We start from the raw sequence: 56239 nt of genomic DNA, 5'->3' as shown, positions 1-56239 counted from the left end.
TGGCGCCCTCGATCAGCTTGGAGTCGCGGGCGGCGTCGCCCACACCCATGTTGACCACGATCTTGACGAGGCCCGGGGTCTGCATGACGTTCTCGTAGGAGAACTCTTCCTGCAGCTTGCCCGCGATCTCCTCGCGGTACTTCGTCTTGAGACGCGGAGTCGTGGTGGTAGCCATCAGATGTCCTCACCCGTCCGCTTGGCAACGCGGATCTTGTTGCCCTCGTCGTCGAAGCGGTAACCGACACGCGTGACGACCTTGTTGCCGTCCTTCTCAACGACCAGCTGGACGTTGGAGACGTGGACAGGCGCCTCGGTCGTGACGATGCCACCGGCCTGCGAACCCTTGGCGGTCGGGCCGGCCTTGGTGTGCTTCTTGACCCGGTTGACACCCTCGACCAGGACGCGGTCCTCACGGGGGAAGGCCGCGATGACCTTGCCCTGCTTGCCCTTGTCCTTACCGGTGATGACCTGAACCAGGTCGCCCTTCTTGATCTTCATGCTTACAGCACCTCCGGCGCGAGCGAGATGATCTTCATGAACTTCTTCTCGCGCAGCTCCCGGCCGACCGGGCCGAAGATACGGGTGCCACGAGGGTCGCCGTCGTTCTTCAGAATGACAGCGGCGTTCTCGTCGAAGCGGATGTACGAGCCGTCCGGACGACGGCGCTCCTTGACGGTGCGAACGATGACCGCCTTGATGACGTCACCCTTCTTCACGTTGCCGCCGGGGATCGCGTCCTTGACGGTGGCGACGATGACGTCACCGATGCCCGCGTAGCGGCGACCGGAGCCACCGAGCACACGGATGCAAAGGATTTCCTTCGCACCAGTGTTGTCGGCGACACGCAGTCGCGACTCCTGCTGGATCACGTCTATCTCCTGTTTGTCTGCCGGTTCCCGGCAGGGGCCTCAGTGACGAGGACCCCTGCCGAGCCTGGCGGAACTGTCCTGCGGGGATGCCCGCAGGAATTACTTGGCCTTCTCGAGGATCTCGACGACGCGCCAGTGCTTCGTCGCGGACAGCGGCCGGGTCTCCATGAGGAGGACACGGTCGCCGGTGCCGGCGGCGTTCTGCTCGTCGTGCGCCTTGAGCTTGCTCGTGCTGCGGATGACCTTGCCGTACAGGGCGTGCTTCTTGCGGTCCTCGACAGCGACGACGACGGTCTTGTCCATCTTGTCGCTGACGACGATGCCCTCACGGGTCTTGCGGAAGCCGCGCGCCTCAGTGTTGGTCTCAGTCACGTTGTTCTCACTCATCAGGCGCTCTCCACCGTCTCGATGCCCAGCTCGCGCTCACGCATCAGGGTGTAGATCCGCGCGATGTCCTTACGGACGGCCTTGAGCCGACCGTGGTTCTCGAGCTGACCCGTCGCCGCCTGGAAGCGGAGGTTGAACAGCTCTTCCTTGGCTTCGCGGAGCTTCGCCAGAAGCTCCTCGTCACCCAGTTCGCGCAGCTCGGACGCCTTGGTACCGGCCGACATCACGCTTCACCTGCCTCGCGCTTGACGATCCGGCACTTCATCGGCAGCTTGTGAGCGGCGCGAGTCAGGGCCTCACGGGCGATCTTCTCGTTGGGGTAGGACAGCTCGAACATGACCCGGCCCGGGTGCACGTTCGCGATCCACCACTCCGGCGAACCCTTACCGGAACCCATGCGGGTCTCGGCAGGCTTCTTCGTGAGCGGGCGGTCCGGGTAGATGTTGATCCAGACCTTGCCGCCACGCTTGATGTGGCGGGTCATGGCGATACGGGCCGCCTCGATCTGGCGGTTGGTCACGTACGCCGGCGTGAGGGCCTGAATGCCGTACTCGCCGAACGCGACCGTCGTACCACCCTTGGCCTGACCGCGGCGCTTGGGGTGGTGCTGCTTGCGGTGCTTGACCCGTCGGGGGATCAGCATTTCGGTCAGGCCTCCGTTCCGGTGCTCTCAGCCGGAGCGGCAGCCGCCGGAGCCTCGGCCTTGGGGGCCTCGGCGGCGGGAGCCTGCTGCGGCTTGCGACCGCGACCGCCGCGCTCGCCACCACGGCCACCACGGGCCGGGCGGTCGGCGCCACCGCCACCACCACGGGCCGGGCGGTTGCCGGCGCGGGCAGCGGCGTTCTCGGCGCGGACCTCGGCGATGTTCTTGACGTCGCCCTTGTAGATCCAGACCTTCACACCGATGCGGCCGAAGGTCGTCTTGGCCTCGAAGAAGCCGTAGTCCACGTTCGCGCGGAGCGTGTGCAGGGGCACGCGGCCCTCGCGGTAGAACTCCGAGCGGGACATCTCGGCGCCGCCGAGGCGGCCACCGCACTGGATCTTGATGCCCTTGGCGCCGGCCTTCATCGTGCCCTGCATGCTCTTACGCATGGCGCGACGGAAGGAGACGCGGGAGGAGAGCTGCTCGGCAACGGCCTGAGCAACCAGCTGAGCGTCCGTCTCGGGGCTCTTGACCTCGAGGATGTTCAGCTGGACCTGCTTGCCCGTGAGCTTCTCGAGGTCACCGCGGATGCGGTCGGCCTCGGCGCCACGGCGGCCGATGACGATGCCCGGACGAGCGGTGTGGATGTCCACCCGCACGCGGTCACGGGTGCGCTCGATCTCAACCTTCGAGATGCCGGCGCGCTCCATGCCGGACGTCATCATCCGACGGATGGCGACGTCTTCCTTGACGTAGTCCTTGTACAGCTTGTCGGCGTACCACCGGGACTTGAAGTCCGTGGTGATGCCGAGCCGGAACCCATGCGGGTTAACCTTCTGGCCCATTACCGGGTTCCTTCCTTGCTGCTGACGACCACGGTGATGTGGCTGGTCCGCTTGCGGATCCGGTAGGCACGGCCCTGGGCGCGCGGACGGAACCGCTTCAGGGTCGGGCCCTCGTCGACGTACGCCTCGCTGATGACCAGCGAAGAGGCGTCGGTGTGCTCGTAGTTGTGCGCGGCATTGGCGATGGCGCTGTCAAGCACCTTGCCAACCGGCACGCTCGCGGCCTGCGGGGCGAAACGCAGGACGGCCTGAGCCTCCGTGGCGTCCATGCCACGGATGAGGTCCACCACGCGGCGGGCCTTCATGGGCGTGACGCGGATGTACCGCGCCTGGGCCCTGGCTTCCATGGTTGTCCTTCCAGTGTCTGTCATGGTCATTCCACCCCGCGTTAGCGGCGCTTCGACTTCCGGTCGTCCTTGACGTGACCCCGGAAGGTGCGCGTCGGCGAGAACTCGCCGAGCTTGTGGCCGACCATCGACTCGGTGACAAACACCGGGATGTGGATCTTGCCGTTGTGCACCGCGATCGTGTGACCGAGCATGGCCGGGATGATCATCGAGCGACGGGACCAGGTCTTGATGACGTTCTTGGTACCGGCTTCGTTCTGTACGTCCACCTTCTTGATGAGGTGTCCGTCGACGAAGGGCCCCTTCTTGAGACTGCGCGGCATCTAAACCCGCTCCTAGCGCTTCTTGTTCGTCTTGCGGCGGCGGACGATGTACTTGTTCGAAGCCTTCTTCGGCGAACGAGTACGACCCTCCTTCTGACCCCAGGGGCTGACCGGGTGGCGACCACCGGAGGTCTTGCCCTCACCACCACCGTGGGGGTGGTCAACCGGGTTCATCGCCACACCGCGGACGGTCGGGCGGACGCCCAGCCAGCGCTTACGGCCGGCCTTGCCCCAGTTGATGTTGCTCTGCTCGGCGTTGCCGACCTCGCCGACGGTGGCGCGGCAGCGCACGTCGACCAGGCGGATCTCACCGGACGGCATGCGGAGGTGGGCCATCGAGCCCTCCTTCGCGAGCAGCTGCACGGAGGCACCGGCGGAGCGGGCGAACTTGGCACCGCCACCGGGACGGAGCTCGATCGCGTGGATCGTGGTACCGACCGGGATGTTGCGGAGGGCCAGGTTGTTGCCCGGCTTGATGTCGGCCCCGGGACCGTTCTCGACGCGGTCACCCTGCTGCAGGTTGCGCGGGGCGAGGATGTAGCGCTTCTCGCCGTCGGCGTAGTGCAGCAGCGCGATGCGCGCGGTGCGGTTGGGGTCGTACTCGATGTGCGCGACCTTCGCCGGCACGCCGTCCTTGTCGTGACGACGGAAGTCGATCACGCGGTAGGCGCGCTTGTGGCCACCACCCTGGTGACGGACGGTCACACGACCGGAATTGTTACGGCCGCCCTTGCTGTGCAGGGGGCGAACCAGCGACTTCTCCGGCGTGGACCGCGTGATCTCGACGAAGTCGGCGACGCTGGAACCACGACGGCCCGGCGTAGTCGGCTTGTACTTGCGGATTCCCATTTCTCAGTCCTCGTCCGATATCGGACGATCCGACCCGCTTACGCGGTCGGACCGCCGAAGATGTCGATACGGTCGCCTTCGGCAAGGGTCACGATCGCGCGCTTGCTGTCGGCACGCTTACCGAAGCCCGTCTTCGTCCGCTTGCGCTTGCCCTGGCGGTTGATCGTGTTGACCCCGGTGACCTTGACCGAGAAGACCGCCTGGACGGCCTGCTTGATCTGGGTCTTGTTGGAGCCCGGCGCGACGATGAAGGTGTACTTGCCCTCGTCGAGCAGCGCGTAGCTCTTCTCCGACACGACCGGCTTCAGCAGGACGTCACGGTGGTCCGTGAACGACTTGCTGGGCGCGGTGACGACGGTGTTCTTGCCCTCGGTGGCGTGGCGCTTCGCCTTGGCGACGCGCGCGGCCTTGGCGGCCTTGGCCGCCTTGGAGGCGATGCTCGGGTGACGCGTAGCCATCAGGCCTCGCTCCCTTCGGTGTCGGTGGCCGTGTTCGGGCCGGACACGAAGGACTCAAGGGCGGCCTGGGTGAAGACCACATCGTCCGAGACGATCACGTCGTACGTGTTCAGCTGGCCCGGCTCCAGGATGTGGACCTGGGGCAGGTTGCGGGCGGAGAGCCACGCGGCCTCGTCGGCGCGGTCGACGACCAGGAGCAGGTTCTTGCGCTCCGAGATCTTGCCGAACAGCGACTTGGCGGCCTTGGTGGACGGGGTCTCGCCCTCGATCACGCCGGTGACGACGTGGATGCGGTTGTGGCGGGCCCGGTCGGTGAGGGCGTGGCGCAGGGCCGCGGCCTTCATCTTCTTCGGGGTCCGCTGCGAGTAGTCACGCGGCTGCGGGCCGTGGACGACGCCACCGCCGGCGAACTGCGGCGCACGGGTCGAGCCCTGGCGGGCGCGGCCGGTGCCCTTCTGGCGGTACGGCTTCCTGCCGCCACCACGGACTTCACCGCGGCGCTTGGTCTTGTGCGTGCCCTGACGGGCAGCCGCGTTCTGCGCGACGACGACCTGGTGGATCAGCGGGATGCTGATCTTCTCCACGCCGAAGATCTCCGCGGGGAGTTCGACGCTTCCGGTCTTCTCGCCGGCAGGCGAAAGGATGTCAACAGTGCTCATCGGTACCTCAGGCCCCCTTGGCCGCGGTGCGGACCAGGACGAGGCCGCCGTTCGGACCGGGAACCGCGCCCTTGATGAGCAGCAGACCCTTCTCCGCGTCAACGGCGTGGACGGTCAGGTTCTGGGTGGTGACCCGCTCGTTGCCCATGCGACCCGCCATGCGGAGGCCCTTGAACACACGGCCCGGGGTGGCGCAGCCACCGATGGAACCGGGGGAGCGGTGCTTGCGCTGGGTGCCGTGACCGGCGCCGAGGCCCTTGAAGTTGTGACGCTTCATGACACCGGCGAAGCCCTTGCCCTTGCTCTTGCCGGTCACGTCCACCTTGACGCCGGCCTCGAAGACCTCGGCGGAGATCTCCTGACCCAGCGTGTACTCGGAGGCGTCCGCGGTGCGGATCTCGACGAGGTGGCGGCGGGGAGTGACGTCGGCCTTGGCGAAGTGACCCTTGAGGGGCTTGTTCACCTTGCGAGGGTCGATCTCGCCAAAGGCGATCTGGACCGCCTCGTAGCCGTCGGCGTCGTTCGTACGGACCTGGGTGACGACGTTCGGGCTGGCCTTGACGACGGTGACCGGAACAACACGGTTGTTCTCGTCCCACACCTGCGTCATGCCGAGCTTCTCGCCCAGGATGCCCTTGATCTGCTTAGCCATTCTCAGATCACCGGCCTTCAGAGCTTGATCTCGATGTCGACACCGGCCGGGAGGTCGAGTCGCATCAGAGAGTCAACGGTCTTGGGCGTCGGGTCGAGGATGTCGATCAGGCGCTTGTGCGTGCGCATCTCGAAGTGCTCGCGCGAGTCCTTGTACTTGTGCGGCGACTTGATGACGCAGTACACGTTCTTCTCAGTGGGCAGCGGCACCGGGCCCGCGACCGACGCACCAGTGCGCGTCACCGTCTCGACGATCTTCTTCGCCGAGGAATCGATGACCTCGTGGTCGTAGGCCTTGAGCCGGATGCGGATCTTCTGTCCCGCCATGGCTACTCAGTAGTCCTTTGTCTGGTTTAACGCTCTGGAACCCGGTGTTCCCTGACCCGCTCCTCCGACCCACGCGGTCGGGTGTGTCGCGCCCCCGCCGACATAGATGCCCCTTGTTCGAGCATCCCCAGTCCGGGAAACGCGGCCCTTCCGGAACCGCAGGCCGGGGGCGGAAGCCCACCGGGTGCCTGGCCGGCGCCGCACTGACACTTCCCGAAAGATTCCCGTACGTCCGCCCCAGCGCTGCCGTGAGGCAGTTAGGGCGACGAGTACCGTGGGACTCGCTTCCGGTCCTCCCGGCGGGAGGCGCGCAGCATCAACACTCGACCGAGCAACCCCGCTAGTCTGCCATACGGGGCAGCGGCTCCGCCAATCGAGCCGGAGAGATTACCCCGAGAGTGACGCAGGTCAAACCCGGAGGGCTTCCCACAGGCAGCTGGGCCGACGCGTGGAGCGTCCGGGGAGGTTTCGTACCCACCTGCGCCGGCAGGCAGAGTCGCCGTACTGCGCCGGAATGTGTCGTATGAAGATCGTCAGCCGACGAAATTCTTCGGGGGAGCACGACAGGCATGACCGGCTACTCAAGGTCGGGTTCGAGGCACTGGCCCGGCTCGTCGTCGACCTGGCCGACTGCGCGGACGGCATGCGATCCGCGAACGATCCGGCTGTCGACCGCGCGCGGCCCGGCAGCCGCCCCGCCGGCCCGGGTCTTCGCACCACGGTCCGGGCGACCGGGGGTTCGCGAGGCACTCTCATCCTTCCGAATCCATGACGGATCGAGTGGCAGCCCATGGTGCTCCATCAACCGGGCTGTTCCGGAGGCCGACGACATGTACGACGTCTACGCGGCCAATGGCACGCTCCTGGCCCGGATCACCCGCCGTGCCGGGCGGCTCCTGGACCCCGTGTCGCCTATGCCCCGGCGGTCCTCCAGCATGGGGAGGCCAAGAGTTGAGGGACCTCCTCTGGTGGCCCACATGGCAGGGGGCGGTTCGGCGGGTGGTCTTGAGGCGTGCTGCCGGCGGTGGCCTTCTTGCCCTTCGTGACCAGATCCGGCGCGGCTTGACCGTGGCCTTCGCCGCGCGCTTGACCTGGACGGTTTGCGGCCGCGTCCAGTACTCCTCGGCCTCGGGGCCGCCGCCGGCCTTCCACGGACGCGTCTTGACGTCCCAGTGGCACCGCCTCAGTGAGCGGCGCGACCACGAACCAGCGGCGGCCGTGGCGATCCGGCCGGACTGAGCCGCACGTAATCCGTTGGCCCGCCCTCACCCCCGCTCCTACGCTGATCAGGCACATCGGCTGGCACGGGGGAACGTTCATCATGCGTACGCACTATCCGCGGACCAGGCATCTGCCCTGGTCCCCCGGCGCGACCGCCGATGATGTCCGGGTCACCGATCTGGCCGGGATGCGCGGCCGCGAGGTCGTGGTGACGGAGAAGCTCGACGGGGAGAACACGACGCTGTACGCCGACGGCCTGCACGCGCGGTCGCTCGACTCGGCCCATCATCCGTCCCGGACGTGGGTCAAGGCGCTCCAGGCTCGGATCGGGTACGGCATACCCGAGGGCTGGCGGGTGTGTGGGGAGAACGTGTTCGCGCGGCACTCGATCGCGTATGACGACCTGGAGAGCTGGTTCTACGGGTTCTCGGTGTGGGACGGGGACGGGCGCTGTCTGGAGTGGGACCGGACGGTGGACTTTCTGCGGGGGCTCGGGGTGCCTGTGCCGCGGGTCCTGTGGCGGGGTGTGTTCGACGAGCGGGTGCTGCGCGCGCTGCGGCTGGATCTCGGGCGGCAGGAGGGGTATGTCGTCCGGGTCGTGGAGGGGTTCGGCGCGGAGGAGTTCGGGGCGCGGGTGGCCAAGTGGGTGCGGGCCGGGCATGTGCGGACGGATAAGCACTGGATGCACGCGGCTGTCGTGGAGAACGGGCTGGGGGCTGAGTCAGCGCTGTGGGCGCTGCGCTCGGGCGCGACCGTGGACGCCACGGCGCTGGCGGAGGCCGTCGGGCTGTCCGGCGAGGGCGACCCGGAGGCCGTCGCCCGGTTCGACGCGGCGGGGCGGACCGGGGACGACCGGCTCGTCGGCGTACTGGCCGCGCTGTTGCACGACGGAGCCGGAGGCCGGCGGGCGCGGGTCGCGGCACGGCTCGCCGGGGTGCTCGGCATGCCGCTCGCGCGTCGGGTCGCCGACCTCGTGGGGCTGCATCCGGCGCTGCACCGGCCGTATCCGGACGAGGATCGCCGTAGCGGTCTGGCGCGGCTGTCCCTCGCCGCCGATCTCGGTCTGCTGCACGCGGTCGCCCGGGCCACGGCGGGGACGGTGGAGGCGCGTGAGCAGGTGGAGTGGTCGGCGTTGTATGCCGAGGAGGTGGGCGGCCTGGACGAGGGTGCCCTGCGGGAGGCGTTCGCCGGGCTGCCGGCCGACGCGGCCGTCCGGTGCCGGGCCGAGGCGCGGGAGGCGTATGCGCGGGGGCGGATCGGGGGTGCGGACGAGGCCGTCGCCGCGACCTGGCGCTGGCGGTCGGGTGCCTTCCCGAAGTTGATCCTTTCGGCCGGTCCGGCGGGGAGTGGCAAGAGCACGTTCGGGCGGGGGCTCACGAGCGTTGACGCGTACGTGTCATTGGACGAGCTGCGCGAGGCGCATGGCGCGCGTGCCGATCAGCGGGCCAACACGGACGTCCTGCGTGCGGGGCTCGACCGGCTGGACGGGGCGCTGGCCGCCGGGGGGACGGTGGTGTGGGACGCCACCTCGCTCAGCCACCGGCAGCGCTCGCTGGTCCACACGGTCGCCCAGCGCCGTAACGCCCTGATCACCCACGCCGTGATCCTGGTCGACGAGGACGAGTTGATACGACGCAACGCCCGCCGCGAGCACCCGGTACCGCCCGAGGTACTCACCGCCCAGCTGCGCCGCTTCGCCCCGCCGTATCCGGGCGACGCGCATCGCACCTGGTACATCGGGGCGAGCGGGACCATAGAGGAAGAGGTCTGAGGAGCCGTGCGGACGAGCGAGGAGATCTACCACCGGGTGCGCTGGGACGCGCGCTTCGACCCGGCCCGCTTCGTGCTCGGCGTCCTCCAGCGAGGCGCCGCGCCCAAGCGGGTCCCGCTGCCCGCGTTCGTGCCCGGCGGCGAGATCCCGTGGCACCGGGTGCTGTTCTTCGAGGCGGACGGCGAGGTGGTGTGGGACCGGGCCACGGGGGTGGACCGGATCGACGCGACGCGGGCGGGGCGGGTGCGGGAGGCCCGGCTGATCCGGGCGCCGTTCTTCACGGCCCGTACGCCGTACGCGTGGGACGGGGAGGAGTGGGTGCCCGCGGCTCGTTCATCGCGCGGGGACGCGACCGGGACCGGGGCCGGCTCCGGCGGAGTGCGGGTGCTGACCTGGAACACCCTCTGGGACCGGTACGACGCCGACCGCGTCGACAGTGCCCGGCGCCGGCCGCTGCTGCTGCGGGCCCTGCGCGACGCCGAGGTGGACGTGATCGCGTTGCAGGAGGTCGAGGCGGAGCTGGTGACCATGCTCCTGCGCGAACCCTGGGTGCGGTCAGAGGGCTGGACTCTGGGGACGGACCCCCGGGGGCGGGACGTGGACGCGTACGGTCTGCTGCTCCTGAGCCGGCTGCCGGTCCGTGAGGCGGCGTTGCACGCGCTGGGGCCGCACAAGGCGGTGACGGCGTTGGTCGTGGAGGCGCAGGGGGCCGGTGTGGGGCGGCCTCTCGTGGTCGCGGCGACGCATCTGAGCAGCGACCACTCCGAGAACGGGGCCGGTCGCCGCGCCGCCGAACTGGCCCGTGTCGCCGAGGGGTTGGCGGGCCTGGACGCCGATCTGCTCCTGCTGGGCGACTTCAACGACGGCGGCGACACACCACAACTGACGCTCGGCATGCGGGACGCGTGGAGCGAGACGTACGGCCCTGACGACGCGACCCCGACCTTCGATCCGGGCGTCAACCCGCTGGCCGCGATCTCGTCCCTGACGGGCCGGGTGTCGCGGCTGGACCGGGTGCTGTTGCGCGGGGAGGGCCTGCGGGTACGGCGGGCCGAGCTGTACGGGGACACGCCCACGGCGGAGGGACTGTACATCTCGGACCACTACGGGGTGCGGGTGGAGGTGGTACCGGGGGCGGCGGACGGGCAGGACGATTCCGTACTCGACCGTCTCGACGCCCGCCCGACACCCCGTACGGCACTCGCGTGGCTGCCTCCCGAGGAGCTCTGGGCGCCGTTGCAGGACATCCGCCGGGAGCACGACCCGCAGATCCACCGCTGGCCTCCCCATGTGAACCTGCTCTTCGGCTTCGTACCGGAACACGTTTTCGAGCAGGCGGCGTCGGTGCTGGCTGCGACCACCGCGACGGCTCCGTTCGACGCCCGGCTGGAAGGCGTGCACTGGTTCGGGCACCGGGACGACGCCACGGTGTGGCTGGACCCGGCGGCGGGCGGCGAGAGGCCATGGGCCGAGCTGCATCGCACACTCGTACGCCACTTCCCGCACTGCCGTGGCCGCCACGCGGGCTTCACCCCGCACCTCAGCCTGGGCCGCACCACCGACCCGAACGCCCTGGCCGCCGCCTGCGCGGCCCGGCTCGCCCCCATCCCGGCCAGGGTCGGCGAGCTGGCGCTGCTGTCGCGGCGCGGGGACGAGCCGATGCGGGTGCGGGCGACGGTGAGCCTGGGGACGGGAGAGGTGCGCTGGAGGGAGGAGACGGCCCCGCCCGAACGCAAGTCCGAACGCAAGTCCGACAAGGAGGTCGTCGGTGTGGCCGTCGGTGTGGCCGACCGGATCACCCGCCGTATCGCGGACGCGTTGCCCGACGGCGTCGTACACGTCGTCGGCTCCCGGCGCATGGGGTGTGCGCTGCCCGGTGCGGACCTGGATCTGGTGGCAGTGCTGCCCGGCACGGTCGAACTGGCCGCAGTTCAGGCGCAGTTGAGTACGGCCCTCCCCGAGGCGACGGACGTACGCGAGGTGGTCGGGGCACGTGTGCCGGGCCTGCGGCTGCGGCTCGGCGGGCCGGATGTGGTGGGCCCGGAGATGGGCTCAGAGACGGGCTTGGCGATGGGCTTGGATGTGGACCTGGTCGTCGTGGCCACCGGTTCGATGGCTCCGGACGAGGCGGTGGACCGGCGGGCCGAGCTGGGGGAGGCGGCGGCGATCGCGCTGAGCGCGGTGAGCGACGCGGACGCGGTGGTCGCGTCGGCGGGTGCCCACGGGCCGGCCTTCACCCGGCTGGCCAGGCAGGTCAAGGCGTGGGCGAGGGCCCGGGGTCTGGACTCGGCACCGTTCGGCGGCCTGCCGGGCCTGGCCTGGTCCGTCCTGGCGGCCCGCACCGCGAGCGAGGCGGGCGACCTGCCGCCGGACGAGCTGCTGCGGCACTTCTTCGCGACGTGGGCGGCGTGGGACTGGCACGAGCCGGTGGGCGCGCCCGGCCTGTCGCCCCTCCCCCTCACCATCACGACGCCCTCGGCTCCGGTGCGCCCCTGCACGGACCAGGTCACGGAGGGCATGCGCGACCTCATCACCCAAGAGCTGTTCCACGCTTGGGAGTTGACGGAGGCGAGCACGCTTCCGCTTCCGCTCCCGCTCCCGTGGGCCGAACTCCTCGCCCCTCCTCCACTCCACCGCCGCCACGCCGCCTGGGCGATCGTGACGGCGGGCGAGGGATCGGATGAGGGGCGGGTACGAGGCCGGATGCGGGCTCTGGTGACCGACCTCGCGGAGGCGGCCCCCGAGTGCCACGCCTGGCCCCGCCCCTTCACCACGGCCCCCACCACCCGCTATGCCATCGGGCTGGGCCAGACCCCACCGACCGCCGACGTCGTGAAGGGCGTAGCGGAACGACGGCTGCGCGGTCTGGCGGAGGTCACGCTGACATGGGTGGAGGGGGGCGAGGTCCCGACCCTGTACTGAGCGCCGCTCGGTCTACCGGCGGTCAGCGCACGTCGACGTAGTCCGCCGCGCCGGTCGCGGTGCCGGTCGTCGTGTTGCCGTAGTACACCCAGCGCCAGGAACCGTCGGTGGCGGCGGTGACCGTGGTCTTGAGGACACCCGTGCTACTCGTGGTGGCCTTCTTGACCGCCTTGAAGGTGTCGGTGCCCTTCGCCTTGAACTGGAGGGTCACCGTGCGGCCGCTGTAGGCGCCGTACTTCTTGGTGCTCCAGTTCGCCCGGGTCAGCTTGCCCGTGACGGTGATCTTCTGGCCCTTGGTGACGGGCTCCGGCGAGGCGTTGGCGGTGGCCTTGGCCGCGCGCTTGAGCTGGACGGTCCTGGACCGGGTTTCGAGTTCCTCGGTCTTGAGGCCGCCGTCGGCCTTCCACAGGCGCAGCGAGACGCCGACCTTCCAGGTGGTGGCGTCGCTGTTGGAGTCGACGTGCTCCTGGCTCGGGTGCGGGTCGATGTAGAGGTTGCCCTCGCAGCGGGCGTGCTTGGAGTCGATCTCGTAGCAGGTGTAGCTGCCCGGCTGGATGAAGTTCTCTCCGGTGTCGGCCGCCGTCTCGATGCTGCCTCGGTAGAGGAACGGCGACGCGTCGTAGCGGGACGGGTTCGCGGTGCTGTACCCGGACGGCAGAGCGATGTTGAAGCTGAGGGGCGGCTCCACCTCCTTCGACGTGCCGACCACGATCGGCTTGCCGTTGTTGATGACGATGTCCGACACGGTGATACCGGTGTCAGCCGCCTGTGCCGCCGGGGCGCCGAGCACCGAGAGAGCCAGCGCTCCCACGATCGTGGCCACCGCGGCGGTACGTCTGCCTGCGTTCATTCACACCTCTCCGGAGGGTGCGGGATATGGAGGCGGCAGACTACCAATGACGTGATCATGCCTCCCGAGCGCGGAGGACATCCTGCGGATCCTGGACCGCCGCGGCCTCGACGTCTCGGACGCCGACCGCGAGCGCATCACGTCCTGCGACGACCTGGACGTGCTGGGCCGCTGGTTCGACCAGGCCATCACGGCCGCGTCGACAGCGGAACTCTTCACCGAGGGCTGAGCCCCCACCCGGGCGAGGGGCAGCCGCAACGGCCGCCCCTCGCCCGGCCCCCGGCTCAACCCCACCTCACCGCCCCGCCGCCAACCCCTCCCCCAACGCCCCGTACGCCGGCTTCCGCCCGTACCCCTCGTCCATCGGTGTAGCCGCGCCCTGGCCCCCGAAGACGCCCGGCACCCAGGAGTACCGGTCCGTGTAGCCCCACACCGTGAAGGACTTGCAGCTCCGGGCGCCGAGGCACGCGTCCAGCAGCCGCCGGAAGTAGGACGCCTGGGTCGCGAGCTTCGCCTCGTCCACCGGCAGGATCATCCGTACGTCGACCTCCGTGAACGCCGTCTGCATGCCCAGCGCCTCGAAGCGGGCCAGGTTCGCGGAGACGTCACCCGGGAAGCCGTACTGGATGGCGAGGTGGGCCTGGGCGCCGAAGCCCTGTACCGGGACGCCCTCCGCGCGCAATCGCTTCGCCAGTTCGTAGTACGCCGTGGACTTCGGGTTGACGCCCTCGACGTTGTAGTCGTTGAGGAAGAGCTTGGCCCGGGGGTCGGCGGCGTGGGCCCAGCGGAAGGCGTCGGCTATGTAGGAGGGGCCGAGCTGCTGCAGCCAGATGGAGTTCCGCAGGCTGCCGTCCTCCTCGAAGACCTCGTTCACCACGTCCCACTGCTGGATCCGGCCCTTGTACCGCTTCACCTCGGTGGTGATGTGCTTCCGAAGGATCACGCGCAGCTCCGCCGCGCCGATCGAACCGTCCGCCACCCCGGCCGTCAGCCAGCCCGGCAGCTGGCTGTGCCAGACCAGGGTGTGCCCACGGACCACCTGGCCGTGGGCACGGGCGTAGCGGACCAGGTCGTCCGCCGGCTTCCAGTCGTAGACCCCACGCTGCGGCTCGACCGACTCCCACTTCATGACGTTCTCGGCGGTCACGGAATCAAACTCGCGTGCCGTCGTACTGCGGTACGTCCGGTCGTCCGCCAGGGCCGCCATGTCGACGGCCGTGCCGATGCGTACGTCGGCCCGGTGCGCCAGCGTCCTCAAGGGCGGGCCGCCGTGCGCCGAGGCCGGCTGCGCTGCCACCCCCGTGGCCAGCAGCGCCCCGGCGGCCAGCGCGAGCACGGGCATGCGGAAGCGGTTCGTGTGGCTCATCTGTCGTCCCCTCTCAGATCCGGCGGCTCTCCAGCGGCCCCAGATACGTCGGCGTCAGCCCACCCGTGTCGATCACCAGGCGCTGAAGGATCACCGTCGGATCGACCATCCAGAACTTCAGCCGGTGCACACCGGCCGTCCCCAGCGCGTGCCGCGTCGCCGTCACGTTCACGTTGTCCGACGTGTTGCGCGCCCACTGCTTGTTCATGAGCCCGTCGTCGGCCCCGGTGACGGCGTTGATGTCGACGACCTGCGGCTCACCGTCGTCGAACGACACCCCGTACCGCAGACCGCCCGTCGCGAGCGTCGGATTCCGTGGCGAGACATACGCCCGGACCGTCACCTCACCCGGCGCCGACAACAGGCTGACCTCGTACTCCAGGCGCGGCCCGGCCCCGCCCGGTGTCTGCCGAGCGGCGGTCACCGGCCACGGCGTCACCCCGGCCCCCGTACGGCCGATCCGCTCGATCCGCCGCCACCCGATCCCCTTGGCACCCACCGCCCACACATGGTGCTCCGCGTCGATCGCGACGTACCCGCCCGCCTCGACGAAGCCCCGCAGCCCTCGTGCCACCTTCCCCGACGGCTTCTGCGCGACGGCCTTCACGGTCACCGAGGCCCCCGCCCCGCTCACCGTCAGCACACCCTCGGCCCCGCCGCCCGGCACCCGCCCCCACTCGACCCGCACCCCCACCCGTACCTGCTCCTCGACCCGCCCCCCCACCCGTACCTGCTCCTCGACCCGCCCCTTCGACCGCTCCACCACCAGCCACGGCACCGACGACTCGATCCGGTACTCGAAGGGCGTACGCCCCCGGTTGAACACCTCGACGTACTGCTGGGGCCGCGTCTGATACGGGCTGAACACCGGAAGCACCGCCTCGGCGGTGGACCGGGGCCACCACTGCCCCGAGTCGTCCGCCCCGTCCACCGCCACCCCCAACTCGGCGGCCTCCGGCACCTCGATCCGCCGCACCTTGGGGAAGATCTCGTCCGGCAGCGCCACGTTGTTCTTCTCGGGCTGCTGCCATCCGGCGTTGGGGCCGTAGCGCTCCACGTCCCCGTACCCGATGTGCGGCTGGGTCTGGAAGCCTCGCCACTTGCCGCCCGCGACCTCGGTGTTGAAGCGGTCGGCCAGCGCGAAGTCCCGCTCCAGTCCTGCCTCCGCCGCCGCGGCCAAGGCATTCGTCGCCGCCCTCCCCTGCCCCGCGTACAGCAGGTTCTTGAACTCCGCCTCCCGCAACCCGTACAGATTCGCCGTGGCCAGCACCGCGTACCCGACCAGCTCGAACCACGTGTCCCTTCACGCCCGCCGGAAGCCTCCGCCCCACCCGCTCGGCCCGCTTCGCCAGCGCCCGCCACTCCGCGGTGACCCGCTCCAGCTCCCGATGGCCGAAGTAGAAGGGCGTCTCCTGGTCGTCGTAGACGATCGCGCGCTCGTCCTTCGTCGGGTCCTTCGACGCGTCGAGCGTGATCCGCCGGTTCAGCAGCTCGGGCTTCCGGCGCGCCTGGAGCTGCCCGTACTCGCTCAGCACCTCGGCGATCTCCTCCGATACCGAGGCCGACGCCGATGCCGAAAGCCCGGACTCGCCCCCGAAATTCTGCCGAGCGAACCTCCGCTCCCACTCCTCCAGGTTCTCCGGGCCACCCGTCCCCCGACGCCCGGGATTCCAGGCGTAGTCGAGGAAGAACTCGGTCGGCAGCTCGTTCCCCTTCAGGTCCCCGACATTCACCACCCACAGCCCGTGATTGCCGTACGCGTCCGCCTCGTGCAGCTGCTCCCACAGGTTCGCGAGGTTCGCCGTGTCGACCCACTTGTAGTTGCGGCCGACGCCCACGTAATCGAAGTGGTAGTACAGCCCGTAGCCGCCGGCCCGAGGCTCGGCGGGGTCCGGATGCTTGCGGATGTTCCCCCAGTTGTCGTCCGTCAGGACCACCGTGACGCCGTCCGGCGCCCGCAAGCCCCGGTCCCAGTACCGCTGGACCTCCTTGTAGAGGGTCCAGACCTGCGGGGTCTCGTCGACCGGCTTCCCGGTCACCTCGGCGATGATCCCGCGCTGGGTCTCGATGATCTCCGTCATCAGTTCGATGCCGTCGCCGTCCGGCAGGCTCGTGTCGCCGTTCCCCCGCATCCCCAGCGTGACGACGCCCTCGAAGTCCTCCTCGACCATCCGCTTGATGCCGTCCCGCCAGTACGCCCGGATGGCCTCGGCGTTCCGTCGGTACGACCACTCGCCGGTGCCGCCGTACGGGTCGTGCCCCGGGGTCACGATCGCGCCGGAGGAGTCCCGCACCGCCGGCACCGCATGCCGGTTCCACTCCTCGATACCCCGCATCATGGGCGCCTCATGAGACGTGCCCATGACAATCCCATACCGCTTCGCGCGGGTATGGTTCTCCGGGTCGTCCTCGGCGAAGGCCCTCCCCCACACCGCCGGCCAGACGTAGTTCCCCTTCAGCCGCAGCAGCGCCTCGAAGACCTTCGCCCAGAAGTCCGCGTTGAAGCCACCGGGATGCCCGGGCGCCTTCCCGGGCCCGAAGTACGCCGGCGCCCACGTCCCGAGCGCCGGGTTCTCGTCGTTGATGAAGATCCCCCGGTACTTCACGGCCGGCGTCCCCTGACCGAAGCGCCCCGGCCGTACGTACACCGCGTCCCGGCGCACCGGCGGCACGTCGTCCCACCAGTACCAGGGCGAGACCCCGAGGCCGTACGAGACGTCGTACGCCCCGAAGATCGTCCCGCGCGGATCGCTGCCCGCGACCACGAAGGCCCTCTCCACCCCCGGCATCGGCCGCTCGACGACCGTCTGCAGCGAGGTCTCCCACTTGCCGCGTACCCCCGGTGACGTCCAGTTTCCCGGCGGCGATCAGCCCGTCGATCAGCGGGCTGCGACCGATCGTCCCCACCAGCACGACCTCGGGCCCGGCCGAGTCCCCCGGCCGAACACCCGTCACCCGCTCGATGTCGTCACGCAGATCCCCTGCGACCCGTACGACTCCGGGGTGATCCTCGGGGCTGACGACGACCGGAGCGCCGACGAGCGGGAACCCGCCGGGCACGGGCGAGAAGGAGAGGTACGCCCCCGGGTCCACCACCCGCGGAGCCCCGCCCTCGGCACCGGCCCCACCCTCAGCGCCGGCCCCGCCTTCGACACCGGTCCCGTCCTCGGCACCGGCCCCACCTTCCGCACCGGCTCCGTCCTCCGCGCGGGCGACCCCCGACAGCACCGGCACCGCGGCGGCGCCAACGCCGACACCGGCCCCCAGAACGACCCTGCGGCTGACGTACCCAGACATGCCACACCCCTCCACCCGGTATTTGCTCAGCGGCATGACAAATAGTGAGGGGAGTGCAGCGTGGGAACAACAGGTCGAACCCGTCGAATGGTTTCGTAACAGCCCGGCGGAACTCGACGGATGCCGAGGCGTCAGCCGGCGAAATCCTCCCGGCGCTCCTCCAGCAGCGGGGACTCAGGAGCCTCCGCCCACTGGGCGAACTCGTCCCACCACATCACCACGGGCGCGTCGGCGCCGGGCTCGTCGGCTGGGCCGATCACCTGCATGTTGTAGCCGAGGAGGTAGACGAGCGTGGCCAGCAGGACGACACGGAAGGGCAGGCCCGCGCACTTGGCGAGGCCCCGGCCGCCTTGCCGGTGTCCGTCAGCCAGTCGGTGAGGTTCTCCACCCAGTGGCCGTACACCCGTAGCACCACCGGCTGGGCCTTGCCCGCGTCGAGAAGCGCGCGTGTGATCGCGTACTCGGGAGTGAAGAGGCAGGTCCCGAGCAGCCAGGAGAACCGGCGGGCCAGCCACTCGGGGAGGGGCTTCGGCGCGGGGAGCGCATGGCGCGCCACGGCGTAGGACACCGCGACGGACGCGGCCACCTGCACCGGGACGCGGACGGGGTAGACCAGCCAGGAGACGCTGTCCAGTTCGAACTCCAGGGTCGTCGCGCGCCTGCGCGTGTCGACGATCCAGTACTCCTCCTTGGGCCGCTTGAAGAAGTTCATGCCGGACGTCGGCCGCTGCCCCTTCGGCAGGGGCGTCAGCCCCGTGGCCAGGTTCACCACGGCCACCTCACCGGCACCCGGCACGGCCTCCGGCGCGATGTCACGGGGCCTCGTGACCGGATACGGCCCGCGCACCGGGCTGTCCGCGTTCATCCCCAACGTGCACTCCTCAGATGACATCAGATGACATACAGCACTCTGCTCAACGCCAGGTCGGCGGTGTGCGAGGGGCGTTCGCGGTCGTCCGCCAGGAGTTCCAGGTGGTACCCGAGGCGCCGCACGGCCGTCTCGCCCTCGGCCAGGAAGTCGATGAGATCCAGCAGGGACTCGCGGAACTCACCCCGGTCGTCCGCCCACCGGACCCAGCTCTTCAGCACCCGCAGAGCCTCCTTCCGCGTACCGCCCGAGTCGAGCGCGGCCCGCCACAGGTCCACGACATCGACGTACGAGCGGGGAGCCCTCGCCCCGGCCGTAACTGAGGCGGCGGCAGCGGAGGAGGTGCCGCCCGGGACGGGCAGGGACCGGTCGAACAGCCACAGGACGGAGGGCCAGGCATCGGCGTCCGGCCGTTCCTCGATGCCCCGCAGCCCGCACAGCCGGAGGAAGACACCGAGCAGGTTGCTCCGCTCCGCGCCCTTCGCCTCCGGGAACCAGGCCCCCAGCGCGTCCAGCACCATGGAACGCAGCCCACCCGCGAACGCCATCAGCAGGGCGACCTCCGTGGTCGTCCGTACACCCGTGTCCTCCGTCCGCAGCAGCCTCCGCAGTCCGCGCAGCCCGACCACGGGATAGAGCGGGATCACGCCTACGCCCCAGGCCAGCCCGGCGGTCATCCTGCGGTACCGGTCGCCGGTGGCCGCCCAGGACCGCACCAGCCCCATCGCGTGCGGTGCCACCACCGGGTCACGGACCGCCACGGACAACGCCAGGGAGGCGGCCCAGCGGTCGCGGGAGTCGGCCGAGCGGGCCGAGACCGAGCACGGTGGGGTACGGGAGCCCCCCGAAGAAGGCGATGGCGATGGCCAGTTCACGCGGTACGCCGTCCGTGCCGAGCAGGGTGCGGGCCTCCTCCAGGGCCCGCACCCCCACCTGGTCCAGGCTCTCCCGCACGGGCCTGCCGCGCGCCAGCCCCTGCGCCAGACAGCGGGCGGCGTGCGCGACCTCCGCGGGGGACGGTCCGGTCGCCAGCCAGTCGGTCGCCTCCGGAAGCCCGGCCAGGGCCGCGGCACGGGACGCCTCCCCCGACCGCGCCCGGAACCGCAGATGGCCCAGCAGCGTCTCGCGCCGGTCCGCCGGCTCCCGCTGCTCCACCACCCACTCGTCCAGTTCCCGGGTCACGCGCAGCGAGCTGTCCACGACCACGACGAGACGGGCGTTCCGCTCGACGAGGGTCCGGGTGAGCCGGGACAGGTGGAACGCCGAGGGGGTGTACGCGGCGCCCGCCCCGAGGACGTAGACGCAGTCACGGGCGATGTCGTCGGCGCGGAGCGTGTGCGGGTCCGTGCCGGGCGCCAGGAGCCGGCACTCCCCCGCCGCCGGGACGACGGACGCGGCGAGCGCCCTGGCGTGGAAGTCCTTGCCCGTGCCGATGGGACCGTGGAGCACGAGCAGCCGGCGCTCGCGCAGGACCTTGCCCGCCTGTTCGCTCCCCGGTGGCGGCACCAGCAGCGCGTCGAGCTCGACGACCTCCTTCTCGGAGAGCCGGTGCCAGGTCGGCCGGGTCTCCGCCGAGCCGTCCAGGTGTACGACGAACTGGTCGCGGCCCACCAGCGTCTCGGCCCGCACCCGCTCCTCGAAGGTGACGGACTCCCCCGGCCCGGTGAACCTGCGCAGGTCCTCCCGCAGCACCGACCTCAGCCGCTGGAAGTCGTCCGCTCCGAAGCCGGTGTCCTCGTGGTCCACTCCGTCCTCGGCGGACCCGGCCGACGAGGAGCGCCGTAACTCCTCCTCGGGCTCCCGGCCGCTCCGGTCGAAGCGGCCACCCGAGCCACCCGAGCCCCTCGTGCCACCCGCACTACCCGCGCCACCCATGTCCGACGGGTCCTCGCCGGTCGCCCGGTTCATCCGACGCGCCATTCGTCGCGGCCCACGATGTTCCGCGCGCGTACGTCACCGTTGAAGACGACCGAGTCACGCGTGACCTGGCCGTCGTCGTCTCCCGAACCCCGCGCCGCCGGCGGAGCGGCGAAGCCCTGGGCGCCCTGTCCTGGTTCCGGCAATCCGGCGGCCTGGTCCGGTGCCGCGGGTGTCACCCAGACGGGGCACTCCCCGTTCCGGTGCGTGAGGGTGAGCGGCGTGAAGCTCTCCGCGTCGACCTGGCCGTGCCCGTGCTGGGCCGCCCCGCGCCAGATCGGCTCCGAGACCGCGAGCACCCAAGGGGCGGCACTCCGGGCGAGCGCGGCTTTCAGGTCGTCGGAGTCCAGCATGCGGTGCAGCAGGTTCACCTCGCCGCCGTCCGCGTCGCCGCCGTCCGCGGTCGGCATCATGTAGCCCCCGTGCACCACGAGCCGCAGCTCCAGCCGCAGGGCGTGCGCCACCCGCTTGTTGTACGCGCGCAGCTTCGGCGGCAGGTGCGTGCTGACGGCTTCGATCACGGGGACCGGCGACACACCCGCGACGAAGTCGTAGCGGTCTCCGTCACCACGGTTGCGCAGGTCGAAGCCGGCCGACGTGATGCCGTACGCCGCCAGGGCCCCGCCGATCAGCCCGAGGCGGGCGGCACGAAGCTCGGGCAGCAGGCTGTCGCACCGCTCGCGCGCGCTGGAGTCACGGATGTCGGTGCCCAGCATCACGCGGTACACCGGGTACTGCTCGTTCATGCGGCGAATCTAGCCAGGCTCACCCGACTTTTCCTAATAGATCATCAGTTCATCTCCAAGCGATCACAATCAGCAAGAAACCGGTCCCACCGCAACAACAAAGGGGCCCGTACGACCGAAGTCGTACGGGCCCCTTCAGGAGCTCAGCGATGCTGGAGCTACCAGGTCACATCAAAGTCACTTCGTGATCTTGATGACCTGGCCGGCGCCCACGGTCCGGCCACCCTCACGGATGGCGAACTTCAGGCCCTCTTCCATGGCGATGGGCTGAATGAGCTCAACCTTCATCTCCGTGTTGTCGCCAGGCATGACCATCTCCGTGCCCTCGGGGAGGGTCACAACACCGGTCACGTCAGTCGTACGGAAGTAGAACTGAGGACGGTAGTTGTTGAAGAACGGCGTGTGGCGGCCACCCTCGTCCTTGGACAGGATGTAGGCCTGGGCCTCGAACTCGGTGTGCGGCGTGACCGAACCGGGCTTGATGATGACCTGGCCGCGCTCGACGTCCTCGCGCTTGATGCCACGGAGGAGCAGACCGACGTTCTCACCGGCCTGGCCCTCGTCGAGCAGCTTGCGGAACATCTCGATGCCGGTGACCGTGGTGGTGGTCTTGTCCTGCTTGATGCCCACGATGTCGACGGTCTCGTTGACCTTGAGGACACCACGCTCGATACGACCGGTGACGACGGTGCCACGACCGGTGATCGTGAAGACGTCCTCGATCGGCATCAGGAACGGCTTGTCGACGTCACGCTCGGGCTGCGGGATGCTCTCGTCGACGGCCTTCATCAGGTCGAGGACGGACTGGCCCCACTCCTTGTCGCCCTCAAGGGCCTTGAGCGCCGAGACCTTGACGACCGGCAGGTCGTCGCCCGGGAACTCGTACTCGGAGAGCAGCTCACGAACCTCGAGCTCGACGAGCTCCAGGATCTCCTCGTCGTCCACCATGTCGGCCTTGTTCAGGGCGACGACGATGTACGGAACGCCGACCTGGCGGGCCAGGAGCACGTGCTCCTTGGTCTGCGGCATCGGGCCGTCCGTGGCGGCGACAACGAGGATGGCGCCGTCCATCTGCGCCGCACCCGTGATCATGTTCTTGATGTAGTCCGCGTGACCGGGGCAGTCGACGTGGGCGTAGTGACGGGTCTCCGTCTGGTACTCGACATGCGCGATCGAGATGGTGATACCGCGCTGGCGCTCTTCGGGAGCCTTGTCGATCTGGTCGAACGCCGAGGCCTCGTTCAGGTCCGGGAACGCGTCGTGCAGCACCTTGGTAATGGCGGCCGTGAGGGTCGTCTTACCGTGGTCGATGTGACCGATGGTGCCGATGTTGACGTGCGGCTTAGTCCGCTCGAACTTCGCCTTCGCCACTGGGGTCCTCCTGTGGAGTGGTTCTGGAACGCCTTGCTTCATCGGCGCCAGGTGATCTTTGCTGGAAAGCCCGGGCCCTGAGACAAACACCCTTGCTTGCGGGTGTTTGCCCTCGGAGGCTCCGGAGTCAAGCCTAAAGCGTGCAAGCGGAGTGCGTTACTCGCCCTTGGCCTTCGCGATGATCTCCTCGGCGACGTTCCGCGGAACCTCGGCGTAGGAGTCGAACTGCATCGAGTAGCTTGCGCGACCCGACGTCTTGCTGCGGAGATCTCCGACGTAGCCGAACATCTCCGAGAGGGGCACGAGGCCCTTCACGACACGGGCACCGGCCCGCTCGTCCATGGCCTGGATCTGACCACGGCGGGAGTTGATGTCGCCGATGACGTCACCCATGTAGTCCTCGGGCGTGGTGACCTCGACGGCCATCATCGGCTCAAGGAGCACGGGGGACGCCTTGCGCGCGGCCTCCTTGAACGCCTGCGAACCGGCGATCTTGAACGCCAGCTCGGAGGAGTCGACCTCGTGGTAGGCACCGTCGAGAAGCGTGATGCGGACGCCCGTCATCTCGTACCCGGCGAGGATGCCGAACTGCATGGCCTCCTGCGCACCGGCGTCGACCGAAGGGATGTACTCCTTCGGGATACGACCACCGGTCACCTTGTTCACGAACTCGTACGACGCGTCGCCGCCCTCGATGGGCTCGATCGCGATCTGCACCTTCGCGAACTGACCGGTACCACCGGTCTGCTTCTTGTGGGTGTAGTCCACGCGCTCGACGGCCTTGCGGATCGTCTCACGGTACGCGACCTGCGGCTTACCGACGTTGGCCTCGACCTTGAACTCACGGCGCATACGGTCGACCAGCACCTCGAGGTGCAGCTCGCCCATACCACCGATGATGGTCTGGCCCGTCTCCTCGTCCGAGTGAACCTGGAAGGAGGGGTCCTCCTCCGCGAGACGCTGGATGGCGACACCCAGCTTCTCCTGGTCACCCTTGGACTTGGGCTCGATGGCGACCTGGATGACCGGCGCCGGGAAGTCCATGGACTCCAGGATCACCGGCTGCTTGTCGTCGCACAGCGTCTCACCGGTGGTGGTCTGCTTCAGGCCCATCACGGCGACGATGTCGCCGGCGCCCACCGACTCGATCTCCTCACGCTTGTTCGCGTGCATGCGGTAGATCTTGCCGATGCGCTCCTTCTTGCCCTTGACGGAGTTCAGCACGGCGGTGCCGGACTCCAGGCGACCGGAGTAGATCCGGACGAACGTGAGCTTGCCGAGGTGCGGGTCGCTCATGATCTTGAAGGCGAGCGCGGACAGCGGTTCCTCGTCCGACGGCTTGCGCTTGACGACGACCTCGGGGTCCTTGACGTCGTGGCCCTCGATGGCCTCGACGTCCAGGGGGGTCGGCAGGTAGCGCACGACCGCGTCGAGCAGGGGCTGAACGCCCTTGTTCTTGAACGCGGTGCCACAGAACACCGGGGTGACGGTGATTCCGTCGGACTTGCCGGACGCGATGGTGATGCGACGGATCGCGGCGTACAGCTGCTCCTCGGTGGGCTCCTGGCCCTCCAGGAACAGCTCCATGATCTCGTCGTCGTTCTCGGCGACGGTCTCGACCAGCCTGCCGCGGTACTCCTCGGCAGCCTCGGCGTGCGTGGCGGGGATGTCGACGACGTCGTACATCTCGCCCTTCGCCGCCTCGGCGGACCACACGAGCGCCTTCATGCGGACCAGGTCCACAACGCCCTTGAAGTCCATCTCGGCACCGATCGGCAGCTGCATGATGATCGGAACGGCGCCGAGCCGGTCCTTGATCATGTCGACGCAGCGGTGGAACTCCGCGCCGGTCCGGTCGAGCTTGTTCACGAAGCAGATGCGCGGCACGCCGTAACGGTCGGCCTGACGCCACACCGTCTCGGACTGCGGCTCGACACCGGCCACACCGTCGAACACGGTGACGGCACCGTCGAGGACGCGGAGCGAACGCTCCACCTCGACCGTGAAGTCCACGTGGCCCGGGGTGTCGATGATGTTGATCGTGTAGTCGTCGTCCTCGAGCGGCCAGTGACAGGTGGTGGCAGCAGAGGTGATCGTGATGCCACGCTCCTGCTCCTGCTCCATCCAGTCCATGGTGGCAGCGCCGTCGTGGACCTCACCGATCTTGTAGCTGACGCCGGTGTAGAAGAGGATCCGCTCGGTGGTGGTCGTCTTGCCCGCGTCGATGTGGGCCATGATCCCGATGTTGCGGACCTTGGCCAGGTCAAGTGAAGTGGTAGCCATAAGGCTTCGGTCTTCTCTCGGTCTCGATGGGGTCTGCGACTACCAGCGGTAGTGCGCGAAGGCCTTGTTGGACTCGGCCATCTTGTGGGTGTCCTCGCGCTTCTTCACAGCGGCACCGAGGCCGTTGGAGGCGTCGAGAAGCTCGTTGAGCAGACGCTCGGTCATGGTCTTCTCGCGACGGGCGCGGGAGTAACCGACCAGCCAGCGCAGCGCGAGCGTGTTGGCGCGACCGGGCTTGACCTCGATCGGAACCTGGTACGTCGCACCACCGACACGGCGGGACTTGACCTCGAGGGTCGGCTTGATGTTCTCCAGCGCGCGCTTCAGCGTGATGACCGGGTCATTGCTGGTCTTCTCGCGCAGGCCCTCCATGGCGCCGTACACGATGCGCTCGGCGGTGGAGCGCTTGCCGTTCAGCAGCACCTTGTTGATGAGCGACGTGACAAGAGGAGAACCGTAGACCGGGTCGATGATGACCGGGCGCTTCGGGGCGGGGCCCTTACGAGGCATTCTTACTTCTCCTTCTTGGCGCCGTAGCGGCTGCGGGCCTGCTTGCGGTTCTTGACACCCTGGGTGTCAAGCGAACCGCGGATGATCTTGTAGCGAACACCGGGCAGGTCCTTCACACGGCCGCCGCGCACGAGCACGATGGAGTGCTCCTGCAGGTTGTGTCCCTCACCCGGAATGTAGGCAGTGACCTCGATCCCGCTGGTCAGACGCACACGCGCGACCTTACGCAGGGCCGAGTTCGGCTTCTTCGGGGTGGTCGTGAACACACGCGTGCAGACGCCGCGACGCTGGGGCGAACCCTCGAGTGCGGGCGTCTTGTTCTTCTCGACCTTGTCCTGCCGGCCCTTCCGGACCAGCTGCTGGATCGTAGGCACTACTTCTCCGGTTTCTGTGTGCCGAATGGTGAAGCTAACCTGAAACATCTCCGACCCACGCGGTCGGGTGTGTCGAATGCTGCGGACTTCCGCCGCCAGACGGAAAGGACACAGATCACGGTGGCCGCTGCGGCTTCCCCTGTGCGGTTGAAGGCACGCACGGAAGCCAGGGCACACCCCAGGCACAAGGTCTGAGCGTACCTACCTCATTGGCTATGGTCAAAACAAATGGGCGTGCGGGGGTTTGAGGCCCGGCATTGTACGCCAGCCGCACGCCCCCGGCGTACGGCTAACTGCCCGACGCGACGCTCGCGATCATGATGATGGCGAGGAAGAAGGCCCACCCGGCCACGGAGAGCCATCCGAGGATGATCCCGGCCAGCGCGAATCCCTCACCGCCCTCACCGGTGCGGCGCATCTCGGCTTTGGCGGTGTGCCCCAAAATAACGGCGGGAATGCCCGTGAGCCCCATCGTCATGGTCGTGAGCACGCCACACACCATGGCCCCCACAGCCTTGCCGTTGGTGGCCGGAGGCAGCGGCGGAGCGGGCATGAAGGTCCGCGGCACCGCGGCGCCCATCGCCGGCTGCATCCCTGAGGGCCCCTGTGGCAGGTCGGCGACCAACACGGCCAGCTCCCCCACCGTGCGCGCCGTGAAGGCCCTCTCGACGCGCTTCTCGTACTCGTCCTGCTGGAGGCGGCCCTCACTGAAGCCGGCCCGCAGAACATCCACGGCACGCTCACGATCGGCATGGGCGGCGAGCAGCGAAGGACTATTGCCCTGCGCCTGCCACGGCACCGGCTGCCACGACGGGTTCGACACGAGAACACTCCCCCGGACTGGTTGTGCCTCCATGATGCTGCAACGCACGGCCCACGGCATCGGTTCCCGGGGGTGCTTGTGTCCCGGTTCTGCCACCGGGCCGATGGCCGAGGCCGGCCGTCGGCCGGAGGCCGATAAGCGACCGTCCCTGCATGGCCACCTCAAGTACCTTGACTGATTGCGGAGTCGGCGGCATCCGCACAGGTGAACAGGGGGGCGGCGGATGGCTGAGGGACGCACACGTGCGTGGGACGACGACGGTTTCGACGACCGCGTGCCCTTCCTCGCCCGCCTGGAGAAGGAGGACCGGGTGGCTCTGCTGGCGACCGGTCGCCCCATGAGCTACCGGGCACGCACCGTGATCATGCATCAGGACGAGCCGTCCACCCATGTCCTCCTACTCCTGCACGGCTGGACCAAGGTCACGGCGATCGCGGCCAACGGCTACGAGGCGCTACTCGCCCTGCGCGGCCCCGGCGACATCATCGGAGAGGGTGCCGCCCTGAGCGGGCGCCACCGCTCGGCCACGGTGACGGCCCTGGACCCGGTCGAGGCGGTCGTCATCGCCCAGGCCCGTTTCACCACGTTCCTCGCGGGCAGCCCCGCGACGTCGCTGCAGCTGCTCGGCCTGGCGACCGACCGCCAGCGCTCGACGGACCGCCGGCGGCTGGAGTGGGCCGCCCTCACCGTGCGTGAACGGCTCGCCGTCCTGCTGCTCGAACTCGTCCGTACCCACGGAAGCCGTACCGACGAGGGCATCGAACTCACGATCGGGCTCAGCCAGCAGGAGTTCGCGGGCTCCGTCGGTTCCTCCCGCGAGGCGGTCGCCCGCCTCCTCAAGGAACTGCGCGCCCGGCAGGTCGTCGCCACCAGACGCCGACGCATCGTGGTCCTCCGCCCCGACGTCCTGCGCCGCATCATCGGCGAGGGTTCTTCCTGACCCGGGTCGGATCCGCTCGGCCGTGGTTCTGTGCACACGGTCACAGTTCGTCCATGTCATCCGTCCTCCGCTTCGCGCCGTCCGCCCGCCATCGTGCTTCGTGCCAGCCACGCACCGACTCGCGAGAGGCAGACAGGGACAGACATGGCCGACCCCGTATACCGCACGCTCCTGCTCTTCGACATCGAGCAGTTCGGCACCCGTGACGACGTGGAACAGGCGTATCTGCGCCGGGTCCTGTACGACGTCGTCGACGCCACGCTCGAAGCCGCCGGCGTCGACGAGACCGCCAGCCTGCGCGCCGACCGCGGTGACTCCGTCATGGGGCTCATCGACACCCAGATCTCCGTACCGGCGCTGGTGAAGACCCTGCTGACCGACACCCCCGCCGTCCTCCACAACAAGAACCGCCTGCTCGCGAGCAGTGCGCGGATGCGGCTGCGCATCGTCCTTTCCTCCGGCTACGTCGCCGTCGACGAGCTCGACGGCTGGGTCGGCTCGGACCTCAACCACGCCGTACGCCTCCTGAACGCCGACCCCCTGCGCGACGCCCTCAAACAGCGCGACTCCGACAGCGTCCTGTGCGTCTCCGACGACATCTACCGGGGAGTCGTGCGCCACGGCCCGCTGGGCGTGCGCCCGGACGACTTCCACCGCGTCACCGTGCACACGAAGGAGGGGCCCACCGTGGCCTGGCTGCACGGCGAGCCGGGCACGGAGACGGCCACCCCCCGGCCCGCCGAGGACACGCCGACGGCCACGGACCCCGCCGACGGCACGGCCCCGGCCCACCACACCCACATCGGCGGCGACCAGTACGGCGTCACCGGCGGCACCGTCCACGGGGGGCTCCACTTCGGGGCGCCCGACCGGGGAGAGCGGCGATGAGCGAGGACGCCGCAGGCGCGCCGAAGGCCGGCGAGGCGCCGAAGGACGAGGAGAAGAATCAGGAGGACCAGGCTCCGGAGCAACGGCAGAAGGCGTGGCAGGCCCGGCAGGACCTGGTCAAGCACACGGCCCGCGCGCTCGCGTCCACGCTGATCGACGGCGACCAGTTCGGCCAGACCGGTGGCACCCACTACGGCGACACGATCTTCCACTTCGGGGGCCGCGCCGAGCCCCTCCGCCGGGCTTCCGGTCCGATCCCGCGGCCGGACGTCGTGGCGTTGAAGGCCGTGTTCCGGGAGGGCCCCCGCTTCGGCGAGGCGCTCGCCCGGCTGCGCGACGAGCGGATCGTGATCCTGACCGGTGGGCACGCCACCGGCCGCCGCTCGGCCGCGCTGATGCTGCTGTCCGAGCTCGGCGTCGATCAGCTGCGCGACCTCGACTCGCACACCACGCCCACCGCCCTGCGCGACGAGTTGGACCACCCCGACGGCTACGTCCTCTGCGACTGGGACACCGGTCGCCACCGTCCGCTGCGGGCACCGTTCCTGTCGGGCCTGCGCGAGCAGCTGGAGCGGGTACGCGGCCGTCTCGTCATCACGGTCGAGTCGTCGGCGGTACCGGCCGACGTCCCCTCCGTGCGGTGGGAGGCCCCGTCGACCGAGGACATGCTGGCCTCCCACGTCGTCCGGGCCCTGGACGAGGAGACCTGGACGAAGCTGAGCGGACTGCCGTACGTCACGGAGTTCCTCGTACGGCAGCAGCCTCCGGAGGAAACGAAGAAAACTGGTGCACCGGCGACCACCACAGCCGCCGGTGGACCGCCATCCGCGCCTACGGCCTCCTGGGCACCGCCCACCACGAGATCACCCTGCGCGCCCTGCTCGACGCCATCCGCAGGCCCGTCGAGGACGAACACGCGAACGAGGAGAAGCGGGAGAAGGACCGGAAGGAGGAGGACAAGCAGCTTGCGGATGCCCTGGAACTGCTCCTCCTCACGGCGAAGAGCCCGGTCCTCCGCGCCCTGGCCGAGCGCCTCGAACCCGGAGGTCCGGCCCACGACCGGGCGGTACGCACCCACGCCCTGCGCGCGTTCGTCCAGGCGTGCGACCAGTACGAGGAGGACGGCGACCGCCCGATCGTCCTCGACTGGTACGCCGGCGCCGTGGCGGTCGACGAGGTCGAGGACGTCCGGTGCCTGACCGCCTTCTGGAACGCGGCACTCAACGACCACGAACTCACCTTCCAGGCCCTGCGGGTCCTGCGCGGCTGGGTGCTCAACGTCGCCCGCGCCCCGGACTCCGAGGCCGCCCTCGCCACCCTGCTCCCCACGCTGGCGGCCGCACCGGCCAACCACCAGCGCATCACCCACCTCCTGCGCACCGTCCGCGACTACGACGAGAGCGTCCCGGCGGCGGCCGTACGGCTGCGCGCGACCGTCCACCCCGCCTGACGATCACCTGGAGCAGTCCATGGAAACCGACGACCCACGCCTCCAGCCCGACGAACCCGACCGGCCCGATCGGTCGGAGGAGGAAATACCACTCCCTCCGCAGCCCGCCCCGTTCCGCGACCCCGTCGTCAGGGTGTGGCAGCTGCCGCGGCTCCGCCTGGGCGGCCGCCGGTTCCTCGGACGGATCGACCACGCCCTGGTCTTCGTGACCCGCAAGGGCGTGTACGAGACCTTCCCACCGCCGACCCGGCCCACCGGTGTCCGCCGCTACGTCGCCCTGTACGAGGTCAGGACCGACCCGCACGCCTTCCAGCTGCGGGAACACCTGCCCAGCCGGATCGACACCATCGAGTTCGAGGTCGCCGCCGACATCGGCTGGCGGGTCACGGACCCGGCCAGGTTCGTCAGCAGTCAGGAGCGGGACGTGCCCGGTCTCCTCGCGCAGGAAATCGTCCCGCTGATGCGCGCCGTCGGCCGCGACCACACCATCGCCGAGCCCTCCCGGGCCGAAAAGGCCGTCCAGCGCGCGCTGGACGAGGCCGCACCGATCGGCGCCGACCACGGTCTACGGGCCACCGTCACCGTCCGCCTGCGCGGCGACGCCGTGGAACGCACCCACCGGGAGCGACTGCGGATCGCCCGCTACGAGGCGGAGGCGTCCGCCCCCGAGCACGCCGTCTCGATCCAGCGGCAGCAGCACGAGGCCCGCATCCGGGCGGAGAGGATCAAGTTCTACGAGGACTGCCTGGCCAGGGACGACACCACCGCGCTGGCGCTGCATCTGGCGGAACACCCCGAGGACACCCGGCTCGTCCTCCAGCATCTGGGCGAGGCCCGCAAGCACCTCCTCGACACGCAGCGCCATCTGATCGACCGCGTGCTCGACAAGGAAGGACTGGAGAACTACCAGCTGGACGAGCCGCGCAAGCTCACCGCGGAGTGGATGACGAACGTCCTGAAGTCCGGCACCCCGCCCGAGGACGAGCCCCCGCAGGGGTCCGCATGAGCGCCGTACCCGCACCGGCGCTCACCCCGGAGATGCAGGCGGGCCTCCAGCTGCTCGGCGACCTCCGCGCCGAGATCGCCCGCGCCGACACCAAGGCCTCCGTCCTGGTCGGGGCTCTCGGCATCACGACGGGCCTGCTCGGCGGGCTCCGCTGGAGGCCCACCGCGCTCTCTCACACCGCCACGCTCCTGTGGTGGGTCGGCGCCGCGTCCCTGGTCACAGCGGTGTTCGCCCTGCTGCTGGCCGTGCTGCCCCGCTACCGCCGAAGCAGCTGGGAGCCCGGTCGGCCCCTCACCTACTTCGGTGATGTACGACGCGCCGTCCGGGCCGACCAGCTCGCCGCAGCCGTGGCGGAGACCGGGCGCGACCCGGCTCTCGGTCTCGTTCCGGCGCTGGCCGAGACCAGCCGCATCGTGGCCCGCAAACACTTCTGGATCCGCACCGGCCTGGCCGCCTTCGGCTGCGCCACGCTCCTGCTGCCCGGATCCCTGCTCATGACCTGAACACCCTCACCTACCTCCGCACCCGCCTCCTCGCCCGTGCCCTCACCTGCGACAAGGAGCCGCCATGTCCATCCCGTACGAATCCGAGAACCACCACGAGCCACCCGATCTCTCGCCCCGCGGGGGCCGCGTCCACATATCGGCACGCCATCGCGGCGCGGACGCCACCACGCTCGGGAGCCTGGCACTCCAACTGCCGCACGTGCTGATGAGCCTGGCCGTCGTCTTCCTGGTGGTGTACGCCGTCGACGCCCTGTTCGGTCCGCCTTGGTGGATCCCGCTCGGCGGCTGGGCCGTGAGCGGTGCGCTCGTCTTCAACCACCGCTGCGAATGCCTGCTCGCCCGTTGGCTGTTCGGGCTGCGATACCCGACCCCGGAAGAGGGCCGCAAGCTGAAGACGGTCTGGCGCGAGGTGACCGTCCGGGCCGGTGTGGACGGTGACAGCTATCAGCTGTGGGTCGAGGACAGCGCCGGCATCAACGCCATGGCGGCCGCGGGCCACATCGTCGGCGTCACCAGCCACTCGCTCAGGACTCTGACACCCGCGCGACTCGCCGGCGTCCTCGCGCACGAGCTGGGCCACCACGCGGGAGGGCATGCCTGGGCCTCACTGCTCACGCTCTGGTACTCGCTGCCGGGACGGATCGCCTGGCAGCTCCTGCGGTGGCTGGCCGCACGCGTCGACCGGCTCTCGGTGGGCGCCGCCGCCCTGCTGATCGGTGTCCTGGGCGCCGCCGTGTTCGCCCTGGCGACGGCCACGTACGGTCTGATCTTCCTGCCACTGGCCACGCCCTATCTCCTGGCCGCCCTATCCCGCCGCTCCGAGCTCCGCGCCGACGAACACGCGGCGGGCCTCGGCTTCGCCGAGCAGCTGAGCACCGTACTGCGCGACGATCTCGACCGTACGGAGCCCGTACGCACCGGCGTCGCCGCCAAGGGTGGCCGTGTCCGCTTCACGAAGGAAGGAGTGATCGCACGCCTCCTCGCCTCGCACCCCGATGTCCACACCCGGCTCCACCACCTCCAGGCCCATCTGGAGGAACCCCGCTGAGCACGCCGAAGGGCGGTCACCCCGTACGAAACGGAGTGACCGCCCTTCGGTTCAACTCGGTTCAAGTCGGTTCAACTCAACCGACTCGACCGACTCGCCTACTGGTTGTAAGGCCCGTAGTCGTAGTCCTCCAGCGGGACGGCCTGGCCGGAGCCCGTGCCGAACGGGGAGTAGTCGATGTCGTCGTAGCCGACGGCCGAGTACATCGCGGCCTTGGCTTCCTCGGTGGGCTCGACCCGGATGTTGCGGTAGCGGGACAGGCCCGTACCGGCCGGGATGAGCTTACCGATGATGACGTTCTCCTTGAGGCCGATCAGGGAGTCGGACTTGGCGTTGATCGCCGCGTCCGTCAGAACCCTGGTCGTCTCCTGGAAGGACGCCGCCGACAGCCAGGACTCCGTGGCCAGCGAGGCCTTGGTGATACCCATGAGCTGCGGACGACCGGAGGCCGGGTGACCGCCCTCCTGGACCACACGACGGTTCTCGGTCTCGAACTTCGAGCGCTCGACCAGCTCACCGGGCAGCAGCTCGGCGTCGCCGGACTCGATGATCGTCACACGGCGGAGCATCTGCCGGATGATGATCTCGATGTGCTTGTCGTGGATCGACACACCCTGCGAGTTGTAGACCCTCTGGACCTCGCCGACCAGGTGGACCTGGACGGCACGCTGACCCAGGATGCGCAGCACGTCGTGCGGGTTGGTGGCACCCACGGTGAGCTTCTGGCCCACCTCGACGTGCTCGCCCTCGCTGACCAGGAGTCGGGCGCGCTTCGAGATCGGGAACGCCGTCTCGTCGCTGCCGTCGTCCGGCGTGATGACGAGCTTCTTGGTCTTCTCGGTCTCCTCGATGCGGACGCGACCGGCCGCCTCGGAGATCGGGGCGACACCCTTCGGCGTACGGGCCTCGAAGAGCTCGACGACACGCGGCAGACCCTGGGTGATGTCGTCACCGGCCACACCACCGGTGTGGAAGGTACGCATCGTCAGCTGGGTACCGGGCTCACCGATGGACTGGGCGGCGATGATGCCGACCGCCTCACCGATGTCGACCAGCTTGCCGGTGGCCAGGGAACGGCCGTAGCACATGGCGCACGTGCCGACCTTGGACTCACAGGTCAGGATCGAGCGGGTCTTGACCTCCTCGACACCGTGACGCAGGAGCTGGTCGATGAGCACATCGCCCAGGTCCACGTTGGCCGGCGCGATCACCTTGCCGTCGATGACGACGTCCTCGGCGAGCATACGGGCGTAGACGCTGGTCTCGACGTCCTCGGCCTTGCGCAGGACACCGGTCTCGTCCTTCGCGGCGATCCGCAGCTTCAGACCGCGCTCGGTGCCGCAGTCCTCCTCGCGGATGATGACGTCCTGCGAGACGTCCACCAGACGACGGGTGAGGTAACCCGAGTCGGCGGTACGCAGGGCGGTGTCCGCCAGACCCTTACGTGCACCGTGGGTGGAGATGAAGTACTCGAGGACGGACAGGCCCTCACGGAACGAGGCCTTGATCGGACGCGGGATGGTCTCGTTCTTCGCGTTCGACACCAGACCACGCATACCGGCGATCTGCCTCATCTGCATCATGTTTCCTCGGGCACCCGAGTCAACCATCATGAAGATGGGGTTCGTCTTGGGGAAGTTCGCGTTCATCGCCTCGGCGACCTCGTTGGTCGCCTTGGTCCAGATCGCGATGAGCTCCTGCGTGCGCTCTTCCTTGGTGATCAGACCGCGCTCGTACTGCTTCTGGACCTTCTCGTCCTGCGCCTCGTAGCCCGCGACGATGGCCTTCTTCGCCTCGGGGACGACGACGTCGGAGATGGCCACGGTGACACCGGAACGCGTGCCCCAGTAGAAGCCGGCCGCCTTCAGGTTGTCGAGCGTCGCCGCCACGATGACCTTGGGGTAGCGCTCCGCGAGGTCGTTGACGATCTCGCCGAGCTGCTTCTTGCCCACCGAGTAGTCGACGAACGGGTAGTCCTCGGGCAGCAGCTCGTTGAAGAGCGCGCGGCCCAGGGTCGTCCGCAGACGGAAGGTGTCACCCTGCTGCCACTCCGGCTCGCCCTCTTCGCGAGCCGGCGGGGTCCAGCCGCGCGGCGGGATGGTGCCCACCGGGAAGCGGATGTCGATCGCCGACTGGAGCGCGAGCTCGCCGCCGTCGAACGCCATGATCGCCTCGGCCGTGGAGGCGAAGGAACGCCCCTCGCCCTTGGTGTCACGCAGCTCGCCGTCGGTGGTGAGGAAGAACAGACCGAGGACCATGTCCTGGGTCGGCATCGTCACCGGACGGCCGTCGGCGGGCTTGAGGATGTTGTTCGAGGACAGCATGAGGATGCGGGCCTCGGCCTGCGCCTCCGCGGAGAGCGGCAGGTGCACGGCCATCTGGTCACCGTCGAAGTCCGCGTTGAACGCGGTGCAGACGAGCGGGTGGATCTGGATGGCCTTGCCCTCGACCAGCTGCGGCTCGAAGGCCTGGATGCCGAGGCGGTGCAGGGTGGGCGCACGGTTCAGCAGCACCGGGTGCTCGGCGATGACCTCTTCGAGGACGTCGTACACGACCGTGCGGCCGCGCTCCACCATGCGCTTGGCGCTCTTGATGTTCTGTGCGTGGTTCAGGTCCACCAGGCGCTTCATCACGAACGGCTTGAAGAGCTCCAGCGCCATCGCCTTCGGCAGACCGCACTGGTGCAGCTTCAGCTGCGGACCGACGACGATCACGGAACGCGCGGAGTAGTCCACACGCTTGCCGAGCAGGTTCTGACGGAAACGGCCCTGCTTGCCCTTCAGCATGTCGCTGAGGGACTTCAGCGGGCGGTTACCGGGACCGGTGACCGGACGGCCACGACGACCGTTGTCGAACAGCGCGTCGACGGCCTCCTGGAGCATGCGCTTCTCGTTGTTCACGATGATCTCGGGCGCGCCGAGGTCGAGAAGCCGCTTCAGACGGTTGTTCCGGTTGATCACACGGCGGTACAGGTCGTTCAGGTCGGAGGTCGCGAAGCGGCCACCGTCCAGCTGCACCATCGGGCGGAGGTCCGGCGGGATGACCGGGACGCAGTCGAGGACCATGCCCTTGGGACTGTTGGAGGTCTGCAGGAAGGCAGACACGACCTTCAGCCGCTTCAGCGCACGGGTCTTCTTCTGGCCCTTGCCGGTACGGATGATCTCGCGGAGGCGCTCGGCCTCCTCGTCCAGGTCGAAGGACTCCAGGCGCTTCTGCAGCGCCGCGGCACCCATCGAACCGTCGAAGTACGTGCCGAAGCGGTCACGCAGCTCGCGGTAGAGGAGCTCGTCGCCCTCCAGGTCCTGGACCTTGAGGTTCTTGAACCGGGTCCACACCTCGTCGAGACGGTCGATCTCACGCTGCGAACGGTCCCGCAGCTGCTTCATCTCACGCTCGGCGCCCTCGCGCACCTTGCGGCGCACATCGGCCTTGGCACCCTCGGCCTCGAGCTCGGCCAGGTCGGTCTCGAGCTTCTTGGCGCGGGCCTCCAGGTCGGCGTCCCGGCGGTTCTCGACCTGCTGGCGCTCCACGGAGACATGCGCCTCCAGGGAGGGCAGGTCACGCGTGCGGCGCTCCTCGTCGACGTACGTGATCATGTACGCCGCGAAGTAGATGACCTTCTCCAGGTCCTTCGGGGCGAGGTCGAGCAGGTAGCCCAGCCGCGACGGAACGCCCTTGAAGTACCAGATGTGGGTGACGGGCGCGGCAAGCTCGATGTGGCCCATCCGCTCACGGCGCACCTTGGCGCGCGTGACCTCGACGCCACAGCGCTCACAGATGATGCCCTTGAAGCGGACACGCTTGTACTTGCCGCAATAGCACTCCCAGTCCCGGGTCGGACCGAAGATCTTCTCGCAGAAGAGTCCGTCCTTCTCGGGCTTGAGCGTGCGGTAGTTGATCGTCTCGGGCTTCTTGACCTCGCCGTGGCTCCACTGACGGATGTCGTCAGCGGTGGCCAGACCGATCCGGAGCTCGTCGAAGAAGTTGACGTCGAGCACTATGCGTCAATCCCTCTCAGGGTTGTAAGTCATGGGGTCTGATACGGGGGTCCTGGGGCCGGCGGGCCTTGATCGCTCAAGGCCCGCCGAACTCCCGTCAGACCTCTTCGACGCTGCTCGGCTCACGCCGGGACAGGTCGATGCCGAGCTCCTCCGCCGCGCGGAAGACGTCCTCGTCGGTGTCACGCATTTCGATGGACATACCGTCACTGGACAGCACCTCCACGTTGAGGCAGAGAGACTGCATCTCCTTGATGAGCACCTTGAAGGACTCGGGGATGCCGGGCTCGGGGATGTTCTCGCCCTTGACGATGGCCTCGTAGACCTTCACGCGGCCGGTGACGTCGTCGGACTTGATGGTCAGCAGCTCCTGGAGGGCGTACGCGGCGCCGTATGCCTCCAGCGCCCACACCTCCATCTCGCCGAATCGCTGGCCACCGAACTGGGCCTTACCACCCAGCGGCTGCTGGGTGATCATCGAGTACGGACCGGTCGAACGGGCGTGGAGCTTGTCGTCGACCAGGTGGTGGAGCTTGAGGATGTACATGTAGCCGACGGAGACGGGCTCCGGGAACGGCTCGCCGGAGCGGCCGTCGAACAGCGGCGCCTTACCGGTCGGGAGCACCATGCGCGAACCGTCGCGGTTCGGGATCGTGTGGTTCAGCAGACCCGCCAGCTCGTCCTCACGCGCACCGTCGAAGACGGGGGTGGCGACGTTGGTGCCGGGCTCGACCTTGTCGGCCTCGATGGCCTGGAGGCGCTGCGCCCAGTCGTCCGCGAGGCCGGAGACGTCCCAGCCGCGGCTGGCGAGCCAGCCGAGGTGGATCTCCAGGACCTGTCCCGGGTTCATTCGGGACGGGACACCCAGCGGGTTGAGGATGATGTCGACCGGGGTGCCGTCCTCCAGGAACGGCATGTCCTCGATCGGCAGGATCTTCGAGATGACGCCCTTGTTGCCGTGCCGGCCGGCGAGCTTGTCACCGTCGGTGATCTTCCGCTTCTGCGCCACGTACACGCGCACCAGCTGGTTGACACCGGGGGGAAGCTCGTCGCCCTCCTCACGGTCGAAGACGCGGACGCCGATGACCTTGCCGATCTCGCCGTGCGGCACCTTCAGCGAGGTGTCACGGACCTCGCGCGCCTTCTCACCGAAGATCGCGCGGAGCAGGCGCTCCTCCGGCGTCAGCTCGGTCTCACCCTTGGGCGTGACCTTGCCGACGAGGATGTCACCGGCGACGACCTCGGCACCGATACGGATGATGCCGCGCTCGTCGAGGTCGGCGAGGACCTCCTCGGAGACGTTCGGGATGTCCCGGGTGATCTCCTCGGGGCCGAGCTTGGTGTCACGGGCGTCGACCTCGTGCTCCTCGATGTGGATCGAGGAGAGGACGTCGTCCTGCACGAGGCGCTGCGACAGGATGATCGCGTCCTCGTAGTTGTGACCCTCCCACGGCATGAACGCGACCAGCAGGTTCTTGCCGAGCGCCATCTCGCCGTTCTGCGTGGCCGGACCGTCGGCGAGCACCTGGCCCGTGATGATGCGGTCGCCCTCGTTGACGATGACCTTCTGGTTGACCGAGGTGCCCTGGTTGGAGCGGGCGAACTTGGCCAGGCGGTACGTGATGTACGTGCCGTCGTCGTTGGCGGTGGTGATGTAGTCCGCGGAGACCTCCTGGACCACACCGTCCTTCTCGGCCTTGACCACGTCGCCGGCGTCGACGGCGGAGCGGTACTCCATGCCGGTGCCGACGAGCGGGGACTCGGACTTGATGAGCGGCACGGCCTGGCGCATCATGTTCGCGCCCATGAGGGCACGGTTGGCGTCGTCGTGCTCCAGGAACGGGATCATGGCGGTCGCGACCGACACCATCTGGCGCGGCGAGACGTCCATGTAGTCGACGTCGTCACCGGGGACGTAGTCGACCTCACCGCCACGGCGGCGGACCAGTACGCGGTTCTCGGTGAAGCGCATGTCGTCGTTGAGCGTGGCGTTGGCCTGCGCGATGACGAAGCGGTCCTCTTCGTCGGCCGTCAGGTAGTCGACCTCGTCGGTGACGACACCGTCGGTGACCCGGCGGTACGGCGTCTCCACGAAACCGAACGCGTTGACGCGGCCGTAGGAGGCGAGCGAGCCGATCAGACCGATGTTCGGGCCTTCAGGGGTCTCGATCGGGCACATGCGGCCGTAGTGCGAGGGGTGCACGTCACGGACCTCGAAGCCGGCCCGCTCACGGGAGAGACCACCCGGGCCGAGCGCCGACAGACGGCGCTTGTGGGTGAGACCCGACAGCGGGTTGTTCTGGTCCATGAACTGCGACAGCTGGCTGGTGCCGAAGAACTCCTTGATGGAGGCGACGACCGGCCTGATGTTGATCAGGGTCTGCGGCGTGATCGCCTCGACGTCCTGAGTCGTCATGCGCTCGCGGACGACTCGCTCCATACGCGCCAGACCCGTACGGACCTGGTTCTGGATGAGCTCGCCGACGCTGCGCAGACGACGGTTGCCGAAGTGGTCGATGTCGTCGGTCTCGACGACGATCGTCGTGCCGTTGTCAGCGGCCGTCTCGGTCTCGCCGGCGTGCAGCTTCACCAGGTACTTGATCGTCGAGATGACGTCCTCGACGGTCAGGACGCCCGCGTTGAGCGGCGCTTCCCCGCCCAGCTTCTTGTTGACCTTGTAGCGGCCGACCTTCGCGAGGTCGTAACGCTTGGGGTTGAAGTACAGGTTCTCAAGAAGCGTCTGCGCGGCCTCACGCGTGGGGGGCTCGCCCGGACGCAGCTTGCGGTAGATGTCGAGCAGCGCGTCGTCCTGGCCCTGGGTGTGGTCCTTCTCCAGGGTGGCGCGCATGGACTCGTACTCGCCGAACTCCTCCAGGATCTGCTCGGTGGTCCACCCGAGAGCCTTGAGCAGGACGGTCACGGACTGCTTGCGCTTGCGGTCGATACGGACACCGACCATGTCGCGCTTGTCGATCTCCATCTCCAGCCAGGCACCCCGGGACGGGATGATCTTGGCGGAGAAGATGTCCTTGTCGGACGTCTTGTCGATCGAGGAGTCGAAGTAGACGCCCGGCGAACGGACCAGCTGCGACACGACGACACGCTCGGTGCCGTTGATGACGAAGGTGCCCTTGCCCGTCATGAGCGGGAAATCGCCCATGAAGACGGTCTGGGACTTGATCTCACCGGTCTCGTTGTTGGTGAACTCGGCCGTCACGAAGAGCGGGGCCGCGTACGTGAAGTCGCGGTCCTTGCACTCGTCGATGCTGTTCTTCGGCGGCTCGAAGCGGTGGTCGCGGAAGGTCAGCGACATCGACCCGGAGAAGTCCTCGATCGGGGAGATCTCCTCGAAGATCTCTTCCAGACCGGACTTGGTGGGGACATCCTGTCCGCTCTCAAGAGCTTCCTCGACCCGACTCTGCCAGGCGGTGTTGCCGAGCAGCCAGTCAAAGCTCTCGGTCTGCAGAGCAAGCAGGTTCGGAACCTCGAGGGGCTCCTTGATCTTTGCAAAGGAGATGCGCAGCGGGGCGGTGCTGGCGGCGTTGTTCGTATTCGCGGTCGAGGCGTTGCGCGAGGCGGCCAAGAGGGGGTCCTTCCGAGGGCTCGGACTCACTACGCGCGTACCGGCCCCTCTCTTGCGCAAAGAGAGCAGGTTGTTCCTAATTTGGCGATATGGCCAAGTCAGGAATGGTCTGATCGTCGATGCTCAAGTGAGGGCATGCCCCTGGTGACGGGCAGGGGACAGCTAACAGGCAGCGCAAAGGGTCAGTGTAGCCACTTGGCACACTGATGTCCAGTGCGGGTTTCTTGAGACCCTCGTTGTTCTCGACACCTACGCAAGCCCACGCCCTCAATGCACGTTGATACTGCCCTCTTCGCCGTCGATCCATGCCTCGGAGTTCGGATCGGTGTGACGACGCGTCCTGAGAATTGCGCGCTGCGTGCAGTTCGTCAAGGCCCCTCATACCCGATCCGGATGCCGCGATCGTCACTCGCGGCCCGCCACCCGAGGTCTCCGGAGGCACGACGAAGATCACCATACTCGCCACCACCGGCAGTACAAGGCAGCCGTCACCCGACGTCCCGGAACGCCGAAGGGCGACCACCCAGTTGGGTGATCGCCCTTCGGTACGTTCGCGTTACAGCTTCGAACGAGTTTTTGATTCTCGTCTCAGAAGCGTCCCGCACGGATCCTCGCGGACCCAGGAGAGCTGGCGGACCAGCGAGGCCTTACTTGACCTCGACGGAGGCGCCGGCGCCCTTGAGGGACTCGGCAGCCTTCTCGGCGGCCTCCTTGGCGACCTTCTCGAGAACGGGCTTCGGGGCGCCGTCCACGAGGTCCTTGGCCTCCTTGAGGCCCAGGGAGGTGAGCTCGCGCACGACCTTGATGACCTGGATCTTCTTCTCGCCGGCGCCGGTGAGGATGACGTCGAACTCGTCCTGCTCCTCGGCAACCTCGGCGGCGGCGGTCGGGCCGACCGGGGCGGCGGCGACGGCCGCGGCGGCGGTGACGTCGAACTTCTCCTCGAACGCCTTCACGAACTCGGAGAGCTCGATGAGGGTGAGCTCCTCGAACTGGGCGAGCAGGTCTTCCTGGCTGAGCTTCGCCATGATGGGCGATCCTTCCACTAATTCGGCTGGTGCCGGGTGTACATGTCTGGCGGGCGTACGTTCGGGCCCGCTACGACCGTTGCTGTAGGCGTGCGCCTCAGGCAGCGGTCATTTCGGGAGCCGAATTACTCGGCACCGCCCTGCTCGGCCTGCTTGGCGCGAAGAGCGTCCACGGTGCGGACGAGCTTCGAGGGAAGCGCCTGGAAGAGCTGAGCAGCCTGAGTCTGCTTACCCTTGAAGGCACCCGCCAGCTTGCTGAGCAGAACCTCGCGGGACTCGAGGTCCGCGAGCTTCTTGATCTCGTCGGCGGACAGCGCCTTGCCGTCAAGGACACCGCCCTTGATGACGAGGTTGGGGTTGTCCTTGGCGAAGTCACGAAGACCCTTCGCCGACTCCACCGGGTCACCGGTGACGAAGGCGACCGCCGTCGGACCGTTGAACAGGTCGTCGAGCGTAGAGATCCCGGCCTCGTTGGCCGCAATCTTGGTCAGCGTGTTCTTCACCACGGCGTACTGGGCGTTCTCACCGAGCGAACGACGCAGCGTCTTGAGCTGCGCCACGGTGAGACCCCGGTACTCGGTCAGCACAGCGGCGTTCGAGCTGCGGAACTGCTCCGCGAGCTCGGCCACCGCGGCAGCCTTGTCGGGCCTTGCCATAGAGCGTCGGCCTCCTTCCGGGTGATGAGGACCGCTCAGAAGGGGCTGGGACAAACGAAACGCCCCGGCGCAGGCGCTCGGGGCGTGGCTCGACCGGACGAATTCCGTACGACGACGGAACCGGACCGGGAGCGACTTCCACAGACACCTACGCGGGTCGTCCGCAGTTCAGCGGATCCTTCGGCCACCGCGTCCTCGTACGAGCACACGGCAACGACCAGCGGTCTTTGGCTTCTTCGGAAGAGTACGGGACCGAATCGCCGTCAAGCAAATCAGCTCCCGCGGGCCGCCACTCAGCTCACCCCGGCCTCGTCCGCCAGCGCGCCGGCGTCCACGGTGTCGTCGGCCGCCGGGGGCTCGACGGTCACCGACGGGTCGACGTCCAGGAAGGTGACGGTCATGTCGAGCGGACCGGTGTCGACCGTACGCCCCTTGCCGTTCAGCGAGCTGGTCTTCCCCCGCATCCGGAACTGCTTGGCCCGGTCGTCCCCGTCGACCCACAGGTCCATGGTGAGCGCGCTGCCGAAGCGCAGGCCGAGGCCCAGAAGCTGGTCGAGGCCGGTGGTCAGGCGTTCCCGGGTCTCCTTGTCCTTGGCGGCGCCCTGTGCGGTCCGCAGTTCCTTCGTCGTGACCGTGCCCCGGTAGTGGGTGGTCCCAGTGCCGTCGACGGTCTCGGTGCCGGTCTTCTTCACGTCGTCGGCGCCGGACAGGATCATGGACTGCAGGAGCGGGCTGCCCTGCATCTGGCGGGGCACGACGCCGTAGGACTGGTTGTCCGCGGTGCCGCTGCCCCACACGGCCGGCCCGGCCTCGATCCAGCGCTTCCCGTCCGTGTCACCGAGGACCGACGTGTCCCCCTGCACGTACATGGCCCCGCCGACGAACCGGATCTCCACGGGCCGGTCCTCGGTGTCGCCGAGCCCGGTCAACTCCATGCTCATGACCGACGGCCGCACGCCCATGGAGGCCTCGGCCCGCACCTTCCCGTGCTCCGGCAGCGTCCCGGTCACCCGGTAGCGCAGCGAGGTGACGTCCGCGGCCTTCTCGGTGGCCCGGGCCACCGCCTCGCCGGGCGTCAAGTTCTCCTCGGCCCCGCAGCCGGTGACGCCGCCGCCGAGCATCGCGGCCGCGACGGCGATGCCGACGGCTCTGTGTCGACGTGGCGAGCCGTGCGTGGCAAACCTCATGTGTCCCCCTGGAAACTCAGGCCCCACCCGTGTGGGCCGGAAGGGACACTAGCGCCGCCGGGTCCGGGCTGTCCTGCGGTTTCAGGGGGCCGGCAGGGAGCTCAGCAGGTCCTTGTAGTCAACGGTCTGGCTCGCCGGCGGCTCCTCGGTGGTGACGTCTGTCCCGTAGTCGCTGTAGTAGACCGTGGAGTTCACCTCACCGTTCGCGGTGTCCCCCTTCTCGACCTTCTTGACCAGCAGGTTCTCGTCGTTGATCCAGACGTCGATGTCCGCGGTGGTGATGCCGGACGCCTTCAGCTGTTCCTCCAGCTCGGCCCGCATGTCCTCGCCGAGGTTCGCGTTCTGCTCCTGCACGTCGGCGACCTTCACAGTGCCCACGTAGTGCGTGGCCCGCTCACCGCGCACGTCCTCCTCGCCGACCTTCTCGACATCGCCGGAGGCCAGCAGGAGCCGTACGGACTGGTTCGGCGTGACGCTCTGGAGGTGTTCCTTCACATACGTGCCGGAGGCCCCGCCGATCATGTCCTCCATGTCCTCGTACGCGTACCTGATCCACCGCTTGCCGCCGTACTGCTCGGCGAACAGGTCGCCCATGTCCGCATAGTAGGCGTCGGGCAGATAGCGGGCCTCCGTCGCGGTGATGCCCAGCTCGCCCATCTGTTCGGCCGCCTGGCCGCCGGTGTAGGTGATGGTCATGGTGCCCTTGAGGCCGTCGGCCCAGTCGACCTCGCCGTCCGCCTCGATGGACATCAGGTCGCCCATGTCCCCGGTGGACTCGATCTTCGAGGAGTCGGCGTCGCCGGTGGACCTGTCCGCTAGCCGAAGCGCCGCGAACGGATCGCCACCGCCGCCCTCGCCCGAGTCGCCGGAACCGCAGGCCGCCACTCCGGTCAGCGCGGCCACCGCCGTCAACGACAGGACCGTACGGCGACACCTGGTCGTGCTGGTCATCCGTCCCCACCCCCAGGGAGAGTTACCGTGCTCCGCACACCAGGGCAGCACACTTGTGCGCGTATGCCCACCCGTATACCAAAAGGGACGAGCCCCGCACCTCGAAAGGTTGCGGGGCTCGTCCTCGGGCTACGCGTGCGCGACGCGGCTGCCGGTGAGCGTCAGACTCAGACGGCGGCCGGGTCCTCCTCGACGAGGAGGTTGCGGGTGCGGTTGGAGTCCAGCGGGATGCCGGGGCCGATCGTGGTGCTGAGGGCGGCCTTCTTGATGTAGCGGCCCTTCGCGGCGGACGGCTTCAGACGGAGGATCTCCTCCAGCGCCGCCGCGTAGTTCTCCACCAGCTGGGTGTCGTCGAACGACGTCTTGCCAATGATGAAGTGCAGGTTCGAGTGCTTGTCGACGCGGAACTCGATCTTGCCGCCCTTGATCTCGGTGACGGCCTTCACGACGTCCGGGGTCACGGTGCCGGTCTTGGGGTTCGGCATGAGACCACGGGGACCGAGCACGCGGCCGAGACGGCCGACCTTGCCCATGAGGTCCGGGGTGGCGACGACGGCGTCGAAGTCCAGACGGCCCTTCGCCACCTCGTCGATGAGCTCGTCGGAACCGACGATGTCGGCACCCGCGGCAGTCGCGGCCTCGGCACGGTCACCGGTCGCGAAGACCAGGACCCGGGCGGTCTTACCGGTGCCGTGCGGGAGGTTCACGGTGCCACGGACCATCTGGTCGGCCTTACGCGGGTCGACACCCAGACGGAAGGCGACCTCGACGGTGCCGTCGAACTTGGACGTGGAGGTCTCCTTGGCGAGACGGACGGCCTCGAGCGGGGCGTACTGCTTCTCCCGGTCGATCTTGGCGTCCGCAGCGCGGAGAGCCTTGCTGCGCTTGCTCACAACTGCTCCTGTGTGTTCTGAAAGGAGTCGTGGTACGGGCCGAGCGGGCCCTGCCACGTGCGGCTGCTCGTACGGCGGCCGCATGGTTCTACGAAGGTGGGGTTCAGCCCTCGACCGTGATGCCCATGGAACGCGCGGTGCCGGCGATGATCTTCGACGCGGCGTCCAGGTCGTTGGCGTTGAGGTCGGGCATCTTCGTGGTGGCGATCTCGCGGACCTGCGCCTGAGTGATCTTGGCGACCTTGGTCTTGTGCGGCTCGCCGGAGCCCTTCTCCACGCCCGCGGCCTTGAGGATCATCTTCGCGGCCGGCGGCGTCTTGGTGATGAAGGTGAAGGAGCGGTCCTCGTAGACCGTGATCTCCACCGGGATGACCCAACCGCGCTGCGACTCGGTCGCGGCGTTGTAGGCCTTGCAGAACTCCATGATGTTGACGCCGTGCTGACCGAGCGCGGGGCCGACCGGCGGAGCCGGGTTGGCCGCGCCGGCCTGGATCTGGAGCTTGATGAGCCCCGTGACCTTCTTCTTCTTGGGAGGCATTGCTCTCCGGGTCCTTTCGATTCGAGTCCGCCCGCACCCGGGTCGCGTCCCGGTTGAAGGCATACCGCACAACGATAACGGGTATAGATGCGCGGCCAAAAACCGAGCAGGTCAGGCGGGCTGCGAAAGCCTGCCTGACCTGCGCGGAAGCTATAAGTCCAGAAGTCCCGGTGGGGAACTAGTTCTTCTGGATCTGGTCGAACGACAGCTCGACCGGCGTCTCGCGGCCGAAGATCTCGACGAGACCCTTGACCTTCTTCGAGTCGGCGTTGATCTCGTTGATCGTCGCCTGGAGCGTGGCGAACGGACCGTCCGTGACGGTGACCGAGTCGCCCACCTCGAAGTCGAGCACCTGGACCTCGACCTTGCGCTGCGGGACCGGCTTGCCCTCGGCCTCGGCGGCCTCGCGGGCGGCCCTCTCCTCGGCCTCCGGGGCGAGCATCTTGACGATCTCGTCCAGGGTCAGCGGGTACGGGTCGTAGGCGTTGCCCACGAAGCCGGTGACGCCGGGGGTGTTGCGGACGACGCCCCAGGACTCGTTCGTCAGGTCCATGCGCACCAGCACGTAGCCGGGGAGCTTGTTCTGACGGATGGTCTTGCGCTCGCCGTTCTTGATCTGCGCGACCTCTTCCTGCGGCACCTCGGCCTGGAAGATGAAGTCCTCGACGTTCAGCGAGACGGCACGCTGTTCGAGGTTGGTCTTCACGCGGTTCTCGTAACCGGCGTACGTGTGGATGACGTACCACTCGCCGGGCAGGGTCCGCAGTTCCTCGCGCAGGGCCTGGACGGGGTCGACCGGCTCGGTCTCCTCCGCGACGGCCTCGTCGTCCTCTTCGCTCTCGGCGTCGTCCTCGTCATCGACGTGCACGGCCTCTTCCTCGGCCGGCTCCCCCGCCTCGGCTTCGGCAGCCTCGAACTCGTCGACCTCGTCCGTTCCCTCGACGATGTCGAGCTCATCATCCACGGACTCGTCCGGCTCGATGGCGTCGTTCAGGTTCGGGTCAGACACGTGGCTGCTTCTTCCTGGATACATGGGGGTGGAACACGCGAAAGGGGCGCCAGGTAACGGCGCCCTTCGCTTTCGGCTCAGCCGAAGACGTACTTGGCGGCCTTGTCTAGTCCGAAGTCAATCACAGTCACAAGACCGATCATGATGACCACGAAGACGATGACCACCATGGTGTAGGTCGTCAGCTGGGAGCGGGTCGGCCAGACGACCTTACGCAGCTCCGCGACGATCTGGCGGTAGAAGAGCGCGAGGCGCTTCAGCGGGCCCCTCTTGGCACGCTTGCCGCCCTTGCGGGTCTTCTTCTTGTCCTCGGGCACCTCGTCCTGGGCATCAGGCGTGTCGATGGAGCCCACGGCGTCCGTCATTCATCCTCACCTGATTCCGGTCCGGGTCGTGGCCGTGCCGCGCCCGGTCTGAGCCGCACGGCGGAACATTGCTGAACGTACATGCGCACACATCCTGGCGTGAGGAGTGTGTAGCAGGGCCGGAGGGACTTGAACCCCCAACCGCTGGTTTTGGAGACCAGTGCTCTACCAATTGAGCTACGACCCTTTGCGGTTCTCCCCCAACGTACCGCATCCAACCGAGTGCACGGTGTGCACCTGATGGGTGCGGCCGGTGAAGGCCAACGAGGTGAGAGTGTACGTGGTCCGAGGCCTGTCGTCGAACAGAAAGCGTCCGTAGGGGCGTTGCTCCCCGAAGATCGACCGTTTCGCGCCGCGGATACGGACGGTTGTTCCGTCGCTGTTCAGTCTGTGAAACCCGCGTGCCGGGCGGGTTTCCGGTCTGAAACGATGGGGCCCATGAGCGCTGCAACCCCTCCCACCGAGCGCCGGGTCTCCGCGCGTATCGGCGCGATCTCCGAGTCCGCCACCCTCGCCGTGGACGCCAAGGCCAAGGCCCTCAAGGCCGCTGGGCGTCCGGTGATCGGCTTCGGCGCCGGCGAGCCCGACTTCCCGACCCCGGACTACATCGTCGAGGCGGCCGTCGAGGCCTGCAAGAACCCGAAGTACCACCGCTACACACCGGCCGGCGGTCTGCCCGAGCTGAAGGCCGCGATCGCCGCGAAGACCCTGCGGGACTCGGGATACGAGGTCGACGCCTCGCAGATCCTGGTCACCAACGGCGGCAAGCAGGCCATCTACGAGGCGTTCGCCGCGATCCTCGACCCGGGCGACGAGGTCATCGTCCCGGCGCCGTACTGGACGACGTACCCGGAGTCGATCCGTCTCGCCGGCGGTGTCCCGGTCGACGTCGTCGCCGACGAGACCACGGGTTACCGCGTCTCCGTCGAGCAGCTGGAGGCGGCCCGCACGGAGAAGACCAAGGTCGTCCTCTTCGTCTCCCCGTCCAACCCGACCGGCGCGGTCTACAGCGCCGAGGACGCCGAGGCGATCGGCCGCTGGGCCGTGGAGCACGGCCTGTGGGTGCTGACGGACGAGATCTACGAGCACCTGGTCTACGGCGACGCGAAGTTCACCTCGCTGCCGGCGCTCTTGCCGGAGCTGCGCGACAAGTGCATCGTCGTCAACGGCGTCGCCAAGACGTACGCCATGACCGGCTGGCGGGTCGGGTGGATCGTCGGCCCGAAGGACGTGGTCAAGGCCGCGACGAACCTCCAGTCACACGCCACGTCGAACGTGTCCAACGTCGCGCAGGTGGCCGCCCTCGCCGCCGTCTCCGGCGATCTGGACGCGGTCGCGAAGATGCGGGAGGCCTTCGACCGGCGCCGCAAGACCATCGTGCGGATGCTCAACGAGATCGACGGTGTGCTCTGCCCGGAGCCCGAGGGCGCGTTCTACGCCTACCCGTCGGTGAAGGCGCTGCTCGGCAAGGAGATCCGCGGCAGGCGTCCGCAGGACTCGGTCGAGCTGGCCGCGCTGATCCTGGAGGAGGCCGAGGTCGCGGTCGTACCGGGTGAGGCGTTCGGCACACCCGGCTACCTGCGGCTGTCGTACGCGCTGGGGGACGAGGACCTCGTCGAGGGCGTGAGCCGGATCCAGAAGCTGCTGGCGGAGGCGACGGACTGACGTTCGAAGCGTCCACCGCGAGGGGCTGGCACCTACGACTTTTCGTACGTGCCAGCCCCTCCTTCATTTGTGCGAGCAAGACCACGTTCGGGGAATCCGCTACCGGGACGGCGATGACGTGCGGCAGGATCCAGCAATGGAGCGTGTACGTGATCTCTCTCAACTGCCGAAGGCCCATCTGCACCTGCACTTCACCGGGTCGATGCGGCCCGCGACCGTGCTGGAGCTGGCCGACAAGTACGGGGCGCGGCTGCCCGACGCGCTGACAGAGGCGCTGACCAGCGGGGAGCCGCCGAGACTGCGGGCGACGGACGAGCGAGGGTGGTTCCGGTTCCAGCGGCTGTACGACGCGGCGCGCTCGTGCGTGCGGGAGCCCGAGGACATCCAGCGGCTGGTGCGGGAGGCCGCTGAGGAGGATGTGCGGGACGGCTCGGGCTGGCTGGAGATCCAGGTGGACCCGACGTCGTACGCGCCACGGCTGGGCGGGCTGATCCCAGCGCTGGAGATCATTCTCGACGCGGTGAACACGACGGCGCGGGAGACCGGGCTCGGGATGCGGGTCGTGGTGGCCGCGAACCGGATGAAGCATCCGCTGGACGCGCGCACGCTGGCCCGGCTGGCGGTGCGGTACGCGGACCAGGGCGTCGTCGGGTTCGGGCTCTCCAACGACGAACGCCGGGGCATGGCCCGTGACTTCGACCGGGCCTTCGCGATCGCGCGGGAGGGGGGTCTGCTGTCGGCGCCGCACGGCGGTGAGCTGACCGGGCCTTCGTCGGTGCGGGACTGTCTGGACGACCTGGACGCGAACCGGATCGGGCACGGGGTGCGGGCGGCGGAGGATCCGCGGCTGCTGAAGCGGCTCGCCGACCGGGGGGTGACCTGCGAGGTCTGTCCGGCCTCGAACGTGGCGCTCGGTGTCTACGAGAAACCGCAGGACGTGCCGCTGCGCACCCTGTTCGACGCCGGCGTCCCCATGGCGTTGGGCGCCGACGACCCGCTGCTGTTCGGCTCCCGACTGGCCGCCCAGTACGAGATCGCCCGCCACCAGCACGCCTTCACGGACGAGGAGCTGGCCGAGCTGGCCCGGCAGTCCGTTCGGGCGTCGGCGGCGCCCGAGTCGACGAAGGCGACGCTGCTGGCCGGGGTGGGCTCCTGGCTCGCCGCTCCTGGCGTCTAGACCCCACCGGCCGCATGATCTTCTACCATCTCGGCGAACTCACCCTGCGGATCGGCCACATCACCGATCCGCCCACCGTCCAGATCACCCGTGGCGTCCAACTCCACATCCTCGATCTCCTCGACACCGACATTGGGCAAACCCGCTGGCCACAGACCTGAAACGGTGACCCGCGAAGTCCGGGTCTAGAGGCTGACGCCCACGGTCACCGGCTCGTTGACCAGGGTGATCCCGAAGGCGTCCCGGACTCCGGCCACCACCTCGCGGGCCAGCGCCAGGAGGTCCTCGGTGGTGGCCTCGCCCCGGTTGGTGAGGGCCAGGGTGTGCTTGGTGGAGATGCGGGCGGGGCCCGTGCCGTAGCCCTTGGTGAAGCCCGCCCGGTCGATCAGCCAGGCCGCTGAGGTCTTGGTGTGGCCGTCGCCCGCGGCGTACGCGGGCGGGGTGACGTCCTTGCCGAGCCGCTGCTCCACGCGCGCGTGGAACGCTGCGAACTCCTCGTCCGTGAGGATCGGGTTGGTGAAGAACGAGCCGGCCGACCAGGTGTCGTGGTCGTCCGGGTCGAGCACCATGCCCTTCCCCGCGCGCAGCTTCAGCACGGTCTCGCGGGCGTGGGCGAGAGGTACGCGGTCGCCGGGCTCGACGCCCAGTGTGCGGGCCGTCTCCGCGTACTTGACCGGGCCGGACAGTCCGTCCGCGTCCTCCAGTTCGAATCGGACGCGGAGGACGACGTACCGCTCGGGGGCGTCCTTGAAGCGGCTGTGGCGGTACGAGAAGGCGCACTCGGCGTTCGGGACGGTGACCGTCTCGCGGGTGAGGCGGTCGTAGGCGACGACCTCGGTGATCGTGGCGGCGACCTCCTGGCCGTACGCACCGACGTTCTGGATGGGGGTCGCGCCTGCGGAGCCGGGGATTCCGGCGAGGCATTCGATGCCTGCGAGGCCTGCGGCGACTGTGCGGGCGACCACGTCGGTCCATACCTCGCCGGCGGCCAGTTCCAGTCTCGTGCCGTCGAGGGCGTAGCCCTTGGTCGCGATGACCAGGGCGGTTCCGGCGAAGCCCTTGTCGCCGATGACCAGGTTCGAGCCGCCGCCGATGAGCAGCAGGGGCGTGCCGGAGTCGTCGGCCTCGCGGACCGCGGTGATCACCTCGTCGTCGGTGGTGGCGGTGATCAGCCGGTGCGCGGGGCCGCCCAGGCGGAAGGTGGTCAGGGGGGCGAGGGGGGCGTCGTTTCGTTCCTGCACGGGCTCAAGGGTACGAGACGGGGTGGTGGGGGTTTCGGGAGCGGGGACGGCAGCGTCGGCGGGGCTGGGGGAGGTGCCCGCGGCGGCCTGTTGGGGGCCGGCTCCGGAAGAGTCCGGCCAGCACCGCCGAAGCTCCCCCGGAACGCTTCCCAGGGCGGCACAATCGCTGCGTGGATCAAGGAATCGCGGCCCTGTTGGGGGCAACGGTCGGAGTCCTCGGTACCGTCTCCGCGTCGGCCATCTCCGGGTGGTCGAACCGTCAGCAGATACGGACCCAGGCCAGAATCGATCACGCGCACTGGCGCAGACAGGCCCGGCGTGACGCCTACAGCGCGTTCCTCACTCCGGCGCACGAGGCGCGAACGACCCTGAGGCAGGCGGCGCGCGCCCTGATCGGTGATGTGGACACGGCCACGGCCGACCAGCGGCTGCAAGCCGCGCAGGAGCACTTGGGGGCGGTCCAGGCGGCCTGGGCCGCGCTCGCGATCGAAGGTCCCGAGTCGGTGGAGCAGGCGGCCAACGGTCTCAGGACCGCGCTCCGCTCGATGCACACGACGCTGCTCGCCTGGCGGGACTCCGCGGAGGGCGCGTTCGACCACAACGTCCCGTTCGTGGAGCGGCACGCGGTCGAGGTGACCCGGCTGGCCGAACGGATGGGCGTGTTCACCGCTACGGCCCGTGCGGCGCTGGAGGAGGAGGTGGCGTCGCCTCCTCCTCCAGCGAGCGGGCAAAGCTGAGGCGGTGTAAGGGGCGGTCCACCATGGACGGCGCCCCTTACCGCATCGCCCTCGGGCGCGTCAGGCCAGGCGTACGACTGCGCGGGACATGCCCAGGACCTTCTGGCCGGCGCTCATCGCCGTCAGGTCCACGCGGACGGTGTTGTCGTCGAGCTTGGCGCCGATCTTGGCGGTGACCTCGATGGTGGCGCCCCGGTCGTCGTTGGGGACGACCACGGGCTTGGTGAAGCGGACGCCGTACTCGACCACGGATCCCGGGTCGCCGGTCCAGTCGGTGACGACGCGGATCGCCTCGGCCATGGTGAACATGCCGTGGGCGATGACGTCGGGGAGACCGACCTCCTTGGCGAACTTCTCGTTCCAGTGGATCGGGTTGAAGTCGCCGGAGGCGCCCGCGTACCGCACGAGGGTGGCGCGGGTCGCGTCGAAGGCCTGGGCGGGCAGTTCGGTGCCGACCTCGACGTCGTCGTAGGAGATCTTCGCGGTCATCGGATCCTCACGCCTTCTCGGCCGCGCGGGCCACGAGCTTGGTCCAGGCGGTCACGACGTGTTCGCCCGACTCGTCGTGGACCTCGCCGCGGATGTCCAGGATGTCGTTGCCCGCCATGGACTTGATCGCCTCGATGGTCGAGGTGACCGTGAGGCGGTCACCGGCGCGCACCGGGCGCGTGTAGGCGAACTTCTGGTCGCCGTGCACGACGCGGCTGTAGTCGAGGCCCAGCTGCGGGTCTGCGGTCACCAGGCCCGCGGCCTTGAAGGTGATCGAGAACACGAAGGTCGGCGGGGCGATCACGTCGGGGTACCCGAGGGCCTTGGCGGCGTCCGGGTCCGTGTACGCCGGATTGGCGTCCCCCACGGCCTCCGCGAACTCGCGGATCTTCTCCCGGCCGACCTCATAGGGGTCGGTGGGCGGGTAGGAACGCCCCACGAAGGACTGGTCGAGCGCCATGGGCTCGGCACCTCCTGGTTGCTCAGCGGATACGACGACCGGGCCGGTACTGGCCGGTACGGGTCACTCAACGACGCGAGGCCGCCCCCGATCACTCGGGGACGGCCTCGTGTACGAGCCTGATTTATCGCGTTTCGCGGTGCGCGGTGTGCGCGTTGCAACGCGGGCAGTGCTTCTTCATCTCCATGCGGTCCGGGTTGTTACGCCGGTTCTTCTTGGTGATGTAGTTCCGCTCCTTGCACTCCACGCAGGCCAGCGTGATCTTCGGGCGGACGTCGGTGGCAGCCACAGGAGTGCTCCTTGACGAACGGATGGGACGATTAACGCATGAAAGAGTAGCCGATCGAAGGACCGACCCCGCAATCGGCTACTGTCCGTAGCGGTGACCGGACTTGAACCGGTGACACAGCGATTATGAGCCGCTTGCTCTACCGACTGAGCTACACCGCTGTGATGCGATCGGCCCCGCCTCGCGGCGGGGACCTTTCACACCAGAGCCCCAATACGGAATCGAACCGTAGACCTTCTCCTTACCATGGAGACGCTCTACCGACTGAGCTATTGGGGCGAGCGATGAAGACATTACACGCCCCACAGCCGATCGCCCAAATCCGTTTTCCGGCCTCCGTCCATGGGCCGTTCAGGGGCCGTCCGCCGGTGTCCCCCGTCCCGTTTCCCAAGGCTCCTGGGGCCTCACCCGCACCATCGTTCCCGGGCCTCCGGCGCTTCCCTGCCAGGTGAACCACACCGGTACGACTATTGCGCTCCTCCACGACGAGGACGAGCGGCCCGCCTACGCTCGACTCACTCTGCGTGACCTTGTGTCCCCAGCCGTCCCCAGCCCGTCCTCCAGCCCTCCCATCTCCCTCCACCGTCCATCTCCCGTCGTCGAGCCCCGGGAGCGCGATGCCCGACAGTCAGCCGCAGCCGTCCCACTCCTCGTCCGGCCCGCCCCCGGGTCCGGCGGGGGCAGGCGCCTTGCTGCTGTGCGGTGCGCGGCTCACCGACGGCCGGGTGGTGGACGTACGGCTGGGCGGCGGGCGGATCGAGGCGGTCGGCACGGCGGGCAGTCTGGGGGCGGGCGGAGCCGCCGGTTCCGGGGCGCCGGCCACCCATGTGGACCTCGGTGGTCATCTGCTCCTGCCGGCCCCCGTCGAGCCGCACGCCCACGGCGACACGGCCCTGTCGGCCGAGTTCGAGGGGCCGGTCTCGTACGACGGTCAGGACGTCCAGCGGCGGGCCACCGAGGCCGCGTTGCTGCAACTCGGGCACGGCGCCACGGCGGTGCGCTCACACGTCCACGTGGGCGACGTACAGGGTCTGGGCGCGCTGCGGGCGGTGCTCCAGGCGCGGCGGGCGCTGCGCGGGCTCGTCGAGCTGACGGCGGTGGCGATGCCCCGGGTGCTGACGGGGGCGGCCGGGGCGGAGGGGCTCGCGATCCTGCGGGACGCGGTCAAGATGGGCGCCTCGGTGGTCGGCGGCTGCCCCGATCTGGACCCCGATCCCACCGGGTACGTGGAGGCGGTCCTGGAGATCGCCTCCGAGTACGGCTGCCCGGTCGATCTGCACACCGACGGCGACGACCCCGCCCGGCTCGCCCGGTTCGCGGCCATGGCGGGCGGTCTGCGGCCCGGCGTCGCCCTCGGTCCGTGCGGCGGCCTCGCGCGTCTCCCCGCCCAGGCAGCCGCCCGCGCCGCCGACCGGCTCGCGGCGGCCGGCGTCACCGTCGTCTGCCTCCCGCAGGGCGGCTGCGGCACCGTCGACCGCCGGGGCACGGCCCCCGTACGGCTCCTGCGCGCGGCCGGCGTACGGGTCGCGGCGGGCAGCGGCGCGCTGCGGGACGTGTCGAACCCGGTCGGCCGCGGGGACCCCCTGGAGGCGGCCTACCTGCTGGCCTCCCGCTGCGGCCTGCGCCCCGAGGAGGCGTACGACGCCGTCAGCGGGTCGGCGCGCGCCGCGCTGGGCCTGCCCGAGGTGCGCGTGGAGGCCGGCTTCCCCGCCGAACTGCTCGCCGTACGCGGCGACCGGCTCGCGGGGGCGCTCTCGCTCGCCTACAGCCGCATTGTGGTGCACCGGGGGCGCGTGGTGGCGCGTACCAGCGCGGTACGGGAGTACTGCGGCTCGGTGGCGACCGCTGGGCCGGATCTGCCTCGGCAGGGGCGGGGTGAGCCGTCGTGAGGGAAGGGGTCGGGTCGGCCCGGTCGGAGTGACCGGGCCGACCCGTGGGAGCGGTCCGTCAGATACCCGGTACTAGACGCCCAGCATTCCGCTGCCGAAGGGGCCGCCGAACTCGTCGAGCGGGATCTCGGAGGCGCCCTTGGGCGCGGAGATGTCGCCGGCCTTGCCAAAGGTGAGGACGAGGGGGGCCTCGGCGCCCTTCGGGTCGTCGGCGAGGACGGCGAGGTCGGTCTCGATCCGGGTCAGGTCGCCGTTCTTGAGGGTGAAGTCGACCGCGACCTTCTTGTTCGGGGCGTCCTTCAGGTCCTTGCTCGTGGGGAGTTCGGCACCCGGCGGCAGATCGCCCTTGAGGGGCTGGAGCTTGTCGATGACGCCGGTGAGCAGGTCGCGGAAGTTGGCCTCGGCCGTGATGACCTCCGTACCGTCCTTGCCCTCCTTGGTCTTGAAGCCGACCTCGCGGGCGACGACACCGCGTACGGCGTCGAGGATCTTCTTCTGGGTCTTGGCGTCGATGTCGTCGGAGCCGCCCGAGCCGGCGTCCGCGTCCTCGGTGGCGTCCGCCAGGTCGGCGGTGTTGACCTTGACCCAGTCGCCCTCCAGGAGCGGCCGCAACTGCTGCTCGCTCTCAGGGAGTTCGTCGAGGTCGTCGGCCCCGGGGAACGGCATGCCCATCGCCTCGCCCATGGCCTGCATGTCGGCGCGGTAATACGTGTAGTCGCCGACGACCCGGTACTCGGCGAGGGCGCCGTCGTCGCCCGAGATCTTCATGCCGACGCCGACGACGTCCTTCTCGCCGGACTCGGCCAGCGGCTTCTTCGACTTGACGGACACGTCGACGCGCAGTCCGGTGAAGAACTCCACCATCTCCGGCGGTACTTCCTCGCTGTCCTCGCCCATCAGCGCGGTGAGGTCGTCCGGGTCGGCGTCCAGCCGCAGCCCGAAGGCAAGCGACTTCTGCTCGCCGAGCCGCTCGACGGCGCTGTCGACCTTCTGACCCGCGGTGAGGTTCTGGACCGTGCCGCACGCTGCGGCCGTGACGAGCACGGCCGCCGCGCAGCCGACGCCGGTGAAGGCGCGGCGGACGACGGCTTTGGGCATGGCGGTTTTAAGCATGGCGGTGATGAATCCCCCCGTGTTTCCTGCGCCCGCCGGAACGGCGAACATTATTGAGACACGTGGGACTGCCGGATGGTTGCGCGGCAATCGCGTCCGTTCGGGCGTACGGTCGGAACCATGCGCATTGTCATCGCTGGAGGTCATGGTCAGATCGCGCTGCGGCTGGAGCGGCTGCTCGCCGGGCGCGGGGACGAGGTCGCGGGGATCATCCGCCGCCCCGAACAGGCCGACGATCTGCGCGCGGCCGGTGCCGAACCGGTGCTGTGCGATCTGGAGTCGGCCTCGGTGGAGGAGGTCGCCGCGCATCTTCAGGGCGCGGACGCCGCCGTGTTCGCGGCGGGCGCCGGCCCGGGCAGCGGGGCGGGCCTCAAGGACACGGTCGACCGCGCCGCCGCGGTCCTGTTCGCGGACGCCGCGGTCCGGACGGGCGTACGGCGTCATGTGGTGGTGTCG

56 protein-coding genes, 3 tRNA genes and 1 pseudogene (2 of these 60 cut by a window edge) are annotated in these 56239 nt (G+C 68.9%); 15 read left to right on the top strand and 45 right to left on the bottom strand.

Going from position 1 to position 56239, the window contains the following annotated elements:
- The 14 genes from rplE to rpsJ all read right to left on the bottom strand — a co-directional run.
- Positions 1 to 175, bottom strand: partial view of a 50S ribosomal protein L5 gene (rplE, locus tag I8N67_RS01730; protein ID WP_005481216.1) — the start only. Its footprint begins 383 nt before the window's first position; only the first 175 of its 558 coding nucleotides appear in the window; it begins with the start codon at positions 173 to 175; its stop codon lies off the left edge, out of view.
- On the bottom strand, positions 175 to 498 hold the full coding sequence (gene rplX / locus I8N67_RS01725) for a 50S ribosomal protein L24 (RefSeq protein ID WP_006376030.1): 324 nt from the start codon (positions 496 to 498) through the stop codon (positions 175 to 177). The genes rplE and rplX overlap by 1 nt, the downstream gene beginning before the upstream one ends.
- Positions 499 to 500: 2 nt before the next feature.
- A complete protein-coding gene (gene rplN / locus I8N67_RS01720) occupies positions 501 to 869 on the bottom strand; it encodes a 50S ribosomal protein L14 (protein ID WP_003992364.1) in 369 nt (122 codons plus the stop codon).
- Positions 870 to 968: 99 nt separating this feature from the next.
- Positions 969 to 1256, bottom strand: coding sequence for a 30S ribosomal protein S17 (gene rpsQ, locus I8N67_RS01715; protein WP_200300735.1), 288 nt, complete (start codon positions 1254 to 1256; stop codon positions 969 to 971).
- Entirely contained in the window at positions 1256 to 1480 is a 225-nt protein-coding gene (gene rpmC, locus I8N67_RS01710; RefSeq protein WP_003998824.1) for a 50S ribosomal protein L29, read from the bottom strand. The genes rpsQ and rpmC overlap by 1 nt, the downstream gene beginning before the upstream one ends.
- The gene (gene rplP / locus I8N67_RS01705) at positions 1480 to 1899 is read right to left on the bottom strand and encodes a 50S ribosomal protein L16 (RefSeq protein ID WP_004927269.1); all 420 of its coding nucleotides are present in this window, start codon (positions 1897 to 1899) and stop codon (positions 1480 to 1482) included. The genes rpmC and rplP overlap by 1 nt, the downstream gene beginning before the upstream one ends.
- A gap of 5 nt (positions 1900 to 1904) precedes the next feature.
- Positions 1905 to 2744 carry a 30S ribosomal protein S3 gene (gene rpsC, locus I8N67_RS01700; protein ID WP_200300734.1) on the bottom strand — a complete coding sequence of 280 codons (840 nt, stop codon included), beginning with the start codon at positions 2742 to 2744 and terminating at the stop codon, positions 1905 to 1907.
- Positions 2744 to 3091 (bottom strand): 50S ribosomal protein L22, encoded by a 348-nt coding sequence (gene rplV / locus I8N67_RS01695; RefSeq protein WP_200300733.1) that lies wholly within the window; start codon positions 3089 to 3091, stop codon positions 2744 to 2746. The genes rpsC and rplV overlap by 1 nt, the downstream gene beginning before the upstream one ends.
- A 41-nt stretch (positions 3092 to 3132) precedes the next feature.
- Positions 3133 to 3414 (bottom strand): 30S ribosomal protein S19, encoded by a 282-nt coding sequence (rpsS, locus tag I8N67_RS01690; RefSeq protein WP_190037505.1) that lies wholly within the window; start codon positions 3412 to 3414, stop codon positions 3133 to 3135.
- Positions 3415 to 3426: 12 nt separating this feature from the next.
- On the bottom strand, positions 3427 to 4263 hold the full coding sequence (gene rplB, locus I8N67_RS01685; protein ID WP_200300732.1) for a 50S ribosomal protein L2: 837 nt from the start codon (positions 4261 to 4263) through the stop codon (positions 3427 to 3429).
- A 38-nt stretch (positions 4264 to 4301) separates the two neighbouring features.
- Complete coding sequence (gene rplW / locus I8N67_RS01680; protein WP_200300731.1) at positions 4302 to 4721, bottom strand: 50S ribosomal protein L23; 420 nt, start codon at positions 4719 to 4721, stop codon at positions 4302 to 4304.
- The gene (rplD, locus tag I8N67_RS01675; protein ID WP_200300730.1) at positions 4721 to 5380 is read right to left on the bottom strand and encodes a 50S ribosomal protein L4; all 660 of its coding nucleotides are present in this window, start codon (positions 5378 to 5380) and stop codon (positions 4721 to 4723) included. Before rplD ends, rplW begins: the two co-directional genes overlap by 1 nt.
- Positions 5381 to 5387: 7 nt before the next feature.
- The gene (rplC, locus tag I8N67_RS01670; RefSeq protein ID WP_200300729.1) at positions 5388 to 6032 is read right to left on the bottom strand and encodes a 50S ribosomal protein L3; all 645 of its coding nucleotides are present in this window, start codon (positions 6030 to 6032) and stop codon (positions 5388 to 5390) included.
- Positions 6033 to 6049: 17 nt separating this feature from the next.
- On the bottom strand, positions 6050 to 6358 hold the full coding sequence (gene rpsJ, locus I8N67_RS01665) for a 30S ribosomal protein S10 (protein ID WP_003948644.1): 309 nt from the start codon (positions 6356 to 6358) through the stop codon (positions 6050 to 6052).
- Positions 6359 to 7679: 1321 nt separating this feature from the next.
- Here rpsJ and I8N67_RS01660 point away from each other — a divergent pair.
- Both I8N67_RS01660 and I8N67_RS01655 read left to right on the top strand, forming a co-directional pair.
- Positions 7680 to 9350: an RNA ligase family protein gene (locus I8N67_RS01660; protein ID WP_200300728.1), complete on the top strand. Its 1671-nt coding sequence runs from the start codon at positions 7680 to 7682 to the stop codon at positions 9348 to 9350.
- A 6-nt stretch (positions 9351 to 9356) separates the two neighbouring features.
- A complete protein-coding gene (locus tag I8N67_RS01655; protein WP_200300727.1) occupies positions 9357 to 12272 on the top strand; it encodes a poly(A) polymerase in 2916 nt (971 codons plus the stop codon).
- Positions 12273 to 12294: 22 nt separating this feature from the next.
- Here the strand turns inward: I8N67_RS01655 and I8N67_RS01650 are convergent, their stop codons facing one another.
- From I8N67_RS01650 to I8N67_RS01595, 13 genes and pseudogenes are all read right to left on the bottom strand, one after another.
- Positions 12295 to 13122 carry a hypothetical protein gene (locus I8N67_RS01650; protein ID WP_200300726.1) on the bottom strand — a complete coding sequence of 276 codons (828 nt, stop codon included), beginning with the start codon at positions 13120 to 13122 and terminating at the stop codon, positions 12295 to 12297.
- Between the two features lie 295 nt (positions 13123 to 13417).
- Positions 13418 to 14488, bottom strand: a complete 1071-nt coding sequence (locus I8N67_RS01645; RefSeq protein ID WP_200300725.1) for an endo-1,4-beta-xylanase — start codon at positions 14486 to 14488, stop codon at positions 13418 to 13420.
- A 13-nt stretch (positions 14489 to 14501) separates the two neighbouring features.
- A pseudogene (locus I8N67_RS01640) lies at positions 14502 to 17785 on the bottom strand (glycosyl hydrolase 115 family protein).
- Positions 17786 to 17916: 131 nt separating this feature from the next.
- Positions 17917 to 18045 carry a hypothetical protein gene (locus tag I8N67_RS43695; protein ID WP_267912636.1) on the bottom strand — a complete coding sequence of 43 codons (129 nt, stop codon included), beginning with the start codon at positions 18043 to 18045 and terminating at the stop codon, positions 17917 to 17919.
- Positions 18042 to 18650: a hypothetical protein gene (locus I8N67_RS01635; RefSeq protein WP_200300724.1), complete on the bottom strand. Its 609-nt coding sequence runs from the start codon at positions 18648 to 18650 to the stop codon at positions 18042 to 18044. The genes I8N67_RS43695 and I8N67_RS01635 overlap by 4 nt, the downstream gene beginning before the upstream one ends.
- Positions 18651 to 18676: 26 nt before the next feature.
- Positions 18677 to 19414 (bottom strand): hypothetical protein, encoded by a 738-nt coding sequence (locus I8N67_RS01630; protein WP_200300723.1) that lies wholly within the window; start codon positions 19412 to 19414, stop codon positions 18677 to 18679.
- Positions 19401 to 20561, bottom strand: coding sequence for a P-loop NTPase family protein (locus tag I8N67_RS01625; protein ID WP_200300722.1), 1161 nt, complete (start codon positions 20559 to 20561; stop codon positions 19401 to 19403). Before I8N67_RS01625 ends, I8N67_RS01630 begins: the two co-directional genes overlap by 14 nt.
- Positions 20558 to 21316: a hypothetical protein gene (locus I8N67_RS01620; protein ID WP_200300721.1), complete on the bottom strand. Its 759-nt coding sequence runs from the start codon at positions 21314 to 21316 to the stop codon at positions 20558 to 20560. Before I8N67_RS01620 ends, I8N67_RS01625 begins: the two co-directional genes overlap by 4 nt.
- A 177-nt stretch (positions 21317 to 21493) precedes the next feature.
- Complete coding sequence (gene tuf / locus I8N67_RS01615) at positions 21494 to 22687, bottom strand: elongation factor Tu (RefSeq protein ID WP_046706202.1); 1194 nt, start codon at positions 22685 to 22687, stop codon at positions 21494 to 21496.
- A 156-nt stretch (positions 22688 to 22843) separates the two neighbouring features.
- On the bottom strand, positions 22844 to 24970 hold the full coding sequence (gene fusA / locus I8N67_RS01610) for an elongation factor G (protein ID WP_200300720.1): 2127 nt from the start codon (positions 24968 to 24970) through the stop codon (positions 22844 to 22846).
- Positions 24971 to 25009: 39 nt separating this feature from the next.
- Positions 25010 to 25480, bottom strand: coding sequence for a 30S ribosomal protein S7 (rpsG, locus tag I8N67_RS01605; protein WP_005481264.1), 471 nt, complete (start codon positions 25478 to 25480; stop codon positions 25010 to 25012).
- 2 nt (positions 25481 to 25482) lie between these two features.
- Complete coding sequence (gene rpsL / locus I8N67_RS01600; RefSeq protein WP_003948652.1) at positions 25483 to 25854, bottom strand: 30S ribosomal protein S12; 372 nt, start codon at positions 25852 to 25854, stop codon at positions 25483 to 25485.
- A 289-nt stretch (positions 25855 to 26143) separates the two neighbouring features.
- Entirely contained in the window at positions 26144 to 26677 is a 534-nt protein-coding gene (locus tag I8N67_RS01595) for a DUF1707 and DUF4190 domain-containing protein (RefSeq protein ID WP_307835119.1), read from the bottom strand.
- Positions 26678 to 26900: 223 nt separating this feature from the next.
- On the opposite strand from I8N67_RS01595, the gene I8N67_RS01590 reads away from it, so the two are divergent.
- The 7 genes from I8N67_RS01590 to I8N67_RS01565 all read left to right on the top strand — a co-directional run bounded on the left by I8N67_RS01590 (position 26901) and on the right by I8N67_RS01565 (position 32515).
- The gene (locus I8N67_RS01590; RefSeq protein WP_200300719.1) at positions 26901 to 27617 is read left to right on the top strand and encodes a Crp/Fnr family transcriptional regulator; all 717 of its coding nucleotides are present in this window, start codon (positions 26901 to 26903) and stop codon (positions 27615 to 27617) included.
- 144 nt (positions 27618 to 27761) lie between these two features.
- Positions 27762 to 28505 (top strand): hypothetical protein, encoded by a 744-nt coding sequence (locus tag I8N67_RS01585; RefSeq protein WP_200300718.1) that lies wholly within the window; start codon positions 27762 to 27764, stop codon positions 28503 to 28505.
- Positions 28502 to 29704, top strand: coding sequence for a hypothetical protein (locus I8N67_RS01580; protein WP_234044756.1), 1203 nt, complete (start codon positions 28502 to 28504; stop codon positions 29702 to 29704). The genes I8N67_RS01585 and I8N67_RS01580 overlap by 4 nt, the downstream gene beginning before the upstream one ends.
- On the top strand, positions 29668 to 29955 hold the full coding sequence (locus I8N67_RS42170) for a hypothetical protein (protein WP_234044754.1): 288 nt from the start codon (positions 29668 to 29670) through the stop codon (positions 29953 to 29955). The genes I8N67_RS01580 and I8N67_RS42170 overlap by 37 nt, the downstream gene beginning before the upstream one ends.
- Before the next feature lie 19 nt (positions 29956 to 29974).
- On the top strand, positions 29975 to 30961 hold the full coding sequence (locus I8N67_RS01575; protein ID WP_200300717.1) for an SPFH domain-containing protein: 987 nt from the start codon (positions 29975 to 29977) through the stop codon (positions 30959 to 30961).
- Positions 30958 to 31464, top strand: coding sequence for a Pycsar system effector family protein (locus I8N67_RS01570; protein ID WP_200300716.1), 507 nt, complete (start codon positions 30958 to 30960; stop codon positions 31462 to 31464). The genes I8N67_RS01575 and I8N67_RS01570 overlap by 4 nt, the downstream gene beginning before the upstream one ends.
- A 64-nt stretch (positions 31465 to 31528) precedes the next feature.
- Complete coding sequence (locus I8N67_RS01565) at positions 31529 to 32515, top strand: M48 family metalloprotease (protein WP_200300715.1); 987 nt, start codon at positions 31529 to 31531, stop codon at positions 32513 to 32515.
- A gap of 98 nt (positions 32516 to 32613) precedes the next feature.
- Here I8N67_RS01565 and I8N67_RS01560 read toward each other — a convergent pair whose 3' ends face one another.
- The 11 genes from I8N67_RS01560 to I8N67_RS01510 form a co-directional block, all read right to left on the bottom strand.
- Positions 32614 to 36513, bottom strand: coding sequence for a DNA-directed RNA polymerase subunit beta' (locus I8N67_RS01560; RefSeq protein ID WP_200300714.1), 3900 nt, complete (start codon positions 36511 to 36513; stop codon positions 32614 to 32616).
- Positions 36514 to 36610: 97 nt separating this feature from the next.
- Positions 36611 to 40096, bottom strand: a complete 3486-nt coding sequence (gene rpoB, locus I8N67_RS01555) for a DNA-directed RNA polymerase subunit beta (protein WP_200300713.1) — start codon at positions 40094 to 40096, stop codon at positions 36611 to 36613.
- A gap of 647 nt (positions 40097 to 40743) precedes the next feature.
- A complete protein-coding gene (rplL, locus tag I8N67_RS01550; RefSeq protein WP_200300712.1) occupies positions 40744 to 41124 on the bottom strand; it encodes a 50S ribosomal protein L7/L12 in 381 nt (126 codons plus the stop codon).
- 125 nt (positions 41125 to 41249) lie between these two features.
- Positions 41250 to 41780: a 50S ribosomal protein L10 gene (gene rplJ / locus I8N67_RS01545; protein WP_200300711.1), complete on the bottom strand. Its 531-nt coding sequence runs from the start codon at positions 41778 to 41780 to the stop codon at positions 41250 to 41252.
- A 293-nt stretch (positions 41781 to 42073) separates the two neighbouring features.
- Positions 42074 to 42967 carry an SCO4651 family lipoprotein gene (locus tag I8N67_RS01540; protein WP_234044753.1) on the bottom strand — a complete coding sequence of 298 codons (894 nt, stop codon included), beginning with the start codon at positions 42965 to 42967 and terminating at the stop codon, positions 42074 to 42076.
- An 81-nt stretch (positions 42968 to 43048) separates the two neighbouring features.
- Positions 43049 to 43918, bottom strand: coding sequence for an SCO4651 family lipoprotein (locus I8N67_RS01535; protein ID WP_200300710.1), 870 nt, complete (start codon positions 43916 to 43918; stop codon positions 43049 to 43051).
- A gap of 167 nt (positions 43919 to 44085) precedes the next feature.
- Positions 44086 to 44811 (bottom strand): 50S ribosomal protein L1, encoded by a 726-nt coding sequence (rplA, locus tag I8N67_RS01530; RefSeq protein WP_200300709.1) that lies wholly within the window; start codon positions 44809 to 44811, stop codon positions 44086 to 44088.
- 103 nt (positions 44812 to 44914) lie between these two features.
- Positions 44915 to 45349, bottom strand: a complete 435-nt coding sequence (rplK, locus tag I8N67_RS01525; RefSeq protein ID WP_030359033.1) for a 50S ribosomal protein L11 — start codon at positions 45347 to 45349, stop codon at positions 44915 to 44917.
- Positions 45350 to 45527: 178 nt separating this feature from the next.
- Entirely contained in the window at positions 45528 to 46358 is an 831-nt protein-coding gene (nusG, locus tag I8N67_RS01520) for a transcription termination/antitermination protein NusG (protein ID WP_200300708.1), read from the bottom strand.
- A gap of 77 nt (positions 46359 to 46435) precedes the next feature.
- Complete coding sequence (gene secE, locus I8N67_RS01515; RefSeq protein WP_200300707.1) at positions 46436 to 46723, bottom strand: preprotein translocase subunit SecE; 288 nt, start codon at positions 46721 to 46723, stop codon at positions 46436 to 46438.
- Positions 46724 to 46837: 114 nt separating this feature from the next.
- Positions 46838 to 46910 (bottom strand) — tRNA-Trp (locus I8N67_RS01510).
- A 251-nt stretch (positions 46911 to 47161) separates the two neighbouring features.
- On the opposite strand from I8N67_RS01510, the gene I8N67_RS01505 reads away from it, so the two are divergent.
- The 3 genes from I8N67_RS01505 to I8N67_RS01495 all read left to right on the top strand — a co-directional run bounded on the left by I8N67_RS01505 (position 47162) and on the right by I8N67_RS01495 (position 49726).
- Positions 47162 to 48388, top strand: a complete 1227-nt coding sequence (locus I8N67_RS01505) for a pyridoxal phosphate-dependent aminotransferase (RefSeq protein ID WP_200300706.1) — start codon at positions 47162 to 47164, stop codon at positions 48386 to 48388.
- A 136-nt stretch (positions 48389 to 48524) separates the two neighbouring features.
- Positions 48525 to 49565: an adenosine deaminase gene (locus I8N67_RS01500; RefSeq protein ID WP_200300705.1), complete on the top strand. Its 1041-nt coding sequence runs from the start codon at positions 48525 to 48527 to the stop codon at positions 49563 to 49565.
- A 14-nt stretch (positions 49566 to 49579) separates the two neighbouring features.
- Positions 49580 to 49726 (top strand): hypothetical protein, encoded by a 147-nt coding sequence (locus I8N67_RS01495; RefSeq protein WP_200300704.1) that lies wholly within the window; start codon positions 49580 to 49582, stop codon positions 49724 to 49726.
- Between the two features lie 24 nt (positions 49727 to 49750).
- Here the strand turns inward: I8N67_RS01495 and I8N67_RS01490 are convergent, their stop codons facing one another.
- Positions 49751 to 50959: a UDP-N-acetylmuramate dehydrogenase gene (locus I8N67_RS01490; RefSeq protein ID WP_372443608.1), complete on the bottom strand. Its 1209-nt coding sequence runs from the start codon at positions 50957 to 50959 to the stop codon at positions 49751 to 49753.
- Positions 50960 to 50976: 17 nt separating this feature from the next.
- Here I8N67_RS01490 and I8N67_RS01485 point away from each other — a divergent pair, with 17 nt between their 5' ends.
- Complete coding sequence (locus I8N67_RS01485) at positions 50977 to 51543, top strand: hypothetical protein (protein WP_200300702.1); 567 nt, start codon at positions 50977 to 50979, stop codon at positions 51541 to 51543.
- A 60-nt stretch (positions 51544 to 51603) separates the two neighbouring features.
- Here the strand turns inward: I8N67_RS01485 and I8N67_RS01480 are convergent, their stop codons facing one another.
- The 5 genes from I8N67_RS01480 to I8N67_RS01460 form a co-directional block, all read right to left on the bottom strand.
- On the bottom strand, positions 51604 to 52032 hold the full coding sequence (locus tag I8N67_RS01480; RefSeq protein ID WP_200300701.1) for a MaoC family dehydratase: 429 nt from the start codon (positions 52030 to 52032) through the stop codon (positions 51604 to 51606).
- Between the two features lie 7 nt (positions 52033 to 52039).
- Positions 52040 to 52492, bottom strand: coding sequence for a MaoC family dehydratase N-terminal domain-containing protein (locus I8N67_RS01475; RefSeq protein WP_200300700.1), 453 nt, complete (start codon positions 52490 to 52492; stop codon positions 52040 to 52042).
- Positions 52493 to 52616: 124 nt separating this feature from the next.
- Positions 52617 to 52781 (bottom strand): 50S ribosomal protein L33, encoded by a 165-nt coding sequence (rpmG, locus tag I8N67_RS01470; RefSeq protein ID WP_018834916.1) that lies wholly within the window; start codon positions 52779 to 52781, stop codon positions 52617 to 52619.
- A gap of 88 nt (positions 52782 to 52869) precedes the next feature.
- Positions 52870 to 52942, bottom strand: a tRNA-Met gene (locus I8N67_RS01465).
- A gap of 45 nt (positions 52943 to 52987) precedes the next feature.
- Positions 52988 to 53060 (bottom strand) — tRNA-Thr (locus I8N67_RS01460).
- 338 nt (positions 53061 to 53398) lie between these two features.
- Here I8N67_RS01460 and I8N67_RS01455 point away from each other — a divergent pair.
- On the top strand, positions 53399 to 54670 hold the full coding sequence (locus tag I8N67_RS01455; RefSeq protein WP_200300699.1) for an amidohydrolase family protein: 1272 nt from the start codon (positions 53399 to 53401) through the stop codon (positions 54668 to 54670).
- Between the two features lie 72 nt (positions 54671 to 54742).
- Here I8N67_RS01455 and I8N67_RS01450 read toward each other — a convergent pair whose 3' ends face one another.
- Positions 54743 to 55768 (bottom strand): hypothetical protein, encoded by a 1026-nt coding sequence (locus tag I8N67_RS01450; RefSeq protein WP_234044749.1) that lies wholly within the window; start codon positions 55766 to 55768, stop codon positions 54743 to 54745.
- Between the two features lie 135 nt (positions 55769 to 55903).
- Here I8N67_RS01450 and I8N67_RS01445 point away from each other — a divergent pair, with 135 nt between their 5' ends.
- Positions 55904 to 56239 carry the 5' portion of an NAD(P)H-binding protein gene (locus I8N67_RS01445; RefSeq protein WP_200300697.1) on the top strand. It continues 321 nt past the right edge of the window, so 336 of the gene's 657 nt are visible here — the first part of the coding sequence; its start codon is at positions 55904 to 55906; the stop codon falls past the right edge of the window.

The organism is Streptomyces adelaidensis (assembly GCF_016598475.1).
Taxonomy (GTDB): domain Bacteria; phylum Actinomycetota; class Actinomycetes; order Streptomycetales; family Streptomycetaceae; genus Streptomyces; species Streptomyces adelaidensis.
Note: the sequence above shows the minus strand (reverse complement) of the source record. Positions and strands in the feature narration are given on the sequence as shown.

Coding starts and splice junctions, on each gene's coding strand:
- rplB (WP_200300732.1), bottom strand. CDS start 4,263: ATGGGAATCCGCAAGTACAAGCCGACTACGCCGGGCCGTCGTGGTTCC.
- rplX (WP_006376030.1), bottom strand. CDS start 498: ATGAAGATCAAGAAGGGCGACCTGGTTCAGGTCATCACCGGTAAGGAC.
- I8N67_RS01450 (WP_234044749.1), bottom strand. CDS start 55,768: ATGCCCAAAGCCGTCGTCCGCCGCGCCTTCACCGGCGTCGGCTGCGCG.
- I8N67_RS01500 (WP_200300705.1), top strand. CDS start 48,525: ATGGAGCGTGTACGTGATCTCTCTCAACTGCCGAAGGCCCATCTGCAC.
- I8N67_RS01565 (WP_200300715.1), top strand. CDS start 31,529: ATGTCCATCCCGTACGAATCCGAGAACCACCACGAGCCACCCGATCTC.
- rpsJ (WP_003948644.1), bottom strand. CDS start 6,358: ATGGCGGGACAGAAGATCCGCATCCGGCTCAAGGCCTACGACCACGAG.
- rpsC (WP_200300734.1), bottom strand. CDS start 2,744: ATGGGCCAGAAGGTTAACCCGCATGGGTTCCGGCTCGGCATCACCACG.
- I8N67_RS01645 (WP_200300725.1), bottom strand. CDS start 14,488: ATGAGCCACACGAACCGCTTCCGCATGCCCGTGCTCGCGCTGGCCGCC.
- I8N67_RS01625 (WP_200300722.1), bottom strand. CDS start 20,561: ATGAACCGGGCGACCGGCGAGGACCCGTCGGACATGGGTGGCGCGGGT.
- I8N67_RS01620 (WP_200300721.1), bottom strand. CDS start 21,316: ATGAACGAGCAGTACCCGGTGTACCGCGTGATGCTGGGCACCGACATC.
- rplC (WP_200300729.1), bottom strand. CDS start 6,032: ATGGCTAAGCAGATCAAGGGCATCCTGGGCGAGAAGCTCGGCATGACG.
- rpsS (WP_190037505.1), bottom strand. CDS start 3,414: ATGCCGCGCAGTCTCAAGAAGGGGCCCTTCGTCGACGGACACCTCATC.
- rplK (WP_030359033.1), bottom strand. CDS start 45,349: ATGCCTCCCAAGAAGAAGAAGGTCACGGGGCTCATCAAGCTCCAGATC.
- I8N67_RS01585 (WP_200300718.1), top strand. CDS start 27,762: ATGGCCGACCCCGTATACCGCACGCTCCTGCTCTTCGACATCGAGCAG.
- rplL (WP_200300712.1), bottom strand. CDS start 41,124: ATGGCGAAGCTCAGCCAGGAAGACCTGCTCGCCCAGTTCGAGGAGCTC.
- rplJ (WP_200300711.1), bottom strand. CDS start 41,780: ATGGCAAGGCCCGACAAGGCTGCCGCGGTGGCCGAGCTCGCGGAGCAG.
- secE (WP_200300707.1), bottom strand. CDS start 46,723: ATGACGGACGCCGTGGGCTCCATCGACACGCCTGATGCCCAGGACGAG.
- fusA (WP_200300720.1), bottom strand. CDS start 24,970: ATGGCTACCACTTCACTTGACCTGGCCAAGGTCCGCAACATCGGGATC.
- I8N67_RS01455 (WP_200300699.1), top strand. CDS start 53,399: ATGCCCGACAGTCAGCCGCAGCCGTCCCACTCCTCGTCCGGCCCGCCC.
- I8N67_RS01495 (WP_200300704.1), top strand. CDS start 49,580: ATGATCTTCTACCATCTCGGCGAACTCACCCTGCGGATCGGCCACATC.
- rplV (WP_200300733.1), bottom strand. CDS start 3,091: ATGGAAGCCAGGGCCCAGGCGCGGTACATCCGCGTCACGCCCATGAAG.
- rpmC (WP_003998824.1), bottom strand. CDS start 1,480: ATGTCGGCCGGTACCAAGGCGTCCGAGCTGCGCGAACTGGGTGACGAG.
- rplD (WP_200300730.1), bottom strand. CDS start 5,380: ATGAGCACTGTTGACATCCTTTCGCCTGCCGGCGAGAAGACCGGAAGC.
- I8N67_RS01475 (WP_200300700.1), bottom strand. CDS start 52,492: ATGGCGCTCGACCAGTCCTTCGTGGGGCGTTCCTACCCGCCCACCGAC.
- rpsG (WP_005481264.1), bottom strand. CDS start 25,480: ATGCCTCGTAAGGGCCCCGCCCCGAAGCGCCCGGTCATCATCGACCCG.
- rplP (WP_004927269.1), bottom strand. CDS start 1,899: ATGCTGATCCCCCGACGGGTCAAGCACCGCAAGCAGCACCACCCCAAG.
- I8N67_RS01635 (WP_200300724.1), bottom strand. CDS start 18,650: ATGAACGCGGACAGCCCGGTGCGCGGGCCGTATCCGGTCACGAGGCCC.
- I8N67_RS01535 (WP_200300710.1), bottom strand. CDS start 43,918: ATGACCAGCACGACCAGGTGTCGCCGTACGGTCCTGTCGTTGACGGCG.
- I8N67_RS01505 (WP_200300706.1), top strand. CDS start 47,162: ATGAGCGCTGCAACCCCTCCCACCGAGCGCCGGGTCTCCGCGCGTATC.
- I8N67_RS01660 (WP_200300728.1), top strand. CDS start 7,680: ATGCGTACGCACTATCCGCGGACCAGGCATCTGCCCTGGTCCCCCGGC.
- rplW (WP_200300731.1), bottom strand. CDS start 4,721: ATGGCTACGCGTCACCCGAGCATCGCCTCCAAGGCGGCCAAGGCCGCC.
- I8N67_RS01575 (WP_200300717.1), top strand. CDS start 29,975: ATGGAAACCGACGACCCACGCCTCCAGCCCGACGAACCCGACCGGCCC.
- I8N67_RS01540 (WP_234044753.1), bottom strand. CDS start 42,967: ATGAGGTTTGCCACGCACGGCTCGCCACGTCGACACAGAGCCGTCGGC.
- I8N67_RS01590 (WP_200300719.1), top strand. CDS start 26,901: ATGGCTGAGGGACGCACACGTGCGTGGGACGACGACGGTTTCGACGAC.
- I8N67_RS01580 (WP_234044756.1), top strand. CDS start 28,502: ATGAGCGAGGACGCCGCAGGCGCGCCGAAGGCCGGCGAGGCGCCGAAG.
- I8N67_RS01650 (WP_200300726.1), bottom strand. CDS start 13,122: ATGAACGCAGGCAGACGTACCGCCGCGGTGGCCACGATCGTGGGAGCG.
- rpsQ (WP_200300735.1), bottom strand. CDS start 1,256: ATGAGTGAGAACAACGTGACTGAGACCAACACTGAGGCGCGCGGCTTC.
- I8N67_RS01480 (WP_200300701.1), bottom strand. CDS start 52,032: ATGACCGCGAAGATCTCCTACGACGACGTCGAGGTCGGCACCGAACTG.
- I8N67_RS01570 (WP_200300716.1), top strand. CDS start 30,958: ATGAGCGCCGTACCCGCACCGGCGCTCACCCCGGAGATGCAGGCGGGC.